The 57,671-nt window shown below is 39.6% G+C and carries 47 protein-coding genes and 2 pseudogenes (1 of these 49 running past the window's edge); 15 read left to right on the top strand and 34 right to left on the bottom strand.

The window, feature by feature from the left end; genetic code table 11:
• On the top strand, nt 1-657 hold the 3' portion of the coding sequence (locus LCL96_RS01745) for a M3 family oligoendopeptidase (protein ID WP_224939775.1). 1,038 nt of this gene lie to the left of the window's left edge; the window shows 657 of its 1,695 coding nt (coding positions 1,039-1,695); its start codon lies beyond the left edge, outside the window; its stop codon occupies nt 655-657.
• 331 nt (nt 658-988) lie between these two features.
• Here the strand turns inward: LCL96_RS01745 and LCL96_RS01740 are convergent, their stop codons facing one another.
• The 9 genes and pseudogenes from LCL96_RS01740 to LCL96_RS01700 all read right to left on the bottom strand — a co-directional run bounded on the left by LCL96_RS01740 (nt 989) and on the right by LCL96_RS01700 (nt 9,744).
• The gene (locus LCL96_RS01740; RefSeq protein WP_224939774.1) at nt 989-1,705 is read right to left on the bottom strand and encodes a hypothetical protein; all 717 of its coding nucleotides are present in this window, start codon (nt 1,703-1,705) and stop codon (nt 989-991) included.
• A 102-nt stretch (nt 1,706-1,807) separates the two neighbouring features.
• On the bottom strand, nt 1,808-2,440 hold the full coding sequence (locus tag LCL96_RS01735) for a Type 1 glutamine amidotransferase-like domain-containing protein (protein WP_224939773.1): 633 nt from the start codon (nt 2,438-2,440) through the stop codon (nt 1,808-1,810).
• Between the two features lie 676 nt (nt 2,441-3,116).
• Entirely contained in the window at nt 3,117-3,344 is a 228-nt protein-coding gene (locus LCL96_RS01730; RefSeq protein ID WP_224939772.1) for a methyltransferase domain-containing protein, read from the bottom strand.
• Nucleotides 3,331-3,960, bottom strand: a complete 630-nt coding sequence (locus tag LCL96_RS01725; RefSeq protein WP_224939771.1) for a hypothetical protein — start codon at nt 3,958-3,960, stop codon at nt 3,331-3,333. Before LCL96_RS01725 ends, LCL96_RS01730 begins: the two co-directional genes overlap by 14 nt.
• 238 nt (nt 3,961-4,198) lie before the next feature.
• On the bottom strand, nt 4,199-4,963 hold the full coding sequence (locus tag LCL96_RS01720) for a hypothetical protein (protein ID WP_224939770.1): 765 nt from the start codon (nt 4,961-4,963) through the stop codon (nt 4,199-4,201).
• The gene (locus tag LCL96_RS01715; protein ID WP_224939769.1) at nt 4,956-5,486 is read right to left on the bottom strand and encodes a sigma-70 family RNA polymerase sigma factor; all 531 of its coding nucleotides are present in this window, start codon (nt 5,484-5,486) and stop codon (nt 4,956-4,958) included. Before LCL96_RS01715 ends, LCL96_RS01720 begins: the two co-directional genes overlap by 8 nt.
• A 227-nt stretch (nt 5,487-5,713) precedes the next feature.
• Nucleotides 5,714-6,320, bottom strand: a pseudogene (locus tag LCL96_RS01710) (flavin reductase family protein).
• Between the two features lie 719 nt (nt 6,321-7,039).
• On the bottom strand, nt 7,040-7,840 hold the full coding sequence (locus tag LCL96_RS01705; protein ID WP_224941255.1) for an alpha/beta fold hydrolase: 801 nt from the start codon (nt 7,838-7,840) through the stop codon (nt 7,040-7,042).
• 206 nt (nt 7,841-8,046) lie between these two features.
• Nucleotides 8,047-9,744, bottom strand: a complete 1,698-nt coding sequence (locus tag LCL96_RS01700) for a M3 family oligoendopeptidase (protein ID WP_224939768.1) — start codon at nt 9,742-9,744, stop codon at nt 8,047-8,049.
• Between the two features lie 266 nt (nt 9,745-10,010).
• On the opposite strand from LCL96_RS01700, the gene LCL96_RS01695 reads away from it, so the two are divergent.
• On the top strand, nt 10,011-10,520 hold the full coding sequence (locus LCL96_RS01695; RefSeq protein ID WP_224939767.1) for a nucleoside deaminase: 510 nt from the start codon (nt 10,011-10,013) through the stop codon (nt 10,518-10,520).
• Nucleotides 10,521-10,572: 52 nt separating this feature from the next.
• Here the strand turns inward: LCL96_RS01695 and LCL96_RS01690 are convergent, their stop codons facing one another.
• The 13 genes from LCL96_RS01690 to LCL96_RS01630 all read right to left on the bottom strand — a co-directional run bounded on the left by LCL96_RS01690 (nt 10,573) and on the right by LCL96_RS01630 (nt 26,681).
• Complete coding sequence (locus LCL96_RS01690) at nt 10,573-11,700, bottom strand: hypothetical protein (RefSeq protein ID WP_224939766.1); 1,128 nt, start codon at nt 11,698-11,700, stop codon at nt 10,573-10,575.
• On the bottom strand, nt 11,697-12,584 hold the full coding sequence (locus LCL96_RS01685) for an ABC transporter ATP-binding protein (RefSeq protein ID WP_224939765.1): 888 nt from the start codon (nt 12,582-12,584) through the stop codon (nt 11,697-11,699). The genes LCL96_RS01690 and LCL96_RS01685 overlap by 4 nt, the downstream gene beginning before the upstream one ends.
• The gene (locus tag LCL96_RS01680; protein WP_224939764.1) at nt 12,568-13,374 is read right to left on the bottom strand and encodes a hypothetical protein; all 807 of its coding nucleotides are present in this window, start codon (nt 13,372-13,374) and stop codon (nt 12,568-12,570) included. Before LCL96_RS01680 ends, LCL96_RS01685 begins: the two co-directional genes overlap by 17 nt.
• Nucleotides 13,352-13,918 carry an RNA polymerase sigma factor gene (locus LCL96_RS01675; protein WP_224939763.1) on the bottom strand — a complete coding sequence of 189 codons (567 nt, stop codon included), beginning with the start codon at nt 13,916-13,918 and terminating at the stop codon, nt 13,352-13,354. The genes LCL96_RS01680 and LCL96_RS01675 overlap by 23 nt, the downstream gene beginning before the upstream one ends.
• A gap of 355 nt (nt 13,919-14,273) precedes the next feature.
• The gene (locus LCL96_RS01670) at nt 14,274-15,233 is read right to left on the bottom strand and encodes a beta-propeller fold lactonase family protein (protein WP_224939762.1); all 960 of its coding nucleotides are present in this window, start codon (nt 15,231-15,233) and stop codon (nt 14,274-14,276) included.
• 178 nt (nt 15,234-15,411) lie between these two features.
• A complete protein-coding gene (locus tag LCL96_RS01665) occupies nt 15,412-17,346 on the bottom strand; it encodes a CotH kinase family protein (RefSeq protein ID WP_224939761.1) in 1,935 nt (644 codons plus the stop codon).
• A 91-nt stretch (nt 17,347-17,437) separates the two neighbouring features.
• A complete protein-coding gene (locus LCL96_RS01660) occupies nt 17,438-18,121 on the bottom strand; it encodes a DUF4956 domain-containing protein (protein ID WP_224939760.1) in 684 nt (227 codons plus the stop codon).
• 38 nt (nt 18,122-18,159) lie between these two features.
• On the bottom strand, nt 18,160-18,858 hold the full coding sequence (locus LCL96_RS01655; RefSeq protein WP_224939759.1) for a polyphosphate polymerase domain-containing protein: 699 nt from the start codon (nt 18,856-18,858) through the stop codon (nt 18,160-18,162).
• A gap of 147 nt (nt 18,859-19,005) precedes the next feature.
• Nucleotides 19,006-20,286: a sensor histidine kinase gene (locus LCL96_RS01650; RefSeq protein ID WP_224939758.1), complete on the bottom strand. Its 1,281-nt coding sequence runs from the start codon at nt 20,284-20,286 to the stop codon at nt 19,006-19,008.
• The gene (locus LCL96_RS01645; protein WP_224939757.1) at nt 20,279-20,965 is read right to left on the bottom strand and encodes a response regulator transcription factor; all 687 of its coding nucleotides are present in this window, start codon (nt 20,963-20,965) and stop codon (nt 20,279-20,281) included. The genes LCL96_RS01650 and LCL96_RS01645 overlap by 8 nt, the downstream gene beginning before the upstream one ends.
• Before the next feature lie 244 nt (nt 20,966-21,209).
• Complete coding sequence (gene mngB, locus LCL96_RS01640; RefSeq protein WP_224939756.1) at nt 21,210-23,828, bottom strand: mannosylglycerate hydrolase; 2,619 nt, start codon at nt 23,826-23,828, stop codon at nt 21,210-21,212.
• Nucleotides 23,829-23,879: 51 nt separating this feature from the next.
• Nucleotides 23,880-25,808 (bottom strand): PTS 2-O-a-mannosyl-D-glycerate transporter subunit IIABC, encoded by a 1,929-nt coding sequence (gene mngA / locus LCL96_RS01635; RefSeq protein ID WP_224939755.1) that lies wholly within the window; start codon nt 25,806-25,808, stop codon nt 23,880-23,882.
• 144 nt (nt 25,809-25,952) lie between these two features.
• Nucleotides 25,953-26,681 carry a MurR/RpiR family transcriptional regulator gene (locus tag LCL96_RS01630; RefSeq protein WP_224939754.1) on the bottom strand — a complete coding sequence of 243 codons (729 nt, stop codon included), beginning with the start codon at nt 26,679-26,681 and terminating at the stop codon, nt 25,953-25,955.
• An 82-nt stretch (nt 26,682-26,763) separates the two neighbouring features.
• Here LCL96_RS01630 and LCL96_RS01625 point away from each other — a divergent pair, with 82 nt between their 5' ends.
• Together LCL96_RS01625 and manA are read left to right on the top strand one after the other, a co-directional pair.
• Nucleotides 26,764-27,948 carry a glycerate kinase gene (locus tag LCL96_RS01625; RefSeq protein WP_224939753.1) on the top strand — a complete coding sequence of 395 codons (1,185 nt, stop codon included), beginning with the start codon at nt 26,764-26,766 and terminating at the stop codon, nt 27,946-27,948.
• Nucleotides 27,948-28,889 (top strand): mannose-6-phosphate isomerase, class I, encoded by a 942-nt coding sequence (gene manA / locus LCL96_RS01620; RefSeq protein WP_224939752.1) that lies wholly within the window; start codon nt 27,948-27,950, stop codon nt 28,887-28,889. Before LCL96_RS01625 ends, manA begins: the two co-directional genes overlap by 1 nt.
• A gap of 85 nt (nt 28,890-28,974) precedes the next feature.
• Here the strand turns inward: manA and LCL96_RS01615 are convergent, their stop codons facing one another.
• Nucleotides 28,975-29,355 (bottom strand): winged helix-turn-helix transcriptional regulator, encoded by a 381-nt coding sequence (locus LCL96_RS01615; protein ID WP_224939751.1) that lies wholly within the window; start codon nt 29,353-29,355, stop codon nt 28,975-28,977.
• 275 nt (nt 29,356-29,630) lie between these two features.
• On the opposite strand from LCL96_RS01615, the gene LCL96_RS01610 reads away from it, so the two are divergent.
• Together LCL96_RS01610 and LCL96_RS01605 are read left to right on the top strand one after the other, a co-directional pair.
• Nucleotides 29,631-30,659, top strand: a complete 1,029-nt coding sequence (locus LCL96_RS01610; RefSeq protein ID WP_224939750.1) for a zinc-binding alcohol dehydrogenase family protein — start codon at nt 29,631-29,633, stop codon at nt 30,657-30,659.
• Between the two features lie 111 nt (nt 30,660-30,770).
• Complete coding sequence (locus LCL96_RS01605) at nt 30,771-31,631, top strand: SDR family oxidoreductase (protein WP_224939749.1); 861 nt, start codon at nt 30,771-30,773, stop codon at nt 31,629-31,631.
• 111 nt (nt 31,632-31,742) lie between these two features.
• Here LCL96_RS01605 and LCL96_RS01600 read toward each other — a convergent pair whose 3' ends face one another.
• Nucleotides 31,743-32,120 carry a MerR family transcriptional regulator gene (locus LCL96_RS01600; protein WP_224939748.1) on the bottom strand — a complete coding sequence of 126 codons (378 nt, stop codon included), beginning with the start codon at nt 32,118-32,120 and terminating at the stop codon, nt 31,743-31,745.
• A 247-nt stretch (nt 32,121-32,367) separates the two neighbouring features.
• Here LCL96_RS01600 and LCL96_RS01595 point away from each other — a divergent pair, with 247 nt between their 5' ends.
• The 5 genes from LCL96_RS01595 to LCL96_RS01575 all read left to right on the top strand — a co-directional run bounded on the left by LCL96_RS01595 (nt 32,368) and on the right by LCL96_RS01575 (nt 37,118).
• A complete protein-coding gene (locus LCL96_RS01595; protein ID WP_224939747.1) occupies nt 32,368-33,222 on the top strand; it encodes an SDR family oxidoreductase in 855 nt (284 codons plus the stop codon).
• A 192-nt stretch (nt 33,223-33,414) separates the two neighbouring features.
• Nucleotides 33,415-33,981 carry a TetR/AcrR family transcriptional regulator gene (locus tag LCL96_RS01590; RefSeq protein WP_224939746.1) on the top strand — a complete coding sequence of 189 codons (567 nt, stop codon included), beginning with the start codon at nt 33,415-33,417 and terminating at the stop codon, nt 33,979-33,981.
• A gap of 10 nt (nt 33,982-33,991) precedes the next feature.
• A complete protein-coding gene (locus tag LCL96_RS01585) occupies nt 33,992-35,065 on the top strand; it encodes a DUF418 domain-containing protein (protein ID WP_224939745.1) in 1,074 nt (357 codons plus the stop codon).
• Between the two features lie 367 nt (nt 35,066-35,432).
• Entirely contained in the window at nt 35,433-36,206 is a 774-nt protein-coding gene (locus LCL96_RS01580; protein WP_224939744.1) for an SDR family NAD(P)-dependent oxidoreductase, read from the top strand.
• A 24-nt stretch (nt 36,207-36,230) separates the two neighbouring features.
• Nucleotides 36,231-37,118 carry an acetoacetate decarboxylase family protein gene (locus tag LCL96_RS01575; protein WP_224939743.1) on the top strand — a complete coding sequence of 296 codons (888 nt, stop codon included), beginning with the start codon at nt 36,231-36,233 and terminating at the stop codon, nt 37,116-37,118.
• A 400-nt stretch (nt 37,119-37,518) separates the two neighbouring features.
• Here LCL96_RS01575 and LCL96_RS01570 read toward each other — a convergent pair whose 3' ends face one another.
• The 8 genes and pseudogenes from LCL96_RS01570 to LCL96_RS01535 form a co-directional block, all read right to left on the bottom strand.
• A complete protein-coding gene (locus LCL96_RS01570) occupies nt 37,519-37,902 on the bottom strand; it encodes an Imm50 family immunity protein (protein WP_224939742.1) in 384 nt (127 codons plus the stop codon).
• A gap of 237 nt (nt 37,903-38,139) precedes the next feature.
• Complete coding sequence (locus LCL96_RS01565; protein WP_224939741.1) at nt 38,140-38,463, bottom strand: Bax inhibitor-1 family protein; 324 nt, start codon at nt 38,461-38,463, stop codon at nt 38,140-38,142.
• A gap of 142 nt (nt 38,464-38,605) precedes the next feature.
• Nucleotides 38,606-38,782 carry a hypothetical protein gene (locus tag LCL96_RS01560; RefSeq protein WP_224939740.1) on the bottom strand — a complete coding sequence of 59 codons (177 nt, stop codon included), beginning with the start codon at nt 38,780-38,782 and terminating at the stop codon, nt 38,606-38,608.
• Nucleotides 38,783-39,132: 350 nt separating this feature from the next.
• Nucleotides 39,133-39,414 (bottom strand): hypothetical protein, encoded by a 282-nt coding sequence (locus LCL96_RS01555; RefSeq protein WP_224939739.1) that lies wholly within the window; start codon nt 39,412-39,414, stop codon nt 39,133-39,135.
• Between the two features lie 11 nt (nt 39,415-39,425).
• Nucleotides 39,426-40,349: pseudogene (locus tag LCL96_RS01550) on the bottom strand (RHS repeat-associated core domain-containing protein); the annotation flags it as partial.
• An 887-nt stretch (nt 40,350-41,236) separates the two neighbouring features.
• Nucleotides 41,237-41,557: a DUF2185 domain-containing protein gene (locus LCL96_RS01545; RefSeq protein WP_224939738.1), complete on the bottom strand. Its 321-nt coding sequence runs from the start codon at nt 41,555-41,557 to the stop codon at nt 41,237-41,239.
• On the bottom strand, nt 41,554-42,084 hold the full coding sequence (locus LCL96_RS01540) for an ankyrin repeat domain-containing protein (RefSeq protein ID WP_224939737.1): 531 nt from the start codon (nt 42,082-42,084) through the stop codon (nt 41,554-41,556). The genes LCL96_RS01545 and LCL96_RS01540 overlap by 4 nt, the downstream gene beginning before the upstream one ends.
• 17 nt (nt 42,085-42,101) lie before the next feature.
• Nucleotides 42,102-51,284 carry a DNRLRE domain-containing protein gene (locus LCL96_RS01535; protein WP_224939736.1) on the bottom strand — a complete coding sequence of 3,061 codons (9,183 nt, stop codon included), beginning with the start codon at nt 51,282-51,284 and terminating at the stop codon, nt 42,102-42,104.
• Nucleotides 51,285-51,619: 335 nt separating this feature from the next.
• Here LCL96_RS01535 and LCL96_RS01530 point away from each other — a divergent pair, with 335 nt between their 5' ends.
• Complete coding sequence (locus tag LCL96_RS01530) at nt 51,620-51,982, top strand: DUF805 domain-containing protein (RefSeq protein WP_224939735.1); 363 nt, start codon at nt 51,620-51,622, stop codon at nt 51,980-51,982.
• Nucleotides 51,983-53,489: 1,507 nt separating this feature from the next.
• Here LCL96_RS01530 and LCL96_RS01525 read toward each other — a convergent pair.
• On the bottom strand, nt 53,490-53,975 hold the full coding sequence (locus LCL96_RS01525) for a GyrI-like domain-containing protein (protein ID WP_224939734.1): 486 nt from the start codon (nt 53,973-53,975) through the stop codon (nt 53,490-53,492).
• A gap of 401 nt (nt 53,976-54,376) precedes the next feature.
• A complete protein-coding gene (locus tag LCL96_RS01520) occupies nt 54,377-54,712 on the bottom strand; it encodes a darcynin family protein (RefSeq protein WP_224939733.1) in 336 nt (111 codons plus the stop codon).
• A gap of 394 nt (nt 54,713-55,106) precedes the next feature.
• On the opposite strand from LCL96_RS01520, the gene LCL96_RS01515 reads away from it, so the two are divergent.
• From LCL96_RS01515 to LCL96_RS01505, 3 genes are all read left to right on the top strand, one after another.
• Entirely contained in the window at nt 55,107-55,598 is a 492-nt protein-coding gene (locus tag LCL96_RS01515) for a DinB family protein (RefSeq protein ID WP_224939732.1), read from the top strand.
• Nucleotides 55,599-55,748: 150 nt separating this feature from the next.
• A complete protein-coding gene (gene sph, locus LCL96_RS01510; protein ID WP_224939731.1) occupies nt 55,749-56,720 on the top strand; it encodes a sphingomyelin phosphodiesterase in 972 nt (323 codons plus the stop codon).
• A gap of 338 nt (nt 56,721-57,058) precedes the next feature.
• On the top strand, nt 57,059-57,601 hold the full coding sequence (locus LCL96_RS01505; protein WP_224939730.1) for a hypothetical protein: 543 nt from the start codon (nt 57,059-57,061) through the stop codon (nt 57,599-57,601).
• Nucleotides 57,602-57,671: the final 70 nt, after the last annotated feature.

Genomic DNA, 57,671 nt, shown 5'->3' with positions numbered 1-57,671 from the left:
ATCGCAAATGATATTCGGATATTTACACACGAAGCTGGTCATGCATGTCAATTTCATATGTCCAGGCATTGGAATGTTCCTGAATATATAATCCCCTACGACTCAGCTGAACTATTTTCCTTTGGAATGGAACGGCTTTCGTGGCCATGTATGGAAGATTTTTTTGGCAGCAACACAAAACGATATCAATATTCCCATTTGATTTCTGCTTTTATGTATATGCCTTTAGCAAGTGCTGTAGATGAATTTGAGCATTTTTTGTATGAACAACCGGCCGTTTCAATTGAAGAACGAAAATCTAAATGGGCGGAGTTAGAACGTAAATACATTCCAGAACGTGATTACGATGGAAATAAATTTCTAGAAAGAGGAACGGGTTTTTACGAAATTAGTCATTTGTTTACAACACCATTCTATTTTATGGACTATGACCTAGCACACCTTTGTGCAGTTCAGCTATGGAGGAAGCATCAAGAAAATCCAAAGGAAGCATTAATGGGGTTTCTTGAAATGTGTAGAAATGGAGGGAAACTCCCGTTTAAAGAATTGATCAAAATAGCTAATATAAAATCACCATTTGAAGAGAACAGCATCCAGCCTATATTAGAATTTGTTGAAGAATGGATCGAACGAGTAGAAGTCAGTGTTAACAAGTAAGAAATTGAATGTGGCGCGCTTGTACTTTGCGCGCCATACAAATAGATAGTTCTTAAAAGTTAGGTAAAGTCACTACCTCAACTCTAATGAAGGGAGAATACAGTTCATTTATATCACAGCTATTTTAGCACCCCTTAAACTCCAATGTGTTTCATACGAATCAAGTAGCTTACTTAAGAAATAGTTGAACTAAAAAGGAGCTTACCTTGTTCTGGATGAGCTCCCTTAAATTGAATACTTCCATCAAACTGCTCTTAACTTAATACCCAACGCTGGTATTAAGTAGATAGCCTAACATGTTGTCCCTTGAAGATTATGCTGTATTATCTCATCATTTTCTGAGCTTATGGTCTAATGTAAACCGAGAATATAATAAATCATATTCATCTTTGGTAGAGTGTTGATAACCATACCGAACTTTTTCATAAATAGGGATGATTTCCAATGGTCCCCCAATTCTTCGAAACCATTCGTGAATCGTTTCATTTGGTCTTTTCTTTTGTTCATCTCTTAACTTACCTTGCCATTCCTGAAGTAACCATCGAATCTCATTCTGATTATCTTTGCTGAGTGGTTCATTTATATATATATCCTCACCCTGAATCGCGTCTTCATGCTTATATACAACAATAGCGTTTGTTGTAAAGTTATTACTTTCTCGCCTTTTTCTTACCACCAAGAAGAACACCATTATTGCTATTGCAAGAAGAGTTAGAAATACATAACTACCTATTTTATGAGATTCACCCACCTTTTCTTCAAAAGGAACTGGTTCTTTTTTAACAACCTTACCTACTATTATTTTTCCTTCTTCACTTTTTTCTTTTTCTACCTTATCACCGATTTCACTATTCTTATCCAAGTTCATTTCCCGTTGCGATCTACCTTTGGTAAAATCGCCCAGAAATGCACTTTCTTGATCCCTTTGATTATCCGAATAAAAGCTAATAACTTTGTTGGATAACGTCTGAGTAGTATATGTCACAAGAGAAGTAATGAGTAAAATCGAAGACAAAAAGCCAAACATAAACATGAGTTTCCCCTTCAAATCGATATCTCCTCAAAACTTAATTCATTACAGATCCTTGAATCTCTTCTAAATATCCAGTTATTGCGGTACTTAGTGGAACACCTTATTTCACGTCTTGACTTACACATTTTCATACTTGAAGCAATCACCGAAAATCTCCATCTTATTATCGACTACCTTAATGAATGAGTTATCATAAAGGCCGTAAATTGCAGCAAATCGCGATGCTTCATGAATATCTGATATATGCTCCTCACTTGCAGCATTCAAATGTGGTTCGATATTGATCTCAACCAGTCCAATGCCATCATAAATCGTTAACTCTGGAATATGATCATTTATATCCTTGGCCAGTACCACTCTAGTGGCCATATTAATAGAGCCTGCACTCATACCAATCGTCATACCTTCTCTTTTTTGTAAAGATGGAATGAGATCATATTCTTTTAAATAGGCTATTTGTTGAAGTGTATCGCCTCCTGAAAGCCATACTATATCGGATTTTTCTATATACTGCCTTGCCTTTTCTTTCATGATTCGGTCATCAATGACAAAAACCTCATCAAATTCAATCCCTTTGTTTCTGAACATAGTCAAGAACACATCAGTATATCTATCTGTTTTAGAATGTCTTGAAAAATCAGATGCAATAAAAACAATCACTCCATCTTTAAGGTAGTATTCCTTTATGCACGTAACGAAATCATCTGTAAAGCCATTAGGAAAACCACTGGTTAGTAATGATACCTTCATGTTTATTCCTCATTTCTGTTTTCTATGTTCTCCTTAGTCGATTTCAAAGTGAGAGTATTCCTCTCTCCCACCATTTCGTCGATAAATAAAATATCCATTATTTTCAATATTATCACAATGAACCCATGATATGATGACATCACAGCTACATCTCGTATAAACTTGATTGTCTCAAGATTCCCCTCATCAAATGAAAAATAGTAGATCCATCTCATTTAAGAACCTGTTACTTTTTAGTCGATTTACTTTCTATATATCACTTCAACCGTCACCGTACCATGATAATGTGGCTCACCATCACCTATATCCAGCATAAAGGTCTCTTACGCTTTAATCTTTTCATATCCGTTAAAATAATCATCTAATTCTTTCTGTGTAAAAAAGTGAAGATAACTATCTGACTTAGGCCGATAGAATGTATAATCACTTTTCTGTTGAGCACTTCTTACATTCTTATGGTAACTTGGGTCATTCGCATCAAAGAAATTGATGTAAATGAGGCCACCTGGTATTAATCCTTTTTTTGCCCTCTTAATGATTTCTTTTATCTCTTTATCGTTAAAAAAATTGAGGACATCGGCAAGAATGATCAAAGAATATGTATTTTCTTCTACTTCAAATTTCTTTATATCGTTTACTTCTGCATTGATGGTTACGCCAATTTCTTTGGCGGCAGTTAATGAGCGCTTATAATTGCTGTTTCTGAAATATCAATACCAGCAACCTCAAACCCTTTATTGGCAAAATAAAGAGCATTCCTTCCTTCACCTATTCCCAGGTCTAATACGTTTCCTTCTTTTACTAAAGGGGAGTAATCAACCAATGTTTGTATTGGCCTCAAGCTCCATAAGAAATTTTCTGCTTGATCATATTGTCTTTCCCATATACCTTTATTTCCTGTCATGATCGGCACCACTTTCCTTCACAGTCAACGTCTCTAATTTAAACGTTTCATTTAAATCCTGATTGTTCATCCAATCTAAGAAATGATGAATACCCTCAATACCATCAACCAAGACAGCCCGGTATATGAATACAGATGGATAGTTCAATCCTAATCTTACAAGGTGTTCCTTAATATCTAAGATAGATTTACGACTTCTATCTGTGAGCACTTTATTCATAAATCCCACCAAGTCCCTAGAAAGTGGACCCCTATGGTTAGAAGGAAAGAGCCACATGTCTACATTCCATAGCGTTCCTTCCGTATTATCCGGATAACGATACGTTAATTTAGAATATAAACCATTTAATGGAGAGTTCATGTAGTTATGAAACTTTATTTCTACCACACCCCTATGAGCAGCCAAGTGTCCTAATACTTTAAACACGTTTTCCGGACACGGGATGTTACAGAAAGTCTCTATGTCAATATCGTGATTGACCATAAGGTTATAAGCAGTAGCCCCAACCAGATGTGCTTCACCAACTTCTCCCCATTTTTCAATGAGGTCTATTTCGTTTAAAATTTCTAGTGCAATCTTTTTTCTTTGAATAGCCCTTTGAATGATTTCTTCCATGAATATACCCTCTTCATCAAATTGTTATAATTTTGCAAATTATAACATCATAACTCTATTATCCAGTTAATGCAAGCTAATCCGCTTATATTTTCAATTTCTATCTATTCAACTTAATTCTATTTCGAAACTCAGTTCAGTGTTATCTAGGAAGTGAAAACCCAATAAGAGGCTTATCCTTCCACGAATAAGCCACAAATACTAAACTTACTAAATTCAGCCAGCATGCGCTTCAAAATCAATCAACCATTTGGTTGGCAAGGTCCGTTAATACATCGCGTGTATTATAATCCTTTTGAGGATCATAAAAGTAGATTTTAATTTTAATCCCATTCTTATTTTCGAACGTGATTTTCCCTCCATTACTGTCTAGTTTCAAGTCACCTTCTATACCTTTTTTTAATTCTATTTCTTCAGATGATGCTTCTGCCCCGTTACTTCCTTCAACAACATTCTGTTCGAAGTCAACGGCATCAATCAGGATAGATTGTTGACCATTGGCAGCGCTAAAGGTCGCTGAGATGTCTTTTCCATCTGTATTGGATGGAAAATGCCAGTCCTTAATTCCCTCCACCACAAATTTCGCATCAAAAGGGAGTTTTTCAGGCAAGGTCAATGGGAATGGCAATGCCTTAAGAGCGTTCTTCACGCTATCAGCATAATAATCCTTTGGTTGCCTGCCGAGAAACTCTTCCTTCTGCTCCTCTGACATATTTTCAAGTCCGTGAACTTCACTTTCTTTCAATAGGGTACTATCCAACCTCTCAGGCTGTCCTCCACCTAGTAAAGGGAGTAGCCCCGTTTGGCTTCCAATAACCCCAATCACCAAGAGAAGTGTTGCACCTGCAAGGCTCCAACTTACTAATTCAGGAAACCACTTTCTCTTGGGAGGAAAATGATTGTTCTCTAACTTGGCGAGTAATGCAGCTTCCTCTTCTTTAGAAAAGGTTCTTCCTTCCCCTAAATGATGATGAATCGCATCATGCATTCGTTTATTATTCATCTAGATCGCCTCCAAGCTTTTGATTCAAGAGGTCACGGGCTCTGGCCAATCTGGTTCGGATCGTCGAAGAATTGATTCCAAGGATAGTTGAGATTTCTTCAATCCTCATCTCTTGATAATAAAAGAAGATGATGACCTCTCTGTATTTCACTGGAAGAGCAAAAACGGCTTCACTCAATACCGTTTTCTGCTGTTTTTGCAGCAATAAGGCCTCTGGACTCTCTTTATTGGTTTTAGCGGAAAGTGTATTCGTGAATAATAACTTCCTATAATGCCAACTTCGCAGATAATCCTTCGACTTATTGGCAGCAATAGAAAAAATCCATGCTTTCACCGAATCTTCCTTCTCCAAGGTATCCACCTTTTGAAAGACCGTGATAAAAACCTCCTGTACTAAATCCTCAGCCGCACTCCAGTTCTTCACATAGGAATAAATGAGCCTCTTCACATCCTCCCCATATTGGGTGACCAGGGAACTAATGGATCGTTCCTCATGCATACTCTGTCCTGCACTGTTTGTCATATCACACCACCATTAACTGTATTTTTCAATTAACAGACGATTGCCGCTGAATAAAAGTCCCATTATTCACCAAAAATAACACTAAATTATACTGTCGATAAATAGAAATAAAACAAGGACCCTTTGATGGGTCCAGTTTGGAATCCTTACCTGCCTCATATTTGAACAGGGAAGGCTGAAGTCTTGATTATCGAGTTCGATCTAGGACAAAAATAATTTAATAAGTATTAAGCACGAAAAGTTTTTCCTAACTCCTTACCGAGTCCAAAGTAGTGTCTAAAATTATAAATTAGGGGACTCCATTTATTTGCATCAATATGGTTGTCATCAATAATCACACTCTTATGTGCGTGTACTTTAAGTGCTTCCACTTCTACCACTGCAAAACTCTGATTATGTTCTGGAACCCGAATATGTTTCACTACACTTTCTATTTGAAGGGGACATTCAAGTATTCGGTGCGGCTTTACATCTTCAGAAATCTGCTTAGTTAGACCTGAAGCACCAAACTTATCTTTTTCATGTCTAAATTTATTTTTTAACTTATATTCTGGAACTGGATTCTTACCTGTTTAATGAAGCTAATAATTCTACATTTTCCCATAGTTCAGGACTAGGAACGTTTACAACACATTCTGGGTGGTTTCTAAGGTTTTCAATTGCTTTTCCACCTAAACCAAGCCCTAACACTAAGCAATCCCCTAGTGCCCAAGATGAAGATAGAGGACTAATGTTTGTTGTACCGTCTTCATTTAAAGTTGTTAATAAAATCACTGGCGTTCCATAATATAAAATACTTGGCTTTATAGTTTTTTGTTCGAAATCTGCATCCATCTGAAAACCTCCATATAAAACATATGTTCTTATCATAAGTTATTTTTCATTATTTTCCAATATTTTATTTATAAATTTTTACTGGACTCAAGAACTCCTTTATAAATCTAATTAAATAAAAAAGAGCTTACCTTTTTCCAAGATAAGCTGGGGATAATAGTGTTTACCTGTTTACAAAAATGATTTCTCTTTCACGCTAACTATTGGGGAATTATTGAAATTACTCTAGAGTGTAACTTATTTTTAAATTGATCTCATATCATAGTAGAAAAACCACCCCTTTATTGTAAGGGCTGGTTTTTTTATTTAACGTGCTTTTCCTATCCATGTAAAATCTTTAGTAGTTGATCCCGTTAACGGAACACTATAATGACAAGCTTTGAAAAAGCATAAAAGTTATAACTAATGCAGCTAGTGAACCAGCAGATAGTAATATGATCATTTTCCGCCAGTTTATTTCTCTTAAAGGTTTTACAGTCTCTCGAGACACCCTAATCCATAAAGCCATAGATGCTAAAACTAAGATAAAAATGACTTCTGTAGATACATTTGACACCTCCATAATCTATACCAATCTTCTTACTGTATATACGAATTAGAAAAATGAAAGTTTCACTTACTAAAGTAACCTACCCAATAACGGAATAAAGAAAAAAAGCCTAGATCTACTGCCTGATCCTCAGCTAATCCCCTACTATTGCGAAAAAGAATGAATTCTCTTATGCTAACCAATCTCCAATGAGTTGTTGTACAATGTCCCGCTTTTCAACAGGAAGCATATGTCCTGCTTTATCTAAAATAACAAAAGTTGAATGTGGAAACTTGTTGAGGAGAAAATCATAGTCTTCATACCCGCAGATATGATCTTGTTTACCAAGAATAATTAATGCTGGTTGCTGCAAATTTGAAACACCTAGAAACGGTTCTTCTGAGAAAAAGTATCCCTTTTCTCTCCAATTCGAAGTTAGGAATTCTCTGTTAGCTAACAATCGTCCCGGTTGAACTTCCCTAAGAAAACACTCAAGGTTCTCTTTATTTTGGTAGACAAATAGAGTTTCAAAAGCATTTTTTATATCCGAATCCAATGTACTAAGTATATTTTCATCCTTTTCAAAGATTACTTTGTCAGGTAAAGTTCTCTCTTTTAGATGAAGGGCGCTGGCTAGCAAGCATATACTTCTTACTTGTTTTTGTCTAAAATGTAATATTCCTTGAGCTAAATATCCACCAAAAGAAAAACCAATTATAGAAAAATTCTCATTAGGTAATACACTATCTATAAAATCTAATATATTCATAAGAATATCATCCGTTGAACTAATTTTTTCATCAACATCACTATGTCCGTGTGCAGGAATATCTATGTAAATTCTTCGATACCCATTCATATCTTTAAAGATGGGTTCAATCCAAGCCATCATGGCACGGTGATCTGTTCCCATAGAATGAAGGATTAATAAGGGAACCCCTTCACCTCTTGCTTCATAATAAATACTCCCCATCCTTACTTCAATATTCATCATGCTCTTCTCCAGTCTCTACGCGATAAAATAATAAATAAGCATTTACTATATGTTGGTTCCGCCTTAAAGAAATGCCCCATCATTAATGATAGAGTTTATTATTACACTGCCTTTTTATACAGTTTCAGTTTCTCAATAAATCTGCCCGATTATTGAATAATAAAATCGCATTCGCCCACAGATATGTTTTGCTGATTAACTCACTATTTTATATTTTTCTCGTTCAACTCTAACCATCTCTCAATTTCATCCATAATTAAAGTAAATCCCTGTTCTTTAAATGGAGAGGCAATCCCACACTGCTCTAATAATTGAAGAAATGATTTGCTTCCACCTAGCTTACAAAGTTTCATGTATTCATCCCAAGCCACCGACTTATTGGTTTGTGCTTTGCTCCAGATTTGTAAAGAACACATTTGGGCAAGGGCATAGTCTATATAATAAAATGGTGTAGTAAATATGTGTGCTTGTTGTTGCCAAAAAGACCCTCTCTTTAGATAGGTATGTTCATAATCTGACTTGTAAGGCATATATTTGCTCTCAATCTCAATCCACTTTTCTTTTCTCTCTGAAATGGAAAATGAAGGATTTTTATAAATAAAATGCTGGAACTCGTCTATTGCCGCCCTATAAGGCATTGAGAATATGGCATCTTCAAGATGAGCATATCTATATTTATCTGCATCCTCACCAAATATTTTTTCCATGTAAGGCCATATAAAGAATTCCATCGATATGGAATGAATTTCACAAGCTTCTTTTGTAGGCAGGATGTATTCCGGAATACTGTTACGTTGATTAAATAGATACATTTGCCAGGCGTGTCCGAATTCATGGCTTAATACTTTCATATCTTTTCTGGTACCATTCAAATTCGCAAAAATATAGGGGGTTTTTTCATTACATAAGTATGTAGCGTAGGCTCCTCTCGCTTTACCCTCTTTAGGAAGTAAATCTAGTTGGTGATTAGCGCAAAGAGAATAAAAGAATTCCCCGGCTTCTAAGGAAATTTCATTGAGAATCTCTTCAAAACTCGATACCATCCATTCAACATCCCCTTTTGGGACTGGATTGCCGGTACTGAAGCGAATATCTTCATCGTAAAAGGTTAACTTATTCAGCCCCAACCTGATCCGTTGTTTATCTCTCGTTTCCTCAGCAATGGGAACGATGTGCTTTAAGATTAGCTTGCGGAAATCTTCAACATCTGTTTGATCATAATCAACTCTTGATAACCTGGCATATCCAAGCTCCACAAATGAAGCATGACCTAAACTTAAGGCTATGGTATTTCTTACTTTAATTAGTTCATCAAAAATATGATCTATCTTATTTTCCAGTTGGCTGAGTAACTCATACTTTTTTTCACCAGCCTGCTTTCTAATTAAACGATCCGATGAATACAAATATGTTTCTAATTGAGATAAGGTTCTGTTTTCTCCTCTGAATTCAATGCTTGAAGTAGCCAGCAATTTTGTATAGTCACTGATTAGGTTATTTTCCTTTATTAAGTCCTCCATGACATTCGTACCAACTGTATTTTGAGAGACTTCTGCTAAGCAAACGAATTGTTCTCCGTATTTCTCTTTGATTTCATCTTTGAATGGAGAATATGAAACGTGCTTATGAAAAAGAGCCACTATTTTTTCATAGATTGGCCACGTTTCATTAATATATTGCTGTTCTTTTTGATATTTACCATCTAAGGTATTTAAGTGATACCTGATTTGAGCTATAGTAAGCAGCGTTAATACATCATTCCGAAGAGAATTCATTTGATCTATTAATTCGAACTGTTCCAAATGAGAATCACTTGCTTTGAAACTTTCTAAAAGTTGAAGTACTTTTCTTTCAAATTCTCCAATATCAGGCCTCTCATATTTAAGCTTATTAAAATCCACCCTACTCCCCCTATCTCCGTAAAATTAATGGTAATGGACTATTTCATGTAATAATAGTCTTATATTTCCAAATATTGAATGTTATACTTGCGATATAAGGCAATTAAATATTAACTTAAACACAAAAGGGAACTCCATTAACTTGGAAGTTCCCTTTTTAACGTTTCCTTTGTTGATAGCTCCCTGTTCTCAATTTATCACCTATGATAAACTAAGTTTATCAAATTTTTCCATTTTAATGGTGACCCAGGAGAGGAATGAGACTCTTGAATATTGAAAAGAATAGATACTTCTTAGACTTAGCACTGCAACAAGCAGCAAAAGCATTGGAAGAGAATACATATCCAATCGGAGCAGTTATAGTAGATGAAAACTATAATATAGTTGCCAAAGGTCGTAATAGAGTACATACCCAACAAGATGCAACAGCTCACGCTGAAATTGACGCAATACGAAATGCAGGAAAAGCAATATTTAATGCAAAAATTAATCGAGAAAAGTTTACGATTTATACCTCTTTGGAACCGTGTCCGATGTGCACTGGTGGTATCTTATTTGCCAATATCAAAAGAGTAGTTTGGTTACTTAACGATGATATGGGTTTCGGCGGTTATAAAAAAATCCAAGGTGCAAAAGTATTTGATAAGAAATTTGGCGAGGTTGAAGTGGTTGAAGAACCTTTTGATGATTTGAAAGAGAAACAGATGGAATTGATGCAAAGATGGTCAACTAATCCTAATAACGTTATAAATTTACGAAAAGCAGCGGTTCAATAAATGGGGTTAAATGAAATAAGGGACAGTTCACCTGTCCCTCCCTCCGATATATCTAAATGCTTACCTCTTTATTTTTCAACACCTTGAATGTAACTGCGGCCATGACGACCGAAAGTACGACCATCCACAGAACGGCCGCTACAGGATATAAGAGCGGATACCCAAATATGTTGATGGTTTTGAATTGGGCGAACAGGAATTCCACTTTCATGATGTAGAGATAAGAAAATTTGACCATATCTAAAACCCATCCTTTCATCGGCATCATTTCTACTGCCATAAATGGCAGAGAAAATAAAGCGCCAGATACAAAAAATGAAATCAGTGAATTTTTACTGATTGACGAAATGAAGAGAATCAGAATCGCAAATCCCAATGCCGCTGTAAGGTGGATTCCTAGTTGAATCAAGTGAAACTCCAGCATATTCAGTCCATAAGGAGAAACATCATATCTAATAACAAATTGAAGTGGTGTTTCCCAACCCAAATTCCCCAAGATATAAAGCTTGCTTATGACATTTACACTTTCCCATGCAGCTACCACAGATAGAGCATAGATCAAAGCAGCCACTAGCTTCGCCCAAGATAAAACCGTTCTTCCCTTTCTTGAACTCAGTATATAATTGTCGACACCTGAACTGTATTCTCTGGTATAGGTAGAAGAGAGTCCGATCAATAGCATCGCACCGGTAATGATAAATGCAAAGGTTCCGGAGTAGTCAATGATTTCTGCCGGCCCTCTGTAAGAAGAAAAATAGGAAAGGTCCACGCTTTCTAACATCCTCTTTTCAAGATTGGCATTATACTTTGTTGAACTTTCCAGTTCCTGCAGCTTTTGATTGAAGTTCTCTTCTACTCTCTGGATAAAAGCAATATTTTCATAGATGTCCAACTTGATTTCATCATTCTCTGAAAAGAAAGCCCCCTCTGTGCCATTTGCTTTCATTTCCTCTATCTTTTCTTCTGATTTGGCAGTTAATTGATCATTCAAAGCTTCAGCCTGCTGGATTTTTTCTGAAGTTAGTGTTCCTTCCCATGCCTTATAAAATTGCTTTGTCTGATCATCTATTTTCTCAAAGTTTAATATGTACATTGACGACAGAAGGATGAGGACCAAAAAGGTAATATAAATCATTTTTTGACTGAAGATCTTATAGAGCTCCAACTTTAGCAAACTCATCCTCTCCCCTCCTCTTCATCAAAGTAGTACAAATACAAATCCTCTAAGTTTGGTTTCTCTCTGACTGCATTGGGATGAGGTTTCTCCTCGCTTATGATCCGCAGTTGATATCCATCCTGTATTCGTGTGATATTCCCGATTTTATTTCCAACTTGAACCTTTTCCACCTCTTCTTCTTGAACAGTCAGTGACCATACTTTATGTGCGATTCCTGATAAGAGGTGGTTCGGTGTTTCTTTTTGGATAAGCTTCCCTTCTTTTAGTATCAATACTTCTTTTGCTATAAATTCGATGTCCGATACAATATGGGTGGATAGAAGAACGATCCGGTTTGCTGATATTTTCGATAACAGATTCCGGAATCGGATGCGTTCTCTCGGATCAAGACCTGCTGTTGGTTCATCCACAATCAGGATTTTCGGATCGTTCAATAAAGCCTGGGCAATACCGATCCTTCTTTTCATGCCGCCAGAGAATTTTCCCACTTTCTTTTTCCGCTCCTGAGAAAGCCCGACTAACTCAAGTGTTTCATCTACCTTATCCTTTGCATCCACTTTTGAGATGCCTTTCAAAGCAGCAATATAATGTAACAACTTTTCAGCTGAGAAATTTTTATACAGTCCTACATGCTGAGGTAGATAGCCAATCAAGTCACGGTATTCGTGATCCATACTGCCTATATCCCTGCCGTTCAAGAAAATCGTCCCCTCTGTTGGCTTCATCACGCTGGCAATGATCCGCATGAGGGTCGTCTTTCCGGATCCATTGGCACCAAGTATTCCATAGACTCCAGTGGTGAATTTCAGGTTGAGTTCATCCAATGCTTTTATTTCTGATTTTTTCTCTTTGAAGACTTTCGATACTCCATCAATGGTTAAATTCATAATCTGTACCCCTTTTATAAAACCGGCTTGCTTGGAGGATGATAAGAATAATGCCTGTTATAATCATCAGCACATAGACAGCAGCTGGAACTGATTCAACTTTTTCAATAACTTCTTCACTGCTTAAAAATACTCCGGCCCCCAGCCAAACTACTAGTGTGGCAGTGACAGCATGCACATGTCGCACCCGATTGGCAAACAAGAAGGAAATTCCTGTTATGACGGTAAAAGGAGTCATCCAATAGAGCAGCATCTTCCCTGCCCATACATCGCTAGCAAAAATAGATAGAACAACCATTGCCACCAGATTGATTCCAATATTGAACACTCCAATGACCATCATTTTGGATAGGATTGTTTCCTGCAAATTGAATTTGAAGGAGAGCTCGAGTTCTGCCATACCGGTAATTCTGCTTTTAAGGATTTCAAATAAGCCTGTAATGGTTGGCAACGGGGCAAAGAGCATCAGAGTCACATACGGATCTTGTTCAGCAATAAATACAGCATATATACAAATAAATAGGAACAAACTGTTTACTATCCAAAATAAAGGACTGAAATAAAAGATTTCTTGATAAGAATTCTTTATTAATGGCACGATGTTTTCCATATAACTCTTCCATCGGTTTTCTTTAACAGGGACAAAAGGTTTGATAGCTTCAATCGTCCTCATCATCTCTAGCTCACTTGGATACTCGACATCATAATCATCCAGTTTGAACTCTAGCTCCTTTTCCAGCTCTTCTAACTCAAGGTCAAACTGAGTGTCATTTTTTCTGCTGTTGTCCATATTCCTCACCTCTCTCTAGAAGATTCGCAAGTTTACCGAGTCCCTGTCTCAGTCTTGACTTCACAGTAGATTCACTGGCGTCTGTCACCGAGGCAATCTCATGAATCTTCATATCATGATAATACTTCAGAATGATGGCATCCCCTTGATAATCTGGTAGCTCGCTTATGGCTGCCTTCACTCTCTCCCTTGTTTCTTTTTGCGCGAATATGTAAGAAACATTCGTTTTCTCATTTGTCAGGTATTCAGTAAGCTCGGACTGCTTTTGAGTTCGTTGATGTTCCGCACTTTTCCAGTAGTCTCGGCAATGATTCACTGCAATCGTAAACATCCAGCTTTTAAAGCTTCCACTGTTTGAATAGGATCCGAGTTTTCTAATGACTTTGATAAAAATCTCCTGAGTCAAATCATAAGCCAAATCCCTATTTCCTATTTTCCGATAAACAAAAGCAAAAACATCTTTGTAGTATTTACGCGTTAGGACCTCCATCGCCGCCTGACTGCCACGAAGAATTTCCTGAATAAGCTGCTGGTCTTCAGACACGTTGTATCACCTCAATATGTAAGACGAGAAAAGATTAAAAAAGATTTATAGGAGTGTAAAAAAAAATGAAGCCTTGAAGAAAGGCTGCCGCGATTGCAATGGTCTCACATTTTGGCATTTATAAATAATTCGATTCTTATTTTTCAAATGACACTTTATCCCCAAAGACTACTTCTTGATAATGAGGGTTATGGTAACTGTTTAGTGCATTACTTGTTTAATTAGTTATTAGTTTTAACATAATGCATTTCCAATTATTTCAAACATTTCGAACTTCAGCAATGTTATTCAATTAAATCGCCACATAAAAAAAAGTGCAATCCACTTAGATCACACCACCCTACTTTACCTTCTGTCATTCACGTTTTCCTAAGAAAGGAAAACACGAATAACAAATAGCACAATCACTTGTTTGCTCCCCTGTAGTAATCGTAGTCATAACCCTATTCGTTCTAATACAAATCACTGAAACTGTTCCCTCATTAAAGTTAGTGACATAAGCCTTTTTCCCATCAGGAGTAATACAAACATCCGTTGGACCATCTCCAACATTAATCGTCGCAATAATGGAATCATCACATGCATCCACTACTGTTACATTATCACTACTAATATTCGTGATATAAACCTTCTTTCCATCTGGTGTAACCGCTACACCATTCGGTCTAATCCCTACATTGATTGTATTCGTTACTACATTTTCCTCTAGGTCAATAACAGAAACTGTACTAGGTTCACCTCTCCCACGATTGGCCACGTATAGCTTCTTTCCATTCGGAGTTACCGCAAGATCTCGAGGGAATTCTCCATTCGTAATAGGAATCCGATCTATCACTCTTTCTTTTTTTGTATCGATTACGGCAACAACGTTACTGATGGTTACAGCAACATAGGCCATTCTTCCATCTGGACTGAATGCCACATCAAATGGGTTATCTCCTACTTCTATATGTTTCACAGTTTGCTTGCATACATCAATGATTGAGACGGTTGTCCCACCGAAATTCGCTACATACACTTTTCTTCCATCAGGAGTCGCAGCTATGCCAACCGGCCCCTCACCAACAGGTATTTCATTGACCACCTTATGATTAGAAAGATCGATAACTGAAACAGAATTATTATTCGTATTGGACACATATGCGTTTCTAACCAGGGGAGAAATCGTAATTCCATCTGGTTGATCTCCTACTGGAATCGTATCTGTAACTTTATCTTTTTTGGTATCGATCATTGAAATTGTACAATCCCCAAAGTTCGTTGCATAAGCAAATAGCTTTTTATGATGGTAGTGCTTCTTCCTATTCATTCTCATGTTATCCCTCCTTAACCACCACTACTAACTAGTTTATGATTAGTGAAAAGGTTTGTGATTTAAGAGTAAGGATTATTTTTATAGAGCCCAAACCTGTTTGCTATTTTCAACCATGTACAGTTCAGTATCTTTTTCAAAATCTAAAAAAAGCCGAATTCCAATAGAATTCGGCTTTCATTCAGCGACCGATGCGACGAAAAATCGTGATCGCAACAGCTGTAATAGCTAATAAGGCAAAAAGGATATAGACATCTGCTTTCGTATATTCACCAGTCGGTTCTTCACTTACAGAATCCTTCGCTTCATTGTTCTTCATAGGGAAGCTTCGATCATTTCCATCACCACCAGCACCTGGTGGTCCACCCATACCTCCCATATTTTCAGCAAGGTACGTTTTCTGCTCTTCCATTGTCATGGAGTCGAAGTCTTCCGGCAATGAAAAAGGAGAATTTGCTGTTTGAATTCTTTCAACAAATTGAGCAAATTCTTCATCTGTCATGGAATTGATGTCTAGTCCACCTCTCATTCCCCCGTTCATTTGCGGGGGAGCACCGTTCTGAGGTTGTTCTCTATTCTGGTCTTGCCCCTCCACCCCTTGCATGCCAGTTGTATTGTCTGCTTCAACGACCAGGTCTCCTGATAGTTGAGCCAAAAGGGATTCACTTCGTTGTTTCGCAAACTCAGGAAGGCTGTTATCGCCACTTACTCCTTCTAAAAACTCTTCTGTTGTGAAAAACTTGGATGGATCACTCTCAATATACGGTTCTAATAATGCACCCAGCTTGGTTGTAATGGATGCGACATTTTCTTCTGTTAAAACCTCTGTTGCAATTTGTTCCATATATGTCTCATACTGAGCAAGAAGTTTTTCATCGCTTACTAATACGTTTAGTAACGGACGCTCGGATAAGGAAGTGCCTGAAACCGGCTCATACACACTGAAATTTATCGTATTTTCACTCAGTAAATCACCTGAAGGCATCATCATCCCACCGCCTTGTTTGCCTACCGTCGGCATTGATGCAGGATTGTCCAGACCATTTTCTTGTGCTTGATTCTGATCATCTTGGACATTCTCCTGCCCTTGAGGTGGAGCACCATCCTGCCCTTGTGGTGAGATATCCCCTTGAGCTCCGGACTCATTCGGATTAGCGCCATTCATATCCATGGGGGGACCTCCATTGCCTCCCATATTGAATCCGCCGAATGCCATATTGTAATCCCAAGGGAGAATTGAAAACACACCATTTTCATCTTCATATAAATAATAGTTATGCTTCAGCTGTCCCTGATAGCTGTCAAGACTCACAAGTGCTGTGTTCATGGCAAAATAACGAAGCAGCTGATCCGTATTAAGGTACTCTTCATACCCATCCTCTTCATTAATCGCTTTCAGCATGGAAATCAGCTCAGAGTCCTCCACACTATCCTCATTCGTTTTCACTTCAATTCCTTCGTAATCCTCTAAATCATCACTTGTATATATAAGGTCGCTTCCTGTACCGTCCGGCTTGTATAAGTATCCTTGAGTTGTCTGATAATGTTGAGCGATAAATGTTTCGTCAATCGCTTCCACCCCAAGCATGAGCCCGTAATATTCACCGTTTACGATAACCTTCATATACGAATGAGCAGGCGTCGCCACGCCCATTTGCTCCATTAATTCATAAGAGACAAATTCCTTCATTTGAGTCGAATCACTAAAATTATTATTTAAGTTCAGCTTCTTCAAACCGTAAAAGCTTTGAGTGGAATCATAATAATTGAAATCGATTTTTAAGCTATAACGCTCCGATTCGTCTCTCGCAACGGAGGTCAAAGAAGAATTCCCCTTTGTTCGTACGGCTACGTTTGAAACCTTTTCACCATTAATCGTGATGGAAGCCTCTTTATATTCCTCATCCAACGGATTGGCCAACAGATCCTCCCACTGCTCATCTTCCATGTTGATTTCAATCGTTGACACGTCCTCCTCATTAAATAACTTTTTATTATAAGAATAAACGGCACTATCTTTTTCAAGCTGCAGTTCTTGAACAGAATAGATCGCACCTATCGTAAATAGAATTGCGGCAATCATGATGGATATGATCCATTTCGTTTTAATAGGCATTGTCACCCCTCCATTTCATTCGTTCTCCTCTGCAGGGCAGAACAATAATGGCGGCAAGATTTCCTGCCGCCAGACATTTCGCATTGTTTGATTAAGCAGTGAAATTGCCATCGTAACTGATCATAACTGCTGATTGTACGCCGTCCATAGTTGAAAGATTCGTAAGGAATTCCATATCAGTATCCTTTATACGTACCTCATAGGTCACCTCATAATGATTCCCCGGCATGACAGACTTTGATTTGATTGAATGTTTTTTCGCATTGCGGGAGATGATATGCTCCAACGATTCTTCCACTGACGCTTCATTGTATTTAACAACTACTAAAAACGGATTTTCAATCTTGATCTTGTTCACAAATAAAATCAGCACCAACCCGATTAGAATCGATCCCAGCACCGCTAATGGAATAAAGCCTGCCCCGCATAGAATGCCGACTACGATGGCCCAGAAAAGGTAAACAATGTCCATCGGATCCTTGATTGGGGTCCTGAAACGGACGATTGACAACGCACCAACCATACCAAGTGATAATAATACGTTAGAAGAGATCCCCATTATGATGAGGGCCGTTGCCATCGTCATGATGATGAGTGCAATATTAAATGTGTGTGAATAGATCACACCGGAAAACGTCTTTCGATAAACGGTATAAATTAATAACCCCAAAATAAACGCTGCCGCTAATCCAATCATGGAATCCACAATCGAAAAGCTGGTTGTTTTTTCTAAAATATTCGATTTAAAAATATCATTGAAGCTTATACTTTCCATTTCTATTCCTCCAAGTCGTCTAGTAAAGAAGGTACGGATTAACCATACATTCTGCTAATCTGGTATTTTGAATACGTCCCTTTTCGCCTGTTGCCAATTTGAAGAAGCTTCTTGATGGTATCAGGTAAGAATCCATCATATTTCACTTCCAGAATAACGATATCAGGGTTCGTTTCAATCATCGGTAAATGAACATTCAACACATCATTGTTTTGGAAACTGGTTTTAATATCACTGTCAAACGTAACCCTTACGTTTCCATATTGATAAATAAACACTTCTCTCTCATAGTCAACCACCGTCAATGGCTTTAGTTGATACATTTTCATCTCAATATACAATTCACGGACAAGTGAACGTTCATCGTCCTCCATCCATGTAATGTCGCCAACTCTCATTCGTTCAAATTCCTCGATACTAATCCGACATTTCTGCTTGTACGTCAAGTTGTTTCGTTTACTCTTCTTTTCCAGATTCAGAAGGCTTGTCTGATAGTCATACATCCGAACCCGAAATTTATTACGCTCGTAATGACCTTCCTTTTTCTGCGTCAGCACTTTATGATCAAAATTATCGAAGTAGACACTGCGGATGAAGTACTTCCCATCCTTATTCGCGTATGGATCTACTTCCATCACATGCTTCAACCGGTTACGAAGCAGGTAGCAATCCATCTTTGATAATTCATGTTTGATTTCTGTACGACCCTGTACACCATTCAACTTCATCGTTTTCATATCTCGATGCTCCTTTCTATTCACTTGATGTTTATATTATTAAGGACGAACCTTAAAAAACGCTTAAAGAACTTTACATAATGGTCATAGAAGAGAAGCAGGGGTATTCTGCAAGAAATAAAAAAAGAGACCACATCGCTGTGATCTCTATCTCGGTAACTTCACTTGAAAAATGGTTCCCTTGTTATTATTGTCCAACACTTTAATCGTCCCATTGTGGCTGGATACAATCCAATGGGCTATTGCCAACCCAAGTCCTGTCCCGCCTTTTTCTCTTGATCTCGCTCTGTCCTCTCTAAAGAAGCGTTCGAATATCCGCTCCCTATTTTCCTCATTAATCCCGATTCCTGTATCACTTACTTCCAAAACGACCTTATTTCCTTCCAGGTAGGTTTTGACACCGATCTCTTCATTCTCAGCAGTGAACTTTAAAGCATTATCAAGAAGAATAACCATCAGCTGGTGGATTCTGCTTTTATCCGCTTCTATCTCTGTATCAGCATGTAACTGAACCCATAGTTTTTTATCCTGCATGTCAGCAAACTCAATATAAGGCTGACACACACTTTCAATGAATTCATCCACATCAAACGTTTCGTCATTCAATTGAGACTCCAATGAGTCCGCTCGGGCAAGTGTAAGCAGATCTGAAGTCAATTGAGAAAGCCTTCTTGTTTCAGACAAACTAAGGGCAATGCTTTCAAAGGTATCAACAATCTTTTTATTCGGTTCTGTCAGCATCAGCTCCAGCTTATTTTGAATAATCGTTAACGGGCTTCTAAGTTCATGTGATGCATTCTCCACAAATTCCGCCTGCCGGTTCCACGATTTAATTATGGGCTTCATTGTTTTTTTGGAAAGAAGGTAGCTTATCGTTATAGAAAGAATAATACTAACAACAGAGCAAATCAGTAGAATCCATCCGAAATTCCCCATTAAATTTTTCTCAGCATCAATACTGATCAGCAGCTGGGTATAACGAAAATCATTGTTATCCTCATTTTTAAAGGACAACGACCGAAACGTATATTGGTCATTGATTTTCATACTCGTTATTTCATCCAACGGTTCAAAGCTAAAGTCAGCATCCTTCAAATAGTTTTGATAAAACTGGGTGCCAATTTGTTCTTGATTGACAATCTCTCCCTCACTATTCCAATGAAGTACGATAATCCTTGGGTTCAGAGGGGGTAAGTTCCTATCAGGCTTATCACGATCAGGTGGGGAACCTGGTGGAAATTGTGAATCATTTTCCTCTATCATCATTTTCTTTAAAAACAATAGCTCTTCGTCCACTTTCTTATAGAGCGTACTTTGAACCAGGCTGAAAATAATCACACCAAATATGGCAAAAATCGCTGTGAACGCAACAAAATTCAGCAGCATAAAGCTCAACTGCTGCTTCGAGAGTATTTTTTTCTTATTCATATTCATGACTCTCTTCAGTCAGCATATAGCCCAGCCCACGGAACGTCTTTACATACTGATCATAGTTAAACGGTTTAAGCTTCTTTCGAATATGGCTCGTGTACACTTCCACCACCGTATTCGTTGTATCGGATTGAAACCCCCATACCCGATCAAAAATCTGCTCCTTCGTTAAAATCGTTTCTTTGTTATTCATCAAGTACTCAAGTAAATCAAATTGCTTCCCATTTAGCTTGAGCTGAGCTTGTCCGATCATAGCCGACTTCGTTTTGAGATTGAGTTTAAGATCTTTAAACGCCACACTGTTTTCCTTAAACTCCCCAATCGTTCGTCTAACAATTGCCTCTAACCTTAGTAACAGCTCTTCCCGATGAAAAGGCTTTACCAAATAATCATCTGCACCTAATCGAAGACCTTGAATTTTATCATCGATTCCATCTTTCGCTGTTAAAAAGATAACGGGCGTCCTAATCTCTTTTGCTCTTAATTCCCGGAGAATCTCATAACCGTTCATATTGGGCAGCATCACATCCAATATAATGATGTCATATATGTTCTGCTCCGCTAAATAAAGCCCCTCTTCTCCATCAAACGCTTGCACCGCTTCGTATAACAACTTCGTCGACTCAACAATTGTATCTGAAAGAATGGGATCATCTTCAACAATTAATATTTTCATGTTACCCTCACTCCCTCATGGGCTTTTTCTTATCAGTATACTTAGTTTACCTTAAGGTATCCTTAAAAATAGTTATTAGAGGTGTAGTTTCTGCACATCATTACTGATCACACCTCAATTGCTAACCCATAATTCACGAAAAAATATAGCTATGTATAACCCATAAATAAACTACTATCGAAAATCACAAGCTAAACAAAATAGGTCCGTCCCTCTTCAAAAGAGGGACGGACCTTCATTTCACTTAAAACAACATGGCCTTAACTTGATTAGGTTTTAATGTTACAGCCGCTTCCGAGTTTTGGGATTCTAATGGTTGGATCGGCTCTTCATTCAGTTTCACTTCATCTATTTGACCTTCTTGATAGTGGAATCGGAAGGATCCTTCTACTTCTTCCTCAGTCGGGTTATAAAAACGGATGAGCAATCGATTTTCTTCCTCTGCCTTCTTCAAAGTGCTGAGCACGACATCAGCGGATGTTTCCTCAAGGAGGCTATAAACCGTTGGTGTGACAATACCTGAAGAATTCAGCTTCATTGCGTTGAATGGAATTTTATTATACGTCTGGATTGGCGTAGTATATTCCTTCGCCATTCTTCCTACCTTTGCTTGAGATAAAGATCCTTTATGCATCACCAGGGCAAAGTCCAATTGAAGCTTCCCGATCATTTGAGAATCCGGAGTCGGCAATTTGATTCCCGATGGTCTTCCAGGTCTTCTTACCAGTTCTTCTTTCCCTAATACGCCGACACTTCTAAACAGGGTGACGGCCATCGTATCGAATGAACCCCCGATGATTTCATACTCACGGGTGCTGTTGGTGAGAACACTGACACCGCGGTCCCCATCCGTCAATCCGACAAATGAAAGCATTGGATAGATGGAATCTGGGCGTTCATCCCAATCTTCCTTCTCCCAAACACTCATCGCACCGTCTACTACATCACGTTGAATCAGTCCGAATTGATTGTCTGACCATGATATGGAAGAGGCAATCTCCGTTGGAATCAGGGCACGAAGTCGATGATCCTTCGCTTCGTTTTCGATCGTGGCGCTGATTTGAATCACAGGTTGATGCTGTGGAATGGTAACATGCCATGTAACCGAAACCGTACTATCCAGCTTTCCTGCTTTTCGGCTATCGAGATCTTTCGGGACATTCAACTCCACATCAATCTCCAGGTCTACCCCATAACGGTTCTGTCTTAAAGAGATATTCGCAGCCGTCTGGTCGCTGTAAATCAATTTTTCCCCTTCCAGTGGAGAATAATCGTACTCGTCTCCATCGTCTCCGCCGTTTTCAAGAAGGAGAACCTGATCCATTTCGCTTCCATCACGCTTATCTTTTATGTGGAGCGTACCGTTGGCTTGCACTCTCAAACGATAAATGTCCGTCTCTACTTCATGAGTATCCGTTTCCTTCAGGGATATTTCTGCAGCCTCATGGGAAGTTCCTTTAATTCTATAAGCCTTATATCCCATCGCAGGGACGGTGTCCTTCCATTGAATACTATATTCATAGAAAGGATCATAGTTTCCATAATGGACAATCTGGCGGTCAATCAGGCCTGGATCAAGAATTTCTTTCCCGACCACTTCATACGGAATTGCCGTTCCGTCCATATCTTCCAAAGTAAAGGCATTTAACTTACTGACCACCTTCGTCGTCACCACTTCTTCTCTTTCATACGGAAGGAGATTAAAGGCGGTCAATAAATCATCACCTGATTCATTTTTAATCGAATCGGTTATTTTCCGTTTGTAGAATTCGATCAGCTGGTCCGTCTTTTCTTCTGCAATGAAGAAGCGGTTAAGGATTTCCCTGTGAACCTTATCAGAACAGCAGCACCCGATGCTGTCGTGGGCGTGATTTTTCATGATTTCTTTCCAAATCAATTCAATGAAACCGTGATGATATTCAAAGCCTAAGGAATGGGCGATAGACGCAAGAGGCTCCAGCACATTGGTCAATTTGTTCTCGATTCTTGTATTGGCCGCTTTGATATCCATTCGAGTAGAGAAGATACTGCGGTGAACCCTCATATACTTGCCATCAAGGAATTCTCCGGAAAGAACGGAAAGATCCTCGTTCTTTTCCAATTCATGAAAGATATTTTCGTACCGGCTCAGGAAAAATTCCCGATCTGGATAAAGATCCTGAAGCTTGTTGATGATGACATCGATATTCTTCTGGATCGGCATTTGGTCGTGTCCGTTTGGTAGAATGATATGATCGGTGGTAGCCCCTCTGTCCAGTACAGAGAAATACTTATCGATCCGTTTCGTCAACGCCTCTTCATCTTCAGGTAAGTACTTCCCGATCGCATATCCAAGAGGGAAAAGTTGAACAAGCACACGTGAACCATCATCACTCTCCCAGTAGAACTCCGTTTTATCCGTTCCGTGACGTTCTGACGTACCTCTCCAAAAGATTGAATACTGAATATCGAAGCCATTGAAAATCTGTGGCATTTGGGAAGACTGCCCGAAAGAATCCGGTAAGTAACCAATCTTCATCGGTGCTCCAAACTCCTGGCTATCTTTATGCCCGTAAAGAAGATTGCGCACAATGGATTCCCCGCCAACCACCATTTCGTCCGTTTGGGTATACCAAGGACCAATGATTAACTTTCCAGCCTGCACCAGATGTCGAACCCGCTCCCTATTTTCCGGCTTCACAGCAAAATAGTCTTCTAATATAGAGGTTTGCCCGTCCAGTACATAATAAGGGTAGTCCGGATCATTCTCGAGTTTGTCCATGATTTCTTCCATATTATTCACTAATAGAATCCTAGATTCTTCCGTTGAAAAATACCATTCTCTGTCCCAATGCATATGCGGAACGATGTGTACCTTCTTCATGTATTCCATTCCTCCTAAGAAGTTATGTCTGTTAGTCGTCAATGTGTATGGTTAAGCAGCGAGGCTGTTTTCTTTCGATAATTTACTCTTTCTGGTCAGGATCAACAAGAACATCGAGATGACAGCACCCAAGATGGCGGCACCAAGCCAAATTCCTGCTGCAAGCAGCATCGGCTGACCTTTCAATAAGGCAAGGGAGAAGATTCCTGCTCCCGGCACGTTCAGCCCAAGATCAAAATACGCCACGATGGCCCCTGTCACGGCAGACCCTGCAATCAGTGAAGGAATAACTCTCAGTGGATCATTTATCATAAATGGGATGGCCCCTTCTGTAATACCGGCAAGGCCAAGGAGCCAGGTCTGCTTTCCGATTTCCTGCTCTTGAAGGGAGAAATATTTCTTCCCGATAATCGTCGCACCCGTTACGGCAAAGGCCGAGACCATTTTTACCGAAGCGAAGGTCGCGTACGGTATGAAATTCCCGCTTGCCATAGCTCCGATACAGAATGTATAAGCTGCCTTATTGACTGGCCCCCCAAGGTCGAAGGACACCATTGCACCAAGGATGGCCCCAAGGATAAGAGCATTTGTCCCAGACAAACTTCCAAGCCATTCAATCAATCCGTTGTTCATCCAAGCGAGGGGCTCCCCGATCAGGAATAACATGATGGAACCTACTACAAGTGTTCCCAGTACAGGATAAACCCAGAAGCTGATGAAACCTGCGAATGTTCCTTTTGGCTGGATTTTTCTCTTCAGGAATTTCAGGAAGAAACCTGCAAGGAAACCACCGAGCATCCCTCCAAGAAATCCGGAACCAATCAGATTGGCCGCAACCCCTGCAGCAAATCCGGGTCCAAGTGCGGGCTTGTCCGCGATGGAATAGGCCATGTATGCGGCGAGGATCGGTACCATTAATTGTCCGAGAAGTCCCCCTCCAAGCTGTCGAAGCAGCCATAACCATGAACCTTCCGTTGCATAGACTTCCTGAAGATTAAAGGCCTGAGAAATCAGAACCGCGGCTGCCAGGGTCATCCCACCTGCAACAATGACGGGAATGATATAAGAAATCCCTGTTAGGATACTATCCTTAATTTCTGTTTTAAACGGCTTATGATCCGATTCTTCCTCTTCGCTTGCAGCAGCACTTTCTTCCTTATACTCCCCTTTAGGAGCTTTTTCAGCTTTTGCCATTGCCTGCTCAAGGAGCCCTTTGGCATTCCTCAAAGGCATGGCAACCGATGTCTTCACCCTTGGAAGATGCGCGAAACGCTCTTCGTCTTTGATCGCCACGTCATTGGCAAAAATAACGGCATCTGCCGCTTTCAACCTCTTTGACGTATGACGGTCTTCAATTCCATTGGCACCCTGCTTTTCTACAAAGACCGTAACCCCTAACTCTTTCCCGGCTTTTGTTAGTGCTTCTGCTGCCATATAGGTGTGGGCAATCCCTGCAGGACAAGCTGTAACCGCGAGCACCATCTTCCCGGTATCCGGAGTTGACGCTTCTTCCTGTTCTCCCCCCACTTCATCCAAACGTCTGAACAACTCTTCACTTGTCGTCGCTTTCAACAGTCCTTCTTTGTATGGTTCATTTGATAATCGTGTTACAAATTCGGATAAGAGAGAAAGGTGCGTCGATCCCGCCTCTTGATCCGGAATGGCCAATAAGATGACAAGCTCCACTTTATTCCCCGGGTCAATACTTTCCCAATCTGTCAGGGGCTTTTCGATTGTCGCAACCGCGAAAGCCGCTTCTTTGACGGTCGTTGATTTTCCGTGAGGAATGGCCAAACCACCTTCAAAGCCGGTCGGTGATAACGCCTCCCGCTCATAAACCGTTTTCAAAAATTCTTCTTGAGAGTGCAATTTCCCCTCATCAGCCAACTGTTTGACTAAGTACTCAATCGCTTCTTTTTTCGAATGAAGATTCAGCTTTGTACTGATCAACTTTGGCGAGGTAAGTGTACGTAATTCCATTGCCTTCTACCTCCTCAAAACTCATTGTAAGTGTTTTCATCACTTGCATTCATCCTAGCAAAAAAAAAATAAGAAGAGCGATTCTTCTTATTTTTACACATGTTCAGCTCATTAAAGCGTTTTCTTGTGTACGGTTACACAATTTCAATAGTGGGACCAAAAATACTGAGATAATGTCTCCAATACAACCATCACAGGCGTACGCACCGTGATATTGTATCCATTTTTCGTTTTCTTCGGTGCATAACAGTACAGATTGATCGTCGCCATGGACTGAAGAGGATTTTTGGTGAAATGCGTCAAGGAAATGATGGGAATGTTCCGCTCTCTTGCTTTTTCTGCAGCCTCTAGCACCAGCTGGGTTTCTCCGGACAGGCTGATGAGAAATAGAACACTCTGATGATTGGTTTGATCCAAGCTGTGAAGGATTTCATGGCGATGAATGTGGTGGCTGGTCGGCTTGCTGACCACCCTTAGATTCCTTGCCATCATTTCACAAAGGTCAGAAGAATCACCTACTCCAAATAACAGAACCTGCTTGGAATCATTTAGAAGCCTGACCGCCTCGAGCATCCGGTCCTTGTCGATGATTTCGAATGTTTTCTGGATCAGGGAGTAGGAATCATCATCAGGAATCACATTAGGGGATTCAAGCTCCTCTTTCAGACTGCTCTTCAAATGAGAAAAGCCGTCGTACCCCAGCTTCTTCGAGAGGCGGGTGATCGTATTGGGAACGGTGTACACGTTCGCTGCCACCATCTGTATGGATTGATTCACAAAGTCCTTCTTATGTTCCTTTATATACTCAATGATTTGATCATCTGTATCGTTCAGCTTGTATTCAAATTTATGGATGCGTTCTTCAAATCGCATCACGGCTCACCTCGCTTAGATATTGAAATCATTATATCAGAAGAATCGGAAAGGATAGCAAATTTATTCAAGGAGGATGTTTATGAAAATCGTTGTGGCCATGGATTCATTAAAAGGAAGTGTGTCATCAGAGGATGCAAACCGAGCGATTGCGAAAGGGCTGCGACTTGCGGGAGGAATGGATATCCATCAGGTCCCGATTGCCGACGGAGGGGAAGGAACCGTCGCCGCCCTCGTATCAGCTCATAAAGGGACACTTGTCCATGTTAATGTGACGGGTCCACTCGGCAAACCGGTAAAGGCAACTTACGGACTGATCAAAAAGGGAACCACCGCCGTGATTGAAATAGCCGAAGCATGCGGACTGCCTCTTCTTAAGAAAGAGGAATTGAATTCAATATCTACCACTTCTTACGGGGTTGGCGAACAGATTCTGGATGCCGCCGGGAAAGGATGTACAGACATCATCATCGGGCTCGGTGGAAGCTCCACCACCGATGCAGGAATCGGTATGCTCCAGGCACTGGGCTTTCAATTCCTGACAGACACTGGATCCTCTGCAGGTTATGGTGGACGGTCATTAAAACACATTTCGGTCATTGATTCCTCCAATGTTCACCCTTCCCTTGAAAAGGTCTGTTTCCACGTCGCATGTGATGTGACGAACCCACTTCATGGACCGAATGGGGCGGCCTTTGTGTTCGGAAAGCAAAAAGGGGCGGGTCCACAGGAAATAGCTGCTTTGGATGAAGGTTTGAAGCACTTCTCTTCTCTCGCCAGTAAGCAATTGGGCATCGACTTACAATCCATCCCCGGAAGTGGGGCAGCAGGAGGATTGGGAGCGGCCTTTACCGCTTTTCTTCACTCTCCTCTCCTCCCAGGTGTTGATTACATCCTCACTGAACTCGGTTTACGGGAGATGCTCCATGATGCGGATGTCGTCATAACCGGCGAAGGAAAACTGGATGGTCAAAGCTCAATGGGAAAAGCTCCTTCCGGTGTGGCGAAGCTTGCAAAACAATTCGGCTCGACTGTCATCGCACTTGCAGGGGATGTCTCAGATGCTGACAAGAGTCTGCATGAGATCGGTATCGATGCCTACTTCAGTATCGTCCCAGGACCTGTAACCCTTGAAAAGGCCATGGAATCTGACTCGGCAACACATAACCTGACACGTACAGGAGAACAAGTCGGCAGGATGTTACTACTTTCAATGAAAACGAAGGATTATACACGATCCAACCAACATTCAGGAGGTCATCACTAATGGAACCATTATTCTTGCAACCACAATTCAAAGAACGGATTTGGGGAGGAAATGCTCTGGAAACGGCATTTGGCTATGGCATCCCCAGCCAATACACAGGGGAATGCTGGGCCATCTCGGCACATCCCAACGGACCGTCAACCATCATGAACGGTCATTTCAAAGATACTTCTCTTGCCACTTTGTGGCACGAACATCCTGAACTATTTGGACACTCCAACTATCCGGAATTCCCTCTTCTCACCAAAATCATCGATGCGAATCAAGATCTATCTGTTCAAGTCCATCCAGATGACGAATACGGGTTGAAGAACAACGGAGAATTGGGAAAGACCGAATGCTGGTACATTCTCGACTGTGAAGAAGATGCTGAGCTCATTTTAGGTCATAATGCCTCAACGAAAGATGAATTTATTAACCTCATCCGCGAAGGAAACTGGAACAACTTATTAAGAAAGGTACCGATTAAACCGGGCGACTTCTTCCATGTACCAAGCGGAACGCTCCACGCGATTGGAAAGGGGACATTGGTTCTTGAGACCCAGCAAAGCTCTGACACCACTTACCGCGTCTATGATTTCGACCGGGTGGATGACCAAGGGATGAAGCGGGAGCTCCACCTTCACCAGGCTATTGATGTCACGACGATCCCTCATCAAGATGCATTACCGAAACGTTGGATTTCACAGCAGGGGCCATCTCTCGTTACCCGCCTTGTAGACTCCCCGTATTTCTCCGTTTACAAATGGGATGTAAGCGAGTCATATGAGGGACATATACTGGATCATTATATGCTCGTCTCCATCATTAGCGGAGAAGGATCCCTGCTTCACGAAGGGAAGGAATATCCTGTCCAGAAAGGAAACCATTTCATTCTCCCGTCAGGATCTGGACATTTCCAATTGAAAGGTCAGATGGAGATCATTGCGTCTCATGAATAGTCATTGAAGAATCGCCCCATTTCTGAATCGAAAGGGGCGATTCTTTCCTCTATTTTCTTGTAAGAAACGTGTATGGTAAGACCTACTATTCCTTCTCCAACCCTCGATGACCTAACACCTTCTCCATATTTTCCTCTCCCCATTCAAACATCAACAAAATAATGGGCTTCAAAGACTGACCAAATTCAGTGAGAGAATATTCCACTTTTGGCGGAACAACGGGATACACTTCCCTATGAACAATTCCATCGGATTCCATTTCTCTCAACTGCAACGTTAACATCCTGTGAGTAATTCCACTATTTAACCTCTTTAATTCGTTGAATCTCTTCTTCCCATCCAGCAAATGAAAGATGATGACGCTTTTCCATTTGCCTCCTATCACGTCGACCGTCCCTTCAACCGGACATGAATAGCGATTTAGAAATCGTTTGCCCTGGGAGTCTTGTTTATGTTCAGTACTCATCTTAGACACTCCTGTTCCTTATCCACAAATGAATTGTGGCTCTCCGACTTATATGACTATTAATTTAACACAGAACAACAATAGAAAAAATGTAAAAGGCATTCCGTCTTGTAACCATCCCTTCTAAGTATCAATTTTGATACTGCATCACATAAATGTGCGTACTTATATTCAATCATGAAATGGGTTAACATGAACGTGTTCAACAAAAAGGTGATATCACCCATTCTTTATAACCGGTTTTGTTTAATAAAAAGTAAAGGTGTGAATATGTTATGGAAAAAATGAAAGCTGTAGGACTATATAAACATTTACCAATTGACCAGAAAGAAAGCCTAGTGGGCTTAGAGATAGAAAAACCCCGCCCTTCTAATCGCGATTTACTAGTACGTGTGGAGGCAATCGGGGTGAATCCCGTGGATTACAAAATCCGCATGTCAAACGGAGAAGAACATGATGAACCCAAAATTCTCGGATGGGACGTGTCAGGTGTCGTAGAAGCAACCGGTCCCGATTGTACAATCTTCAAGCCTGGAGATGAAGTGTACTATGCTGGAGATATTACCCGTCAAGGAGGAAACAGTGAGTTTCATCTCATTGATGAGCGCATTGTCGGTAAGAAACCGAAGTCTCTATCGTTCGCTCAATCCGCTGCACTGCCACTTACAACGATCACAGCATATGAAGCCTTATTTGATCGCTTGAACATCCATCCTGAGCCGGGCCAAAACGAAGGAAAATCCATTTTGATTATAGGTGCTGCCGGCGGAGTAGGATCGATCGCTACTCAACTGGCTAAAAGAGCAGGATTGACGGTAATTGGAACGGCTTCAAGACCCGAAACGGTCAAATGGGCTAAGGAATTCGGTGCTGACCATACGATCAATCATTATCATGAATTCGCTCCCCAATTAAAAGATTTAGGGATTCCATCCGTTGACTATATCTTCTGTCTAAATGCGACAGGCAAACATTGGGCCGGGATGGCGGAAGTGATTTCGCCGCAAGGTAAGATCTGTTCCATCGTAGAAACCAACGAACCTGTAAACATTACTCTGTTGCAATCAAAAAGTGCAACGTTTGTCTGGGAGCTCATGTTTACACGCCCGATGTTCCAAACAGAAGACATGATCAAACAGCACCAACTGTTAAACGAAGTGGCCGATTTAATCGACGACAACGTCATTCAGACAACGCTAAACAAACAACTATCACCCATCAACGCTGAAAACATGAAAGAAGCCCATCGAATGCTTGAATCCGGTTCATCTATTGGAAAGATTGTGTTAGAGAAATTTGAATAAGCTAAAAGTAGCCCTGTGGTAACAGGGCTTCTCTTGGTTAAAAGTGAAGTATCTTGTTGTTTATAAAGCAACTGAAATAGTCTTGAATAGGAAGAAAAAGGAGGATGAACAATGAACATAAATATTACTGCAGCCACAGGTCAATTGGGTACAAAAATCACAGAAGAAGCGTTGAAAGAGTTCACTCCTGATCAAATTGTGCTATCTGTCAGAAGTCCTGAAAAGGCATCTCAGTATGCCGCTCAAGGAGTAGACGTCAGAAAAGCAGATTATACTGACTATCATTCAATGGTTGAAGCATTTAAAAATACAGACGTCCTTCTTTATATTCCAAGTATTTCTTTTCCTAATACAGTCAGGATTGAGGAATTCGAAAACGCGATTCAGGCTGCTGAAGATGCTAAGGTCAAACAGTTTATTTTTGTTGGTTTCATGGCAGACCAAGAGAATAATCCTTTTAAAATGAGTCCTTTTTTTGGCTATGCTGCAAGAAGGCTTGCATCAAGTGACCTGGATTACACACTCGTTCGTAATGCCATGTACCTTGATCCCCTTCCCCCTTACCTCCCTGAATTAGTGGAACGAAAACGCTTATTGTATCCAGTTGGGGATGGGAGAATCTCATTCATTTCAAGAAAAGACATTGCCAAAGCCGTCATTCAACTTGCCATGAAACCGGACTTTTACGGAGGCCGATTCACCTTAACAGGAAGAAAAGCATACACCATGATTGAACTGGCAGACATTCTGAGTGAAGTAAGTAGCTCTTCCATTGCCTATGATCCAATGTCGGCTGAGGAATTTGCCAGAACATACGATGAGCCTAAAGGCTTCGGGAAGGTACTCGCCTCTTTATATGTTGCGGCGGAAATGAACTTAATGGATGAAATAACAGATGATGTCCAACTTCTCACCGGGGAATATCCTGAAGATATAAAGAGCTTTATCACCGATCATTACAAAAAGCTCTAATAAATAAAATAAGCCTGGAGAATACTGTTCAAGCAGCTTTTCCCCAGGCTTTTTCTATCTGCGTTATGAACCAGATTTCTCCCATCAAGATAAAGAATCCCATTTCCCCTCTTAATTTTCACTGTCCCCTCTGGACCTTACATATTGATCATACATTTCTAACTTCTCTTTAATTTTTTCTAAATTATTTGCCTGATCCCTAAGATTCTCTTCCACCCTCATCTTGTGTTCCTCTAATATATTTTTTCGTAATTGAAGGGTTTCCTCTCCCCCTTTATATAGTTGGACATATTTCTTAATTTCCCTGATGGGCATCGCAGTGGCCCTTAAGGCTTTAATAAATAAAATGGATCTAACATTTAAATCGCTATAGATCCTTAATCCATTTTCATCCCTCTCAACAGGAGGAAGAAGGTTCTCTTTTTCATAATATCTGAGCGTGGGAGCGGTTAACCCCGTCTGTTGTGTCACTTGCTTCATCGTATACATGCCATCCCTCCAAAAAATCCAAACATTAGCACTTGCGTTAAAGTGCACTTTACCATTTATAGTTTGGATTATCAACTTGATTTTATTTTTGATTGGGGGGATTCTATCAAGCATAAAAGGTGAATGATATAAAGGTGGAATCAGTTGAACTTACTTACAAAAGCAAATGTTCACGGCAAAAAATGTAGAGATATTTCATAGGAAATGATTTATATACGAGAAAAATAATAGAAAAGGATGATTCATAATGGAAAACAAAATCGCAGTAGTAACCGGAACATCAACAGGTTTAGGACTTGGACTAAGTGAAGCTTTAGCGAAAGATGGTTGGAAAGTATATGCGACAATGAGAAATCTGGACAAAGGAACTCCGATCACTGAGTTACAGGAATCCGGATTAAATATTGAACTTTTACAACTAGATGTTCAATCACAAGATTCCATCGACCGTGCCGTACAGACCGTCATTGAGAAGGATGGCCACATCGACCTTTTCATCAATAACGCAGGTGTTGGTTTCATTAAGACCACAGAACAAAGCACGGAGGAAGAATACCAGAATGTATTTGATATTAATACCTTCGGCCCGATCCGGTGTACGAAAGCAGTACTGCCGTATATGAGAGAAAGACAACAAGGACGGATTGTCTCAATTTCTTCCGTAGGAGGACTGGTTGGACAGCCGTTGAATGAAATTTACTGTGCTTCTAAATTCGCGATTGAGGGGTACTATGAAAGCCTGGCCACGTATGTGACACCTTACTTTGGCGTTGAATTCATGGTGGTAGAACCGGGTGGTATCACATCTGAATTCGCCAACACCATTCTTTCCGATATCGACAAGTCGGGCGGGTTCCAAAAGGATGATTATGAACAAGTATTGAATGATTATATGGGTCAAAGAACGGATCGCGTCGATGGTATTTTTCAAACTCCAGAGGAAATCGCCAATGTCGTCGTAGAGCAACTGAAAGCAGAACAGCTGCCACTTAGAATCAGAACGTCTAAATGGTCTTCCGATTTTACTAAATATAAAACACAAGCAGACCCAACAGGATTGCTTCAAACGAATTTTGTGGTGTCGAGTATGTTAGGGAAGTAAGCGTCTCGATAGGTAAAACATGATGGATAAAAGCCAGGAAGATATCAAAATTGATATTTCCCTGGCTTTTTCATTTTTAGAATATTTTCAAGAACAACATGGAAGGAATGCTTCCCAAGAAAACATTGACAATAATTCCCTATCAAGTTACCATTTACCTACCGGTAAGTAAATAAAGAAAGGACGTTCTTCATGTCAGAAAAATACACAAACATTCTCAATACTTCCTATCGACTATTTGCTGAGAAAGGCTTCGATCAAACGAGCATGTCTTTTATTGCGAAAGAAATAGGGATCACAAAGCCCGCCATCTATTATTATTTCAGCTCAAAGGAAAAGCTCATTCAAACGTTATTCGATTACATCATTGAAGAAATAAACTTCACCAACTTTTTCAATCATCAGGAATACACGAAAGAAAACTTCATGACCAAGCTCACAGACGATGGTGTGAGCATGATGAATAAACAGCTCCAGGATCCCTATTACAACAAGATTATGAACGAGTATTACGTGTTGAGCACGCGGAATTCTTATTACGCTCAGGCACTAAAGAAGGTTTTAGATGAATTCCTGAATGGATTCGTGACACTTTTACAATTAGCACGTGATTATGAATTACTTTCGGAGCATGAGATTCAAACAAAGGCGGAATTTTTGACCATCATCGTAGACGGATTAGACAAATATTCAAACGAAGAGTATTCCTTTGATCCGACGGCGATTTGGGCTTTCTCTGTAAAAAGTATCTTTCAATGAGGTGATTGGAATGGAGAAATCAGCAAAACGAATCATTGGCTTCGATATGGCTCGTGCCTTAGCCATACTAGGAATGGTGATTGTCAATTATAAGATATCAATGAATGCAGAAGGAAATGGCCCTGAATGGTTAAAGACCATCACTGGTTTACTTGAAGGCCGTGCATCGGCCATTTTCGTGATCCTTGCAGGAATCGGTATATCTTTAATGACTAAGAAAGCACGGATGAGTGGTACTCCCTCTAAGGAATATCGGAAGATGATATGGAGACGTTCATTGTTTTTATTCGTTCTGGGGATGATTCTATTTCTCATGCAATGGAGCGCGGACATCCTTCATTATTATGCCTTTTATATGTTCATTGCTTCCTTTTTCATTGTGGCTTCCTCCAGACAATTAATCATCGCCACTGTCGGAATTGTTCTGACCTCACAGATCGGCCAGCTTCTCTTGAACTATGAGTTTGGTTGGGATGCGACTTTTCAGCACTACGAGTTGTTTTGGTCTTGGAAAGGATTCATCAGTAACCTCTTCTATAACGGATACCATCCCATTTTCCCCTGGTCTGCCTTCCTGTTGTTTGGGATGTGGGTGGGAAGGATCAATGTTCAAAATCATTCGATCCGGAAAAAAATGATATCTGTTTCACTCTTCACGTTTGTCATAACAGAAGCTGCTTCCTATACTCTCATCAAACTCTCTGAACCGGCCATGGGTCGTGAGATTGCGTATTATTTATTCGACACGAAACCGATGCCCCCCACCCTGCTTTACATGATTTCCAGCACAAGCACTGCAATCATCGTAATCCTTCTATGTATTATGATTTCTGAAAAATGGAGAGAAACAGCTGTCATTCAAGCATTTGTATACACGGGCCAGCTTGCCCTTACCCTCTATATTGGACATTTTCTCGTCTTGGCTGTTTTCTTTATGTTTGGAGGACTGGCAGAGAACACCTTGCCTTTCGCTGTTACTATTGCGTTGATTTTCTGTCTATTTTCTACAGTTACATCGACTTGGTGGAGAAAAACCTTCAAGAGGGGGCCTGTTGAGTCATTAATGAGAAAAGTAAGTGGATAATGCCGGTACTCTCTTTTCAATAAAACTATTGAACTATTTATCTCCATGTACCAATTTAATAATTTTTATATTTATATAAGACAAAGTCTGTATGACCTGACCGTATTGAATAATTAAGAAACAAGGATAACTCTAATTAATTGACAATATGCTCGAATTTAATTATTATACGTTTAAACACTTAAACATATAAACCTAAATATTTTATTGGATGATTGGATTGTAAGAAAAAGCGATCACTTGCTTTCGTGAATGTATCCTTTTATGAAAAATAGTTAGTGATTCTGCCCGGTAAAATATTATCTTACTCCTATTAACTGTTAATCAAATTACGGAGAAGTTACATTTTGAAAAAGAAAGGGGAACAATGATGAAAAAAACGGCATTAATTACTGGAGCATCTTCAGGAATAGGGAAAGAATTCTCGTACCAATTAGCCAAAAAAGGGATGAATGTGGTATTGGTTGCAAGAAATAAAGAGGCACTTGATCAATTAGCTGAAGAGATTATTCATAAATATAAAGTGGAGGCAACAGTCGTCACAGCCGATTTAAGTGTTGAATATGCAGCCAGAGATATTAGTGAGAAGTTGAAAGAGAAAGGCTTAGAAATTGATTATTTAGTAAACAATGCTGGCTTTGGAACATCAGGTGAATTTTTGGGTAACCCTAAAGAAATGGACCATAAGCAAGTAACAGTGAATGTACAAACGATTGTCGATCTGACACATGAATTTCTTCCCACGATGGTGAAGAAAGGAGAAGGAACGATAATAAATGTAGCTTCTATCGTTTCATTTCAACCAGTACCTTACATGGCCGTATATTCTGCAACAAAATCATTTGTTTTGTCCTTTACGGAATCCCTAGCAGAAGAATATCGTTCTAAAGGTATTACCTTTTTTGCCATTTGCCCAGGCCCGACCGATACAAACTTCTTTCAGTCAGCAGGAGATCCTACTCCAAGTGTTACGAGAACGCCCAAACAAGTCGTGCAAACAGCTTTAAAAGGCATTGATCAGGGAAAGAGTTATGCCATTGACGGTAAGAAAAATTATTTCCTGGCTCAATCTCCTAGATTATTTCCTAGAAAGATGGTTGCCCAACTCTCGGCAAAAGTATCTTTAAAAAGTATGAAGTAAGATACATGAGGAATAGTTAATGAAATGAAGGTGAATAAAATGAAACCAACTATTACATTTGATGAAGAACTTTTAGATAACCAACACCGATTTAACGACTCTTTCTTTCAACGATTCCCATTGGCATCAAGGGAAACACCTTTACAGTTAGATGAAAACATAAAAAAAGACTATTTGTTCCCAACGTTCTATCGAAATGTTGCCTGTACGATTTCCATTTTCCTATGTAGTTATAAGGAAGCGAAAAAATTAATGCCGCATCCGGATATACATCCGATAAAAATGCCAAACGGCCGTTCACTCATTGTGTTCTCCAGTTATGTTTATAGGGAAGTGTTAGGAATTCCACCTTATAATGAAGTAGCGATGAGTATCCCTGTACTGGTTAAACCTAGTAGTAATCCAATGATCTTACCTTTGCTTCTGGAAAAGCTTTTCAAGAACTTTGGTTATTACGTATTCTCAATGCCTGTGACATCTCAAGAAAACACGATAAGAGGTCATAAAATTTGGGGGCTTCCAAAAGTCGTCCAAGAAATTGATATTTACGAAGAAAATGGCCAGTCCATTACGATGATTAAGGAAGACGGCATTCCTTATGTAACGTTACATGTTCCAACTTCTGGTTCACCTAAAACGTTTGATGTGAAATCAAATCTATACTCCGTTTTAGATCATAAATTGATACAAAGTCAAACGAACTTTCAAGGTGATTTTGTTATTCAAAAAAATCTAAGGAAATTATTTACGAAAGAAAATAAAACCTCTGCCATCAAAATAGGAAATAGTTCTTCTGCTGAAAGGTTAAAAAAACTCCAAATCGAAGAAGAGCCTCTTCAAGTTAGGTACTCGAATAACATGAATAGTTGCTTTCATTTACCTAATAAGGAGTATTCCTCTTTTATAGTGTGAGAAACGAGAAAGTGTTTCATCATTAGATTTTGATCAAAAAAGTTCAAAATCCATCATTAAAAATAATAAAAGTTAAATGATCGAGGAACAAGTTTTTCACTGGCTCATAACACAACCATTAATTCTTGGAGAGAGTGGACGAAGGTTGAATTCCCTCCCTTCTTTAATTTTGAAGGGGGTTCTTTGTTGTATATACGGCTTTGCTTGATTATTAATTGACCTCCTTGACATGCTACATAGGACGTCATGATAGGTTTTGAATGATATCCTAGATTATTCAGGACACTATAAGCCCTCTCATTTGTGAGAGGGCTTTAATTTATTGACCTATGGAATTAATTCTAAAAATAAAAAACCTTGAAAGGTATTTAACCAATCAAGGTTTTCTTTTCCCCTAAATTTATTCTTTCATATAGGCAGTGACAGATTGAACAAATCCATATTCAGCTTTTATCAAAGCATTAACTGTCCCATTAATTCTAACTACGATTAGCTCAGATTCATCTTTATAAATTTCTATATCACCTTTATAGTCAATTGAACTTGCAGCTAATGAAATCTCTTTTACTGCTGACAAATCGACTCTAACACAAACTGTATTGTCTCCAAGGTCTTGCCATTTTTTAGGTGGATTTTCAGTATAAACCGGCATATCAAATGTAATTGCAACTATTTGACCTTCGTCTTGCATATTAATTTCCGAAATACGTACATTCTTTAGTTCAGGCATATCTCGATATAAACTAATTAAAAAATTGTTCCTTCCCAAAAATTCATACCACACTCTACCACTCCCTTTACTTATTAAATGGATAATGCTCTTTCGGACCGGGGACTTTCCCGATGTCGGGATCTACATCAAAATGGCCTGTCGGATCCACAAAATTTATCGGGTTATTGCTGGTGTAGGTATACAAATTTTCCGGAATCAATGATCTTGAGATAAATAAAACAACCTGAGGTCCTATAAATATAGATCTCAGGTTGTTTTGAAAGTCTCACTTTATTTATATATACCCTATCATTTATTGAAGATCGAATTAAGAATTCTTAGTAGATCTAAAAATAGATTAATAAAGTCAATATATAAATTAAATACAGCACTTGGTACATCTTCTTCTTCCTTCAAGTAGCGCTTCATCACAGATAAATCGTAAAGAACATATCCTGAGAAAATAACGACCCCAATATACGCAAGAGCTAAATGAAGGGATTTTCCACCAACAAATAGTCCAAAGATAGTAATGATGATGAGTGCCAGTAGTGCTGAAAATAACATAGGTCCAAGGTATGTGAAATCCTTACTTGAACGATAAGAATAGATAAATAAAGTACCGAATAACACGCTTGTTATTCAAAATGCGAGAAGCACTATATCGGCACCACTGGTCGACACGTAATATCCAATAGAAGGATATAGGCCAATTCCCATTAAGAATGTGAAGAGATATAAGGTTGAATATCTCATTCTAAACCCAAAAGGACCTCTACTCTTTCTCTTTACAATGGCTGAAATGATTAAGACAACAATCGTTATTCAAGACTCCTAAGGCTACAATGGTGGGGATGAACAACATCCCCACCACCATCCCTACAACCGTCATGAGTAATGATAGAAAAAACGATGGCAATACTTTCTTTTGAATTAAATGATTACTTTCCAACTTAACTTAACCCCCTAGTGACTTCAAAAAAAATGTAATGCCTTTTTATTATAACTATATACGTCACCTAATATTTTATTATAAGTTTAGTTATGCGCGAAAACACGAAGACCGGTCAACCTATTGATCACTACACCAAGCTTTAGAAAGTACTGGTATTTGCATAGGTACCTGTAATTATCTTATTCATTCTTAGCTCTTAATTATTTATTTTTTTATAATCGTAGTGCTCACTTCTTCTTACGTAGAAGAGAGATGAGGTTGTATAAACCTTCATCCCTTTTCTCATTTGCTTATTAATATTCAATTTGTAAGTGGCACAAACTCTTCATGGTTCAATAACATATAGTCTAGTAACCCTTAATAAGTATTTCTTGCAAACTTAAAACTTCTCTTTTTATATCTTGTTCATTGTAGTAAACATTTGAGAATATTAAATCTTCATCATAAGGGGAAAACCTTGCAGTTACTTTGCTCAAATTATTGAACAGTCTATACTCTAAATCACTTAACTTTTCATAATCTATTTCAATATTAAAAATGTTTGTGAACTGATCGCAAAAAGTTTTAGTGTCATAATTCCCCTTGGAATATTCATTTAAAAGATAATAAATTTGTTCCTTCGGATTCAAATTTGTTCCTCCTACTTCTTTTTAGGAATAGCTGGTAAAGGTCCCATTGCTTTTCTAGCATACTCAAAATGGAATATTGTATTAGTTCTTTCGTCATAAAGTACTTCCAAGTTATACTTTTTCCCATTCCTGTAAATAGTTGAATAATGCATCATCGCATCAGAGCCTCTTGGGTCAGGTATCCCTTTAGTTGATTTTATTGTATCTATTTGTAAACTTGTCGGAACATACCTTCCTATTTCATCCATATGTTGTCCTGATGTCTTAGTAAAGTTAACACCCTTATTTATGTCTTTTACTTTACCCGTACCCTTAAGAATCTTACTAGAGGTTCGCCCAGCCTTAATCCCATTCTTTAGGATACTTCCACCTGGTAACACCGCAACCCCACTTAATGCTGCGTTTTGATAGTCTCCATCCGCAAGATAGATAAGGGCATTCACCCCATCGGATACAGCTCCCAATGGACCGGGGGCGTTTCCGGCCAGATCTAGGCCAGTCTGAACCCATTGTTTAATGGATCTCTGTTTGGAAGAGGATCCTGACGATTTCGCCTGTACCTTCGCTTTCGCTCTCTGGGCAGACGGTTTACTCTGTTTATGGCTACTTGGCGTACTTCGGTAACTAGTACTTGGTTTACTCGGTGCGGCAATATACTTACCTGTTGGCAAGATCTTATTTCCGTCGGGATCGACATCAAAATGGCCTGTCGGATCCACAAAATTAATCGGGTTATTGCTGGTGTAGGTATACAAATGCTGCGTCCATGGATCGAATACGTTTCCAGAATACGTGTCTTGGGAGATGAACCGTCCCGTGTCCGAACTGTAGTAACGGGAATTCATATAGTGAAGGCCCGTCGAGGTATCCTGCACGGCTCCGGTAAACTTCACATCGTTTTGGAACGTTTTATCGCCCACTTCTTTGATGTTTCCAAAGTCATCATAATCGTATCCTTTGACTCGTTTGGCGTCAGAATCAACGACATTGGTGACACTTCCTCGTAGATCATAGTAATAGAAGAAGTAGAGGCTTTAAAGGGTTTTCGCTATACTTTGAATAAAAATAATTTATTCGATACCTCGTGCCACACAAAGAACCCCAAAGAATTATCTCTGGGGTTTGAACAAAATCATTGTTTTAATTTTCTACTGGTTTATCACCTGGTTTAGACCAAAAATACAAATTTTCAACTGCACGTTCTAGATCATCCATATCATCGGCCCCTAGTGACTTCAAAAAAATGTAATGCCTTTTTATTATTACTATATACGACACCTAATATTTTATTATAAGTTTAGATATGCGCGAAAACACGAAGACCGGTCAACCTATTGATCACTACACCAAGCTTTAGAAAGTACTGGTATGGATATTGGAAATTTTGCATATGGACCTGTAATTCTCTTAATAGTTTATATTTCTATTTGTATGATCGTAGTACTTACTTCCTCTTATGTAGAAGATAGATGAGGTTGTATACACCTTCATCTATCTTCTCAATTGCTTATTAATATTCAATAAGTAAGGAGTTTTAATTCTTAATGGTTTATAGCACGCGCTTTAATCCTTCAATAATTCGACTATTGTGAAAGCGTCATGTTTTCGTATTTTCCTCACTTTAGTCCACTAAATGTTAATTATCATCCACTTCAAAACAAAAATCTCCAAATGCTAATTCATCGTCCTCTATTTGTCTTTTTCCCTTAGCATTAGATATGTTATCTATTTCTTTAATTCTTAATCTTTTATACTAACTAATACCTTTAATTCTTTTTACAAGTAAATGTATATAATCCCTACTATTCACTAATATATCTTCTTAAAAAATTACCTTCTTTCCCGAATTAGTATATACAAAATATTTTTGGTTATTTTCACTTAGTAAAGTGATATCTGTGCCAATTGGCATATCAAAAATATTCATTATTGCTGGTTCAATTTCAATAATCGTTTCCCAGGCGCAAATTGACATATTTGATGCATATTGTAGAAATTCTTCTGTATCAATATCAGACAAAAATCTCCAACCATTATCAACATCATTTACTGGTTCTTCTTTAATACACCATTTTAATTTCCCTTTACTATTTAAAATATTTTTTGATACCACGCTACCACCTAACTCACTACTCTTTTTCAATTAATCGCCTCCAATGTTTTTTTCATATCTTCAGTTCCACGTTCTTCGATTATTCGTTTCAATGAATAACCAAATTTATTTAAATCATTAAAATTAGGATGTTTTTCTAGACAATATATGATTAAATCATTTCCATCCTTTGTGCGTTCTTTGAACACTTCTTGACATAGAGACAATATGGCAGAGTTAGCATATTTTTTATCTTTCAAATTCAAATCAACACCTTTGTCAATTAACTTAAATGCCATGTCAACAGCACCTATATAATTAATATTTGCTGCTAAATAGTGAAGTTCATTACATCCTTCATTTGAAATTATATTAACATTTGCATTATTGTCTAATAAAAACCTTGCTATATCAAACTTTCTGCTAATTAATGATTTTCCAAGTAAACTAATACCGTTTTTATCAACAAAGTTTACTACCTCTTCAATAGATTTATTTTCAATTTTCAACTTCTCTAAAAATTCTTCGAGAGTTCCAAACATTATTATAGTGCCAAAATCAGCTTTATTAATATCCATTTAAATCATTATCTCCCTTATTCATACTTATGACCTCGGTTCGTACTTGGCAATTCTGGTCTATAGTTTGCAGGGTCCTTATACCAAGCTAAGAATTCCTTCTTTGTCATAGTACCATTCATGTAAAGTTCATGAACCTCAGAATATTTGTTTCCCGGTGTATGCCCCATATCCCATTGTCCATTTCTGCGTTTAGATTTATCCCAAATTATTTCTGCTCCTGAGGGGTCATAGACTTTTCCAGTAATAGGATCTCTAGCATTGTCCCACACTTGTTCAACTTGACCCTTTCCATAACTTGGTCTGCCGTTACTATAAGGTTTTTTCGGAATATTTCCCATACCCTTAAGCATCTTACTAGAGGTTCGCCCAGCCTTAATCCCATTCTTTAGGATACTTCCACCTGGCAACACCGCAACCCCACTTAATGCTGCGTTTTGATAGTCTCCATCCGCAAGATAGATAAGGGCATTCACCCCATCGGATACAGCTCCCAATGGACCGGGGGCGTTTCCGGCCAGATCTAGGCCAGTCTGAACCCATTGTTTAATGGATCTCTGTTTGGAAGAGGATCCTGACGATTTCGCCTGTACCTTCGCTTTCGCTCTCTGGGCAGACGGTTTACTCTGTTTATGGCTACTTGGCGTACTTCGGTAACTAGTACTTGGTTTACTCGGTGCGGCAATATACTTACCTGTTGGCAAGATCTTATTTCCGTCGGGATCGACATCAAAATGGCCTGTCGGATCCACAAAATTAATCGGGTTATTGCTGGTGTAGGTATACAAATGCTGCGTCCATGGATCGAATACGTTTCCAGAATACGTGTCTTGGGAGATGAACCGTCCCGTGTCCGAACTGTAGTAACGGGAATTCATATAGTGAAGGCCCGTCGAGGTATCCTGCACGGCTCCGGTAAACTTCACATCGTTTTGGAACGTTTTATCGCCCACTTCTTTGATGTTTCCAAAGTCATCATAATCGTACCCTTTGACCCGTTTGGCGTCAGAATCAACGACATTGGTGACACTTCCTCGTAGATCATAGTGATAGAAGAAGTATTGATTCTTATAGTTTCCATCAAAACGCTTGGACGCCACGATATCTCCATCAGGGTTCAGGACGTTTTCTGTGATTTTTCGATTGTTTTCATCGGCCGTATATAGAACCGCATTCTCATTATACACATAATTGGTGATGGTTCCATCGGCATCTCGGCGTGTTCGTTGTCCGTCGCCATTATACCAGTTCTTCACCTTGGACGTATCTTTCCCAGGGGTCAAAGTTTCGACCTGAGCCAATTGGTTCGCATCATCATACGTATAATTCGTCGTCACATCGTTTAAGACGCCATCGATCTGTTTTTTCACGATTTCTTTCTGTTGATTTCCACGCTTGTCATAGACGTATGTCGCGTGAAGGGATCCATTTTTAGTCGTTTTTTCTAATTGGTTGAATTGATTATAGGAATAGACAAAGCTGTCCTTTCCTTCCGTCATCGCCTTTCGGTTTCCGACTTCATCGTAGGCGTAGGTCGTGATGTTGTCGCCTTGTTTCGACTCGGTTAGTTGTCCGGCTTCATTGTATTGATACGCTTTTTCGATGGTTTTCTCTTGATCATCAAAGTGTGTATAGGTCGTTTCGGTCTTCATATACCCACGTTGATCATAGTCCATCTGGTATTCTTCCATCTTCGCCTGACCATCTTTGGTGTACCGGATGGTCTCGGTTTTACCTAATGTGTTGTAGTCATAATCGACTTTCACAAACGAGGACCCACCGGTGTCAAAGGCCAAGTAGTTGTTGGTATGATCCACTTGTCCGGCTTGATTGTAAGAGAAATCCTGCGCTTTCTTCCCTTCCACCAAAATGGACTCCAGGCGATCGTATTCGTCATACTGGTAATCGATGTCTTTTTGTTGATCCCCTTCTTCGGTTGGATAGGAGACGCGTGTGACGTTGTCACTGTGATCGTATTGATACGCAATTTTCAAGCCGTTTTGGACTTCCTCTTTCAAACGGTCTTTTGGATCATACGCATACGAAGAAGTCGTCGTCGTACCATCTTTCGAATCGACCATGAGTTCACGATTCCCGTTTTCATCGTATTCGAATCGTGTCCAGTGCTTGGGACCGTAGGTCACTTTTTTCATTAAGTTGCGTTCGTCGTATTCTTGTTGGACCGTCGATCCATCATTGTGGATGGTTTTTGTCAGGTTCCCATTCAAGTCATACTCAAACGATTGTTCCATCTTCGAGGAGTCCGATGTGGTTCCTTCATTGACTTCCTTACGGACCCGTCCCAATGCATCCAAGTAGGTGGTCTTTTGTCTACCGAGCGCATCCGTGACTTTATTTTTTACCCATGTATTGTCTAATAGATCATACTCATACGACGTAACGAGCTGCTTTCCATCTACTTGTTTCGTCACATTCTTTAGACGGTTGATCTTATCGTACTGATAAGAGGTACTATACCCTTCTCCGTCAATGCCTTTGACGACATTTCCTTGATCATCATATTGACTTTGTGTGACCACTTTTTTCCCTGTTGGGTCGACAATCACTTTCGTTTGGCGATTCAGTTCATCATAGATGGACTCAACGACTCGCCCTTCTCCGTCCGTCACTTTCGTCATATTTCCGACGTCATCATAATCAAACTGTGTCGTGGTGTTCTGGGCTTCTGTTTGAACGAGCTGTCCTACTTCATTGTAATACTCTGTGCTCGTTCGGCCCTCCCCGTCCGTATAGACGATTTTTTCGTTTTGCTTGGCATCTACGAGATACTCAATTTCTTCTGTATCTCCATTGGCATAAATGGTTTTTGTCAGGCGCCCCACCTTATCGTACTTGAACTGAGTCAGGTTTCCCTTTTGATCTGAGATATCCTTCAGGTTGTGATTCCAGTCGTACGTTCGTTTGACGGTATACCCTTTGGGATCCACCGTTTTAACCAGACGATCCAATACATCGTATTCACTCGTCGTGATCAATCCTTTGGGATCTTTGATTTTCACTGGGTTGCCTTGCGAATCATATTCAAGGATTTCGGTGACTTTCCCGAGGGGTTCCTTGATTTTCTTTATTCGCCCTTTGGCATCATAGTCATAGGACGTGGTTTGCTTAAATTCATTTGTCATCGTGACTTGATTTCCAACATCATCATACGTATACGAAATCGTTCGTCCTTCAGGATCCGTGGTCTCCTTTAGATTTCCTTTGTCATCGTACTCAAACGTCGTCTTCGCCGTCACTCCGTCACGGACAGGCTCGATGATTTCTTTCACCAGATTCATCTTGTTATAGCCTTTATACTCCGTCACATGTCCAAGTGGGTCTTTACTCGTCAAAAGGTTACCACGATCATCATAGGTGTAGCGATGATGAAGGGTCTTTTTTACCCCCTCAATGGTGTTGTCAGTGTACATATGCTCAACCAACAGGTCATCATTGTATTCATAGTTCACCTTGTGCTGATCTTCATACGTTTTCGATGTGATCGTTCCGTTTGGATTGTGTGTAAACGACACCGTTTTTCCTTTGTCCGACGTGATGGTCGTTGAACCTTCTGTATACGCGAAGGTAGAATAGTCACTAATCGGGTCAGTGACCTTTAATACCTTACCATTCTTGTACTGGATTTTGGTTTCATACTTTTCGGGATCAACGATTCCGCGTAATTCTTGATTGTTGTCATCGTACTTATATTCTTCGGCGTATGTCACATTGCCTATTTGCTGATACACTTTCGCTAAGCGATCAGAAGAATCCTTGTAATCAAAGTGATACTCCCGTTGGGCAGGATCAACGACTTTCTCTAATCGATCCTTGTGATCATAAAAGAGATACGTTTTATCCCCGATGTTATTGATGACGATTTTTAGATTCCCCCGAATCGAGTCATAAACAAAGGTCAAGGCATTCCCGTTCGGTTCTGTTAGTTTGATCAGCTTCATTTGCGGATCAAACAGGTACTTGATTTGGTCTTTCCGTAAGATTTCATAGGAACCATCTGTATGCTTAGTCAAAGTCATATGGATCCCTTGCGGTGTTTCATATCCGCCATCTGCTTTTTTCGTAAAGCGATGAAGACTGCCATCTCCGTCTTTTAAAATGAGACCGACTTCTTGCTCTTGGTCATCGTATTCTTTCATTAAAGCCGTATTGAATGAGAAATCCCAGCCATAGCCTAAAGGTGTTTTCGTTGTCGATTGACTATTGAAGCTTCGTCTCATCACCATGGCCAGCTGCGGTGATACGGATACAAAATCGGACGATTGATACACTAGATTTCCACTACTAATATTGACATAGCCGTTACCGGTTGCGGTTGGGAACGAGCTATATCCCCAAAAGTCTTGAAGGCCTAATTGTTTTTGTACTTCATCCTGATCAACGCTCTTCGCCCACGCTTCATTTGAAGGGAGACTTTGACGCTCTTTCCCTTTCATCTCCTTGACAGCCACTACTTGGTAATAAAACGTTTGGCCGTAATGCAATTGAAAGTCATTCCAATACGAGTCCTTTACGCCTTCTGCGACAAGCGTGTCCTTTGAAGGAGTGAAACCTGGTGTGGAACTTCTGTAAATCGAATACGTCACCCCTTCTGTTGAAGAAGCGTTCCAGCGTAAATAGGTCATGTAGTTCACGTTTGGTGTCGCCGTTAGATTCGTTGGGACATCAATGAGCTGAACGTTGAAGGCATTTCCTTGTTTGTTGACGTAAACAACTTCAGAGTCCCATGAATCCAACACAGGAGACACACCTGTTGAGGACGCATTCAATGTTGCCCGTAAGGTCAACGTCGATCCCGTATGGGATAGGGCATGGGTTTGATTCGGATGAACCTCTTCCCAGGTGTGTCCGCCATCAGCTGACGCTTCATACGTGATGGAGGTCCCACTTGGGGTTTCTTCCACTGTCGAAAGGTGAACAGTACTGATATTCCCTGAGACCGATTTCGTAACGGATTCGATCGATCCTGATCTTGCTGATCCACTGATCATCACCTTCTGACCGTTCCGAACGACGTTCGATAGGGATCCTATAAACTCTTCTCCCTCAAATCCGTCCACAATCCCCTGTGTCCGGTACGCGAATGTACTATAGTGATATGCTCCCTCAGCGTCTTTCCCTCGAAGATAGAGTTGATTTTTACTCCCCTCATGGTACGCCGTCGCATCGAATGTCGTGGTCTTTTCAGATGGACCCATGTGTTTGACAAGCGTTGAGTTGATAAACACATCGACTTGTTCAAACCCCTCAAGGGCTTGAGAAAGGGTATTGAGACTAAGGTTTTTGATTTGATACTCAACCTTTTGAAGTGCGTCTGTGACAATCCCCTCATGAATCGGGTTGGTTACTTGAATCGCCGGCGCGATACTCGTCGTATCCTTCGCCTTCATCACATGCGTAGTCTTTTCTCCGGTATTGCCGGCCTCATCCTTGGCGGTCAATCGGAGTGTGTATTCCGTTTCTTCCTTAAGGTCCGACGTATTCCATGCATAGGTAAGGTCATGTAATGAGGTGGTCCCCGTTTTCAGTGTCGTATACTTAGTGGGGGTCTTTCCTTCTCCATAGGACAATGTCCAAGAATACGGGCTCGCACTGGACGACTGATCTACTTCCTCAAAACGAATAGAATCAAACCACGCCGTTCCAGAGGCCTCTTTATTCCAGTGGTCGACTTCTAAATAAAGTCGGGCCCTTGTGGTATCTTTTGGTGTCGTAAACACCAGTTCTTGTTCTGTCCAACCGTTTACGCCTGTTAATTGATGGTCACGGTTATCATCCCATGATAATGACGCTCCATCATTCTTCAGGCTATTCACGTTAAAAAACGCATTCGCATTCGCCAAATTCGTTTTGATCATGCCGGTTATTTTGTAGGTGGTATTCGGTTTAACCGTGACATCATAGGTCGTCGCCAAGTACCCCAGTTCTGATCCAGGGCTTGTTGAATCAGATTTAATTTTAATGGAAATAGTCTCTTTTTCCCCGTCACCTTGGGAAAGGACCGTTGGATCTTCCACTACTTGAGCTTCTCCGATATTATTTGCTTTCGTCTCCGTCCATCCCTCTAATCCCGATGAGAAGTCGCCGTTTTGAATGAGATTAACAGCCTTCCCTTTTTCGGTTAAAGAAATGCCATCAAACCAAGCTAATCCTTGTCCTCGATCACTATGATGATCAACTTCCAAGTAAATACGGCCTTTCTCTGTACTTGCAGGAGTCGTAAACGTCAGCTCATGATTGGTCCAATCTTGAACACCTGTTAATTGAGTGGTTCGACTGTCGTTCCATTGTAGATGCTTCCCATCTTTACTCAACGATTCAACATTAAAGAATGCATTGGCTTCTTTTAGATTGGTTCTGATTTTCCCCTTTAACGTGTATGTCGTATTCGCTTTCAGGTTTACATCATATGTCGTCGCAAGCAATCCAAAATCTGTTCCTGGACTTGACGACACAGGGGATAACTTTAACACCATGACATCTTTTGACGCCCCCGATGCATCTTCTACAGATGTCGTTCCTGAATCATAGGAGCGCCTTTCTGTCCATCCTTCCATTCCCTGCGCAAAATCACCATTGTGAATCAAGTTCGTAAACGTGGTTTGCGGGCTTGGATTTACGACCCGAACATGGATATCCTCTATTCCTTTGATCGTATCGTTTTCGGCTGGTGATACGAATGAGATAGAAGGTGCTGTTGTGTCCTTATAAATCTTCACCGATTTCGGTTGCCCGGTGTTTCCTTCTCGGTCTTTTCCGCGCACTTGAACGGTATGGATGCCATCCTTTAACTCACCCGGAATCTTGGCCGATCCACTCTCACTATTCACGCCGAGAGAATCCCATGGTTGATCATCTACTTTATATTCAATGGCTTCCAATATTTGATTGTCCGTGATGCCTGTCCACGAAAGAGTATGCGTTTTGGCTGTGCTCCACACTGACGGAGAAACATTCAGGGAAACAGGGGTACTCGGGCTCGTTCGATCCTTCGTCTTATAATCACTAGATGTGGCATATCCAGAGTCATTTCCCTTTGCATCAAACGCCCTTACTCGGAACGCTACCGTGGCGTCATCTGGTAAATCATCCACCGTCAGTTTATACGTATTCGATCCCGTATGTTTCACACTTCCAGCTGAGCTCCATGACCCATTTATGCTTTTTTGAACCTCATAGTATGAAATCCCAGAGTCGATACCGGAAGGTAAATCCGTTACCTCTTTCCATGACAGGATCGCACTGGCACTATCTCCACTATTGACGGGACCATCTTGTATCGTCACCGTGGGTGTCCGTGGTACATTCGGACGTGTACTATCCGGTAGCGTAGGCATAGCCGGTGATGAGATATCCGTCTCTACATTGAATTCAGAATTGTATGCGATCACCCGAAACCAATAGTTGTGACTGTTGGTGTATTTTCCACCTGACGCCACATAGGTACTTTTCGGGTCGTTGGGGAATTCGGTCCCTTTGCCATCACGGTGAAGCCCGTAGGTTCCCCGTTCAATTTCAGCTGGTGTTGGCCAGATCTTCTTTCCTTTTGTGGACCAACTGGTCGTATTCTTCACATCAAAATGTTGATACTCTTTTCCATTGAAAATGGCCACCTTGTATCCAGTAGCACCGGTTACTTTACTCCAAGATAAATCAAAATAGCCGGTCCCTGTATTCTTTCCACTCGAATACGCTTTCACCGTTGGTTGTTGCGCCGCGCCAAGAGTCGTATACGTCACCGATACATAAGGTTTATTACTACTATTAGAGGCTGAGACCACCTTTTTCCAATGGGTCATTTTATTTCCGTTTGTATGGAGCTTGAATCCATAATTCGTTCGCGTTCCCTTGTTCCATTCTTTGACGACTTGAGTGACATCTGCTTTTGCCCATTGGTCACGACCAACATTCACACTCGTTAAATTCGTTGAACTCGGCTTATTATTCCAATTCAATGAAGACGAGGACCAATTTCCGTTGACCCGGTCAATCCACAGACCATTCGGGGAATTGGCATAATACGCATGGGTGACATATAAATTCAACGTCGCTTTATCCACCATATACCCTTTTTGGGGAGTGAGGCCGTCCGTTTGAGGTTTTAGAAAGGCGTAACACATTCCGGTGGTGGAATCATATTCTCCAATTTTCAATACATATTGTCCTTGTGAGCTATCCCATTTCCCAGAATTATAATTGGTTGTCGGGTACTTACTCATGACAAATGTATCCATGGTGGTTCCAAGTGACGTCGACGGATCAATGTAGACTGGATAGACGCGATCTGGATCAGATAACCATTCATCATCTGCCTCGATAGTGAGTACGTACCCTTCCTCATTTGGAGTAAGACGTAATTTTACGTTTTCTGATCGAGCGTTTTCTCCTTTATGATCATCATAGTTGGAGTCTTCCATGTAAGGCTTAGGAATCGTAAAGATAGACTTCTCGTTCTGATCCGAGAATTCGATATCCCCATTTGAGGTTAACTCTCCCTTTAAATCGGTATCGAGTTGAAAGGTAAAGGTGTTGAATCCTTTGTAAGAATGAAGGATGATATCTTCTTTCGTTTCATCCCCAAACGCAATGTTTCGTAAATCGATATCAGGAAAAATGCTTTTATGTAGAATCCGATTCTCTTCGTACGATGCGTTGACGTCCTGTGGAGTAATCGAGGATTCTCCCTGTTGAGAGGCTCCTAATATGGAGTAGGTGATGGTGTGCCCATCGACTTCAAACGTTGCGTACTGCCCGTTTTTCATCTTTTTCTGGAAGGATGAAAGAAGATTGGCATTTTCTGTTTCTACCTCATTTTTATCTGAAGCATCTTCTACTAAATGAGTAGAAATCTCTTCGAGCTCTCCATTCTTTTCATTCTTTTTATGAATGGGCTCGAAATAGATGTTTTTCGTAATCTTATTGTCCCCGGAGTAAAAGACTTTCGAATTTTCCGTCCGTTCCTCCACAATTTCGTCGCCAGGTTTTAGATCCTTGTATTCTGTTTCGTTGACGACCTCTGTTTTAGAGTACTCTTTTCCCTCAGATAGCGGCTCTATCTTCGGTTCTTTCTGTTCTTGTGAGGATCGTTTAAATTCCTCTGCGAATACAGACATAGGCAGCGATGCTAGAATCATCACAGCTATCATCTGAATCGTTAAAAACGCTTTCATTTTCTTTCGCATGTTATTGGTTCCCCTTCCATTTTTTTCACTGACAATCACCTATTATACGTGATTATAGTTCAAATGGAATCCTGTTTTCGGACTATATTAACAGTAAAATAAGGTATCGATTCAGTATTTTACTAGTTTTGTAAATGAATAGAAAAAAACTGATGAAAGTGCGATAAACCTCACGAATGACAGACTCTCACAGAGGTATAGGAAACCCTCGCCCCGTTCTATGCTCTTTTACTATAAGACTAAACCCATATCCCCTTAGCCCACGACATTACCTTATAGACATTCCTTTGGTGTTATGGAATAATTTTATAGGTCTTATTAAGGGGGTGAATTGAATGAAATGGTTTTTGAAAGTGTTAAAGAATTATATTGGATTTAGTGGACGCGCAAGACGGAAGGAATATTGGATGTTTATTCTGATTGCTTCCCTTATTACATTGGCATTGGGCATTATAGAAATGGTACTCGGTATAGAAGAGGAACTGTTACTATCATTGTTTTCTTTCGCAATCGCTCTTCCGACACTTGCTGTCACGGCGCGCCGATTGCATGACACCGGTCGAAGTGGATGGTGGCAGTTGCTTATGTTTGTCCCATTAGTTGGTGGCATCGTTCTAATCATCTTTACATGTCTCGATAGTAATCCTGAACGAAATAAATACGGTGAAAATCCTAAACGAAACGAAGTGGCATATTGATTATAACCGTTATGACTAGACAAGTTACCCTTGTTAGAAGTATAGTTTAGAGAGTTTTAGGAAAATAATCACTAGACTTCCTTCTGAAAGCCCCCCGCATCAATGTGTGACGGGGGTTCTTTTAATGTCTACTTTATCGGCTAACATTCCTTCATCATTCCTATTTTCGATGCCCTATACCACTTAAAATGCCTATTATCCAAAGGTAAACCATAGTATGAAAAAAACATCTGAAATAGGAATAATCCTTACCACCCCTGAAAAAAGGACTGGTTTCTATTCTCAATTTCATTAATTATCATAAGGTAATTCAAAAGATCTAGGTGTTGAAAAAATAAAAGTTTTTAAAGTATGGGGCATTATCTCTTTCTTCATGATAGGAATGGCTGCCTATGGAAGTTCTTCCTCCTCTTCGGAGGGACAGAAAACTATTAAAATGGACTCACCAAGCAAGAATTTGTTGAAAAAGCATTAACTAAAGAGATACACAGTATGGAATTCAAATAAAAGTAGAAACCTCCATCCACAACGTGGGACCATAAGTCCAATCAAACAATGGAGATGGCCTCGAAAGTGATAACATGTTCACCCACCCGATAATGGATAGTGTTTTCCATTTCAGAATGCATTTCAGTTATAAACTTTGAGGGGTATCAACTGCTAGAAGCATTTTTCAAATAAAAAATTGACAGATTTATAGGTTACATGTAAATCAGTAACATTGAACTAAAAAAGCCCCCCATCTACCTTGATGGGGGTTAACATAGTGCATTTGGGGAAATTGCAACTATCGACTATAGTGTAAATATAATTGGGAAATAATGCTATGTATATTTTGTGTCAGTTATAAAAGGATAATCTCTCATCAGTTTGTTTGTATCTGGTTCCTCTGCAATGAGTATTGCCGTTAAGTGCTGCTGAATCATTGTAGAAATTCTTAAAATATAACCATCGTACTAAACAAAGATAACGCTGTCGCTATAAGATTTACTCTAGCTCCGGATATTCTTATATCGTCAAACTAACTTTCAAGGTGATTTTGTTATTCAAAAAAATCTAAGTAAATTATTTACGAAAGAAAATAAAACCTCTGCCATCAAAATAGAAAATAGTTCTTATGCTGAAAAAATGAAAAAACTCGAAATCGAAGAAGAGCCTCTTCAAGTTAGGTATTCGAATAACATGAATAGTTGCTTTCATTTACCTAATAAGGAGTATTCCTCTTTTGTACTATGAGCATACCACAACCAATCATTCTTTGTGAGTGGACGAAGCTTGCAAGCCCCTTTCTTTAATTTTGAAGGGAGATCTTTGTTGAATATACCACTTGCTTGAAACTTATATTTTATCCGATTGACCTCCTACAACTGATAAAGCCCTCTCCATCCCCAGAGAGGGCTTTATCAGTTGTAGGAACGAAGGGGGATAAAAAATTCAAAATGGTTCATGAATACATTAAACGTAACCTTGTTTACTTAACTAATACTTAATACGAAGTGGATTGCGTTTATTTAACTGATATATAAATATCAACCTGACTATTGTTTGGGTCTTTCGCTCTTTCATCATATAATTCAAAATCAGTTTGATATGCTCTCTCATATTCCTCAGACCATCTCCATATTTCTTGCCACGTCTCTACGATTACATCAGGAATAGGCCCTCTTTTAGTTGTAAAGACAATGTACTTACCCTCAGGAATTTCTATCATTTCTAATCCATTAAGTGTTTCATTATTATCAACTTCTGTTCCTAATGCGAATGTATATACACCATTCTCATCTGTTTCATAATCTGTATAGACCGCTAAAATTTTTGAGTCTTTTTTGTTAGGGATGGTATCTAGAACTTTATTTTGGTAAAAATCGTCCCACAGTTGTGGAATACCACCTTCTCCATTCATTTCATCTTTATTTGTTGTTCTTATAGAGTTACCTAAAAAAATGAAACCATCTCTTTCTAAAACTTTACCTTTGTTAGTTTTATCAGACATAGAATTTCTCCTCCATAATAATAAATTTAATTAAAAGGGGGTCCAGATAGCAGCTTTCTTGAACACCGCAGATTTATACTTAGGAAATTAATCGATTTCCTAAGATGGTATTAGAACCCACACCCTCTCATTATTTTCTCTTATATTATAGAACGTACGTTCTTTTTTATCAAATATTAACAGAGATTTTTAATGTATATTTTTGTTCATGTGGTTAATAGAGTTAACTATCAAAAAAGGTTCTAGCTTTTTACGGCTAGAACCTTTTTTGTGGCAAAATGAGCGATAAGCATTATGGATTTTTCGCAAATTGGTTATCACATCAGGGCATTGAGGAAAATCAGAGGACTTTTGCATAGGTTTCACAAACCAACTATTCCTAAATCATTTCTGGAAACTTCTTATTGATTAGTAAACGACTCTTCCTCGAACTTTTTATAGGCCTCTTCACTTCCCATAATAACGTCTTTAATCTTCAAATGCCCTTCTGTATATACCGAATGGTCTCTTAATTCTTCCCACATATAATGATACTTTTGGACATTATTCGTTTCACATATCAGAAAATCTGTGTACTCTTTTCCAGGAAATGCTTCTGCGTCGAAGAATCTAACGTGTACATCAGGATATTTGAAGATCACTTCTTTCAATTCGTCCGCCAGTTTCCCTCTTTCTTCACGGGTCTTAGCAAGCCATGAAGGATAAAATTCAACTAAAACAATAAAGACATAATTCATTCTTACTCATCTCCACTCCTATTTTTCCCTTTTATTAATAGTTTACTATAAGGAATATATTTCCTCCACTAAATGGCCCTTAATAAATATGAAAATCAAAACTGCCTATTATGGTTGCTCCATATATTATATAAAAATTATCGAAGTGTTATTTCTGGACTGTAATTTGTAATCTAGTTCCAAAGTAGGAGGTAAAAGATTCAAAGCAGGGCTTGATAGTGCCTCACTTAGCGCTGATTTTTGAAATCGATTTATTATTACAGCCCCGCAAGGTAGTTCTAGTGGTAGGATGATCATCTATAACGCCTCTTTTTGTTCTGTTTTTTGATTGAAGGAAAGGGTGTTATAATTCTACTTTAGACTATATTTTAAGTCTTATGAAGGAGGAGTAATCATGTTAGAAGATGCTATATCATCTGCGTTAGTGCAATCGCTTATAGGGGAAAGAGGACACTTACCCATTCATAATGCTTTACCTGATATTGGGTGGGAGTTGGCTGGTAAAGAAATCGAAGGGCAACCTCACACGATCTATCAACTGCTGAGTCATATGAATTATTGGCAGGATTTCTTATTGAAAGTGGCTCAGGGAGAAGTTCCAAAGCTGCCTTCTCATCCAAGTGAAAGTTGGCCAAACGCCACAAATGCTCCTAGTCAAGATGAATGGATGAAGTTGATTCAAACTTTTTTACAAGGAGTAGACCTTGCTGTTCAATTAGCGAAAAACGGAGATCTTGGTGAACCACTGAAGATTAGACCAAATGAAACCAAGATACACATCTTACGTAATATAGCTTCTCATAATACCTATCACTTAGGGCAAATTGTGTTCATACGCAGAATGTTTGGTGCATGGCCCCCACCATCAGGAGGCTATCCTATTTAATCTAAAAAAGAAGACCGTCATGGTAGGTAGTCTTCCTATAGGCTTTATACGGATTTATGTAAAATTGTGTTAAACATCTGTAAATCCAGCCTCTTTTTAAAGCGTTTCCATTATGATTATAGGGAATTCTAAAGGTTGGAGGAGTTAAAAATGAGCAAAAAGATGAACGTACTGGTTTTGGCAGCTTTAATGGTATCATTAATGTTTAGCACGAATGTGGCAGCAGAAGAGACAGACTATCCAAATGATTTTAAGCTTTTGACACATAATGTGTATATGCTTTCACAGAACCTTTATCCAAATTGGGGTCAAGTGCAACGTGCGGAGCTTATTTCAAAGGCAGATTACATAAAAAATCAGGATGTGGTCATACTCAATGAGATCTTTGATAACGAGGCTTCGAACAAGCTGTTAAATGGATTATCAACGCAATATCCGTATCAAACCCCTGTCCTTGGACGGAGTAAAAATAACTGGGATAAAACCCTGGGATCTTATTCAAACCTGACCCCTGAAGATGGCGGAGTGGCCATCATCAGTAAATGGCCAATCGTTGAAAAGGTTCAATATGTTTACAGTGAAGGCTGCGGCGCTGATTGGTTTTCAAATAAAGGATTTGTTTATGTGAAAATCAATAAAAATGGGCACTTCTACCATGTAGTTGGTACTCATATGCAATCCGAAGATGAACGCTGTTCGGTTGGTAAGGATGCATCCGTCAGAAAGTCCCAAATGATAGAAATAAAAGAGTTCATTATAAAGAAAAACATCCCAGCAGATGAAGTGGTTTATATTGCTGGAGATATGAATGTGATAAAGGACACTTCAGAATATTCTTCCATGCTAACAAATCTCAATGTAATGGAGCCGAGTGACTATACCGGTTTCACCTCCACTTGGGACCCTGTTACCAATGGAATCGCAGGTTATAACTATCCAAACCTTCAGCCACAATATTTAGATTATATCTTTGTTGAAAAGAGTCATAAACAACCGAGCTCTTGGTTTGTGAATGCCCTGAATGTCAAATCGCCTGAATGGACAGTGACTTCTTTAGGAAAAACGTATTCGTATACCGATTACTCTGACCATTATCCAGTAAGCGGATCTTCTACACCTTGATTTCAGCTATGAATTAAAATAAGTAGTTTTCATGTGCCCTGAGTCGAACAGAAAATTCGTCTCAGGGCATTTTTATAGTAATTATTTTGTTTTGGATTCTATTGTTTATGCCCTAATAAGCCTAACGCTTTAACCTCCCCTCTTATGAATCGAACAAAAACACTCTTTTCTAAAAAAGAGTGTTTTTCTATGTGGGTGATTGGCACTTCAACTTGATAAAAAGGTGATTTTTTATTTTCGTCTCAACTAATATAATTGTCCAATCCAACAATCTATTAATTCATATAATAGATTAAGAAATTTTTTTTATCATACTATTATGTTAGGAGGGATTCAAAGTGCCAAACGCACCTGAACTTTCACCACCATGGATTATTTATTTTAATCAACTTAAATACTCAATAGGGGCTGATCCACTCGTGACGGTGGGACCATTAATTCCAGTCCAAGACCAATACCTTGCATTGGTTATGGTGGACGATTACGACAAAGCACAGGCTCTGGCTACACTTCTTACCCCATCACAAAATTTTGGAAATGTTACGTTAACAGTCGTAGTTATCTATAATCAAGAAATTGTTTCTCCCATACCTTGTCGATTAGATGCTTTTGAAGTCGCCCACCTTGTAAATGCTGCGTTGGAAGGCAACACCTATTTTCAAGAAGTAGTGGTGCAGCGTCCATTTCCTGGGGGTATGAATGCTGTCTATCCTATATTTGCAGCTGATGTTATTCAATTCTATGCTGATGACGTTTCTAATTTATGTAATACATTCACTGGGGTTGCTTCCCAAGTATTCCAAGAGGTCATGGTCGACACTCTTTGCAGAGTACAAATTTTATATTCAACAAGTTGTAGTGAACAAACTGACGATAAATAACCGCAAGTATCTCATCAATAAGTTTATATAAACTTCCTATCACATGAACAGTCGATTTTGTGACATCCTT

It is taken from the genome of Rossellomorea aquimaris (assembly GCF_020172085.1).
GTDB classification, from domain to species: Bacteria; Bacillota; Bacilli; order Bacillales; family Bacillaceae_B; genus Rossellomorea; species Rossellomorea aquimaris_E.
Note: the sequence above shows the minus strand (reverse complement) of the source record. Positions and strands in the feature narration are given on the sequence as shown.

What these genes read in the sequence shown, in the direction of transcription:
- LCL96_RS01585 (WP_224939745.1), top strand. Translation starts at nt 33,992, where the DNA reads ATGGAGAAATCAGCAAAACGAATCATTGGCTTCGATATGGCTCGTGCC.
- LCL96_RS01575 (WP_224939743.1), top strand. Translation starts at nt 36,231, where the DNA reads ATGAAGGTGAATAAAATGAAACCAACTATTACATTTGATGAAGAACTT.
- LCL96_RS01725 (WP_224939771.1), bottom strand. Translation starts at nt 3,960, where the DNA reads ATGGAAGAAATCATTCAAAGGGCTATTCAAAGAAAAAAGATTGCACTA.
- LCL96_RS01735 (WP_224939773.1), bottom strand. Translation starts at nt 2,440, where the DNA reads ATGAAGGTATCATTACTAACCAGTGGTTTTCCTAATGGCTTTACAGAT.
- mngB (WP_224939756.1), bottom strand. Translation starts at nt 23,828, where the DNA reads ATGAAGAAGGTACACATCGTTCCGCATATGCATTGGGACAGAGAATGG.
- LCL96_RS01615 (WP_224939751.1), bottom strand. Translation starts at nt 29,355, where the DNA reads ATGAGTACTGAACATAAACAAGACTCCCAGGGCAAACGATTTCTAAAT.
- LCL96_RS01600 (WP_224939748.1), bottom strand. Translation starts at nt 32,120, where the DNA reads ATGTATACGATGAAGCAAGTGACACAACAGACGGGGTTAACCGCTCCC.
- LCL96_RS01720 (WP_224939770.1), bottom strand. Translation starts at nt 4,963, where the DNA reads ATGAATAATAAACGAATGCATGATGCGATTCATCATCATTTAGGGGAA.
- LCL96_RS01680 (WP_224939764.1), bottom strand. Translation starts at nt 13,374, where the DNA reads ATGGACAACAGCAGAAAAAATGACACTCAGTTTGACCTTGAGTTAGAA.
- manA (WP_224939752.1), top strand. Translation starts at nt 27,948, where the DNA reads ATGGAACCATTATTCTTGCAACCACAATTCAAAGAACGGATTTGGGGA.
- LCL96_RS01650 (WP_224939758.1), bottom strand. Translation starts at nt 20,286, where the DNA reads ATGAATAAGAAAAAAATACTCTCGAAGCAGCAGTTGAGCTTTATGCTG.
- LCL96_RS01665 (WP_224939761.1), bottom strand. Translation starts at nt 17,346, where the DNA reads ATGCCTATTAAAACGAAATGGATCATATCCATCATGATTGCCGCAATT.
- LCL96_RS01610 (WP_224939750.1), top strand. Translation starts at nt 29,631, where the DNA reads ATGGAAAAAATGAAAGCTGTAGGACTATATAAACATTTACCAATTGAC.
- sph (WP_224939731.1), top strand. Translation starts at nt 55,749, where the DNA reads ATGAGCAAAAAGATGAACGTACTGGTTTTGGCAGCTTTAATGGTATCA.
- LCL96_RS01590 (WP_224939746.1), top strand. Translation starts at nt 33,415, where the DNA reads ATGTCAGAAAAATACACAAACATTCTCAATACTTCCTATCGACTATTT.
- LCL96_RS01540 (WP_224939737.1), bottom strand. Translation starts at nt 42,084, where the DNA reads ATGGATATTAATAAAGCTGATTTTGGCACTATAATAATGTTTGGAACT.
- LCL96_RS01605 (WP_224939749.1), top strand. Translation starts at nt 30,771, where the DNA reads ATGAACATAAATATTACTGCAGCCACAGGTCAATTGGGTACAAAAATC.
- LCL96_RS01535 (WP_224939736.1), bottom strand. Translation starts at nt 51,284, where the DNA reads ATGCGAAAGAAAATGAAAGCGTTTTTAACGATTCAGATGATAGCTGTG.
- LCL96_RS01630 (WP_224939754.1), bottom strand. Translation starts at nt 26,681, where the DNA reads ATGCGATTTGAAGAACGCATCCATAAATTTGAATACAAGCTGAACGAT.
- LCL96_RS01715 (WP_224939769.1), bottom strand. Translation starts at nt 5,486, where the DNA reads ATGACAAACAGTGCAGGACAGAGTATGCATGAGGAACGATCCATTAGT.
- LCL96_RS01670 (WP_224939762.1), bottom strand. Translation starts at nt 15,233, where the DNA reads ATGAGAATGAATAGGAAGAAGCACTACCATCATAAAAAGCTATTTGCT.
- LCL96_RS01730 (WP_224939772.1), bottom strand. Translation starts at nt 3,344, where the DNA reads ATGACAGGAAATAAAGGTATATGGGAAAGACAATATGATCAAGCAGAA.
- LCL96_RS01645 (WP_224939757.1), bottom strand. Translation starts at nt 20,965, where the DNA reads ATGAAAATATTAATTGTTGAAGATGATCCCATTCTTTCAGATACAATT.
- LCL96_RS01705 (WP_224941255.1), bottom strand. Translation starts at nt 7,840, where the DNA reads ATGAATATTGAAGTAAGGATGGGGAGTATTTATTATGAAGCAAGAGGT.
- LCL96_RS01525 (WP_224939734.1), bottom strand. Translation starts at nt 53,975, where the DNA reads ATGTCTGATAAAACTAACAAAGGTAAAGTTTTAGAAAGAGATGGTTTC.
- LCL96_RS01520 (WP_224939733.1), bottom strand. Translation starts at nt 54,712, where the DNA reads ATGAATTATGTCTTTATTGTTTTAGTTGAATTTTATCCTTCATGGCTT.
- LCL96_RS01660 (WP_224939760.1), bottom strand. Translation starts at nt 18,121, where the DNA reads ATGGAAAGTATAAGCTTCAATGATATTTTTAAATCGAATATTTTAGAA.
- LCL96_RS01515 (WP_224939732.1), top strand. Translation starts at nt 55,107, where the DNA reads ATGTTAGAAGATGCTATATCATCTGCGTTAGTGCAATCGCTTATAGGG.
- LCL96_RS01655 (WP_224939759.1), bottom strand. Translation starts at nt 18,858, where the DNA reads ATGAAAACGATGAAGTTGAATGGTGTACAGGGTCGTACAGAAATCAAA.
- LCL96_RS01595 (WP_224939747.1), top strand. Translation starts at nt 32,368, where the DNA reads ATGGAAAACAAAATCGCAGTAGTAACCGGAACATCAACAGGTTTAGGA.
- LCL96_RS01690 (WP_224939766.1), bottom strand. Translation starts at nt 11,700, where the DNA reads ATGAGTTTGCTAAAGTTGGAGCTCTATAAGATCTTCAGTCAAAAAATG.
- LCL96_RS01685 (WP_224939765.1), bottom strand. Translation starts at nt 12,584, where the DNA reads ATGAATTTAACCATTGATGGAGTATCGAAAGTCTTCAAAGAGAAAAAA.
- LCL96_RS01530 (WP_224939735.1), top strand. Translation starts at nt 51,620, where the DNA reads ATGAAATGGTTTTTGAAAGTGTTAAAGAATTATATTGGATTTAGTGGA.
- mngA (WP_224939755.1), bottom strand. Translation starts at nt 25,808, where the DNA reads ATGGAATTACGTACACTTACCTCGCCAAAGTTGATCAGTACAAAGCTG.
- LCL96_RS01580 (WP_224939744.1), top strand. Translation starts at nt 35,433, where the DNA reads ATGATGAAAAAAACGGCATTAATTACTGGAGCATCTTCAGGAATAGGG.
- LCL96_RS01625 (WP_224939753.1), top strand. Translation starts at nt 26,764, where the DNA reads ATGAAAATCGTTGTGGCCATGGATTCATTAAAAGGAAGTGTGTCATCA.